We start from the raw sequence: 57,671 nt of genomic DNA, 5'->3' as shown, positions 1-57,671 counted from the left end.
GCTAAAGTAAAAAGCATAAGAGCACCACGTCCAGCTAAATATTCAATCGTAGTTGAGGGCGAAACTGTCACTTGGACAGGGCAAGGTAGAATGCCAACTGTTTTCAAACAACAAATTGAAAATGGCCGTTTAATCGAAGACTTTTTGATCTAAATTCCCCGTCTATAACAGAACAGACTGATGAAAGTCTGTTCTCCCCCATTCTGTTTTTTTGCTCGTTAGCTCTATCTAAAATTTCCTTATCAGTTGCACTACAAATTCTTATCTATTTTTCTGATGTTTGGCCCTACCATAAAGCAACTAACAATCTATCGGTATACAGTCGTATTTAAATTTAGATATTTTTGTGTGATTCGAAGCACAATATCAGTGCTTATCAACTCAACTGAGAGTAAATAAAATAATATAAATCAATTATATGCACCTGCTTTTAGTTGATAGGTTTGGAAAACGCACATGCGCGTATTTCCAGATGGTGTATTTGATAGAAAGCTGATAAGTTCTTTGCATACAAATAGTTAACTATGCGTGTTTTACTGGGCTAATGTGATAAACGCGTATGCGAACTAATAAAATGCTATGTGAAATAGTGTAGTGGTCAGCTACATCCCAAAGTTTGATGAGTATGGGTTAATCATCCATGATGGTGGCAGCTCTTCGCTAGACATAAGCTTTTTCCTTGGTGTGGTTCAAAATTGCCTCTTTCGAAAAGAGACACATGGTTCGACAGACTAGAAGAACTAGGGTTTGATGATCCAACTGAACAAAAAATACCAGAAGCGTTCGAAAGTGACTGCTGGTATAGCAACACTTAACAAGCGCCTTAAACATCGCGGCCTGCTGCCGCTGGACTCGCAACAAGTTGCTCGCCGTTTAGGCGTGCGTTAAATTTCAGGGAAAAATCGTGCAAGAATCACGGAAGTTAAAAGACTATTTGATATAAAGGCCTAAACCAAAAGGTATAGATATACTGTGTGGTTTGAAGCATTTCGCAATCATTACTTACGCCGTCCCTTCTGTGAGGTTTCAAGGTATATTTCCTGAACGGTTTCAATTAGACACAGTTGAAATCAACGGCCAAGAGATGGGGCTTATATCTGTAGTTCCATTCATTGATGTTGACTTTACTTCAGCAATCTTCCCGTTCCCCAAATTTACAATGGGTCAAACAAACTATCGAATATATATTATCGATAATGAAACGGGTGAACGTTGTGTTTGGTTCCTTGGCACTACTTTAGATTCTTGGACGCTAGCAGTGCCAAGATACCTTTGGAACCTTCCTTGGCATGCTGGAAAAGTTAGCTTTGACTGCACTCTTAATGAAGCTAATGGCTTGTACCAAAAGTACCATATGGAAACTGTATCCGAGTGGGCTGAAGCTTCAGTTGATTTGGTTCAATCGGAATCTGACTTATTAGAATTCCCAGGCTTTCCCGATGTTGAGTCTGCCTTGGTCTATCTAACGCATCCGCTAGCTGGATTTTATCATCGAAGAGATAATAAACTCGGTACTTATCGAGTGTGGCACAAAGAGCTTGAGGTTAAGCCTGCCAAGCTAAAATCAGCTCGTTTCAAGCTTTTATCTAATATTAGTATTGTTAAAGAAGAAGAGCAAAACACTCCCTACAGTGTGTTAATCGAGCCAATAAATGAATTTACCATATACTTGCCTCCTACCATTGTCGGGTAAAAATTTAACAAAGCGCTTAAGCAAGGACGCAGCAAAGTTGCGCCGCTTAGCTTGTCATTATGACAATTAGAGATCACATGGATAGATACATTGTTAAGAAATCTGAAATTGAAGAAATGGAAGGCTTAAGTAAGACACATTACCTCAATGACAATGCTGTTCGAGTGAACAAATCTCTTGGAGATTTAACAGGTCTTAAAGGTTTTGGCTTCCATATTATCGAAGTTCCACCAAATAGAGAATCAACAGAGTTTCATTCTCATAAGTTTGAAGACGAATGTGTTTACGTATTAAGCGGTAGCGCCACAGCACAGATTGGTTTTGAAGAGTTCGAAATATCCGAAGGGGACTTTATTGGTTATCGAGCAAATGGTTTAGCTCATACGATTTTAAATACAGGCAGTAAAGTGTTACGCTGCATTGTAGTGGTGAGCGGTTAGACCACGATGTTGCAGATTATCCAAAATTAAATAAAAGACTGTATCGTAACAAAGGCGAAATTTGGGATTTGGTTGATATTAATAATGTTCAGCACCCTAACGCTGGAGGTAAGTCATAACAAGCGGCAGCAACGGACTTGTCAACCTGTCACTCAAATTGCTGCGCAATTACGTGCCAAGTTACCAAGGCGCTGTGCCGGGCGTTGAACTAAGCCGCTGCGCGGAGCTTAACTGCGATTTAGTGGACTGATTAAGCCTGCTCGAATCAGCTAGACTTAAAAAGATGCGATGGAACACAACCGTGACAAAGGATTTTCAATGAAATACGCAGAAAACACGAAATATTATTTGCTCAAAACAGCTCTGCAGCTCAGACCTTGCCTCAAAAAAGCAAATTCCTATAGCATGGAGCATACCAATTAATCTGGATAAGGCATCGGCCAAGTCCAACAAGCGATTTATGCCCTACAAACAGCGCATAAATACTAAGACGTTATGTGTTTTGGTGAGCCATGGAAGACTTTATTTCATTAATAGCCAGAGGTGTTTTTTGGCTTTTCGTTGAAATGTTTTTTTATAAATTATGTTACGTTGTGGGTTACTACTCTTTACGCCTTATCTCGGCGGGAAAGCACCCCAAGTATGAGCTTGAATTGCATGAAGAAGTTGAAAACTATCTATGGGGAAATTCTTTGGTTTCGCTCTTTGGGCTGTTACTAATCGCATTTACTATAGGAATACTTTTACATTGCATATTTTGAGAAAACACATAACAAGCAAAGGCAAAGCGACGCGCGCCGCGCGCTTGCTTTGAGCGTTAGTTGTCAGGGGTAGGTTTGTAACATGAATGACAAAGATACAATTAATATCGAACTTCCAACAATTGGAGTAACCGGTATCCATATCGTAGAAAAACGTTTAAATGGGGACGTTGTCGAAACCCGAACAGGTAGTTTTACGCATAAGCATGTCTCTTGCTTTTATTTGGTTGTAGAGGATGCTTTAGCCAAGCAAGTTATAGATATTATTGCTGGAGATTGGACAAATTTACCAATGAAATATATTTATGCTGGAGCTTGGGGTAACCAAGCAGCCTGTCTATTTGGCTTTTTAATGTATGCCAAACAGTTGGAAAATAGCAATGTGCCACATTTCTCGATTCTCGCAATTGATGATGGTGATATAAAACAAGAGCACAAAGATAAAAGATTAAATGGGTTACTTAAAGGTAACTATTACGGAGATGAACTCAAGGCTGCTAAAGATACCTTATCTAGATTGATGCTATCGTTTAAATTAGAGTATCTAGACAGTAGCGTTGCGAAAGGGCTCCCTGAATATAACCACAAAAAGTGGTTTGAAGAGATAGACCAAGAAACTATTTTATCTGTAGATTCGCCATCTAATCTTTATGAAGAACGGCAAGTTGAAAGTTTGCTGGAGCTAATCGAGTTCTCTAAAACTATAATCTTAGATGATTATCATTTGTACTATGATGAACTAAAAAAATGTCAGTTGAAAAATACCTTGAATATGTTCCACATGACCGAATATTTTATTCTCACCGCTATAAAAAAATATAACAATGAAAAATGGTTGTCATATACAGCCCACATTAAAGAAGCCTTAGATGTGATAAACACAGAGAATACTAAAAATTTCGTTAATGCAGATATCTACTTCAAGAAATGACAACTAACAAGGCATTTAAACGGAACTAAAACAGTTGGTTACGTTCCGCTTCGCTCCACAGTATAACCCACAATTTTAGTCCGCTTAATGCGGAGTTAGGTAAGAGTGCCGATCGAATGTATATATTTGAAATGAATTTGCTTAAACCTGGCGACATTATCCTGACTTCTCAGGTAGGGGCTATCAGCAAAGCGGTTCGCTTATCCACTTTTAGTAAATTTTCTCATGCAATACTCTATGTCGGAGATGGAAGTTTTATTCACTCTGACGGGCAGGGAGTTCATTCAAATAATATTCAGCGATTGCTCTTTGACAACAAAAAACATGCTGAGGTATGCCGAGTATTAAACGGAAATTATGTGGATCAAGCAATAATGTTTGCTCGCTCTCAAATAGGAACGTCGTATTCAGTGAAAGAGGCTGTAAGAACGAGAAATCCTCTTTACCGTGGTGATAAACTAAATAGGCAGTTTTGCTCTCGTTTAGTAGCACAATCTTATGAGTATGCCGGTTTGCGACTCGTTAACAATTCGGATTACTGCACACCTAAGGACTTACAACAGTCTTTGCATACAAGCGTCGTAGATGGCTGCCTTCGAATTGCAGAGGGTTATGAAGTCGAGTTCGCAAGGAGTGATAGCCCGATCCAAAGACAAACGGACATAACAAATTATATTCTAAAAGCAGTTAGGGAGCTTACACGAAGCGATATACAAAGCTTTGAAAACTTAGATCAATTTGTAATTGATAACCAAGCCTATGATGCGGAGATAACAAACATTGTAGTGAAATCGGGCTATCTAACTATGTTTGATTATGAACTAAAACAAAATCCTTGGCGGTACAATGGTCAGCTGTTCTTGTCTTTGAATATAGACGGTGCCTATAGAAAGGAGCGAGCTGAATTCGAATTAGAAAGTGCTGAAAAACAGGCTCAGCTGTATAGTCACAACTATCTAATGTGTCAGAATGTTCGGGGCCGTTTCCCTCTCAGATATTTTGAGATGAAAATGGATCTATATAAGAAATTAATTGATTTTATGAATAAGCGAATTGAAGCCGCAAAGTATGTCATTAGAAATACCTAACAAACAGCTGCACGCCGATACATACTGCTATGCTCGTTTTTGTGTGTCGCTCGCGCCACTTTACACAAAAACGCTCTCCGCAGTATGTGCGGGTGAGCGGAGCGTTATGTTCCAGTGTTACCTTAAATGAGCCTCAACTATAATGACTGCATTAGAGACCAAAGAAGAAGATGACTGTATACCCCTTGTTCTTATCGACACACTATCTGGACAAATACTAGATAAAGCTTGTGATTGGTCAAATAAATTTATTTTTGAACCTTTAGGAGGAAAGTTATCAATAACAACGCCTTTAGCTACTTCTGTAAATGCGGGGGCAAAAGTTCTGTTATCAAAGCCATTAAATCCTGAAATCATAATTAACATGGGAATGATTCATGAAATATATAGGGACTGTTTAACATTTCCAGTGTATACGGAGAAAGTACACCAAACTACTGATACTTTTAGTAATGAAAGTTGGGATGCTTTTAAAGAAACGTCTTTCAAATTTGAATCAGGGATTCCATCCATTGTGCCTTAAGATCTTAGCCCTATCACTAAAGTGTATGCTGACACTTGGTTAAGAGTAGCAGAGGATAAGCTAGAAAAACAACTGAAAGATGTTAGACATGAAGTATTAAGAAAAACAGTACCTGCAAGATTTCATATATTTGAAATGATGCTTCTGTGGGTGTTCTTTCATGAATTATCACATCTGATTCAGTGTCATTATAAATTGAAGGATAAATCCACTGACCGTATTGTCTTTTATGAGATAGAAACTGTTTCGGATGTTCAAGACTTAAAAGGCCAAGCGCGAGAGATTCTTGCGGATATAGAAGGTCTAGATTTAACTCTGCAGTATTTGAACAGAGAAAACTTAAATGCGCCTAATTCATTCTATTTATTATTATGCTCTATAACGTGCATGTTTAATCGATTTTATACTGGGAAGTATGAAACTAATTTAAATGCAGTGAAAGGTAGCCACCCACATCCAGTGATAAGAAATGAATACCTACATTTATTTTTTTGTAAAAAATGGGTATTGAAACTCCCTATGTATGGAAAACAGAGGCGCGAGAATCAATTTTACGGGGTTTTGCATATTTAACTGTTAAATCTTCTTTGAGTGCGAGTTTATTTTGGTCTAATAGACATGAGGGGGTTAAGGGCCCGCTCTGGCAGGATAGTTGTCACTACTTAAAATTTAACCAGTTGGGGCGTTAAGGCTTAATTGTGCCGAGTTATAGTGAAGAACGTAAGCAGCAGATCTTAAATAAGTTACTGCCGCCTTCGAATATGACCGTAGCTGAAGTTTCAAGAAACGAAGGGATTGGGCTGCAAACTTTGTATAATTGGCGGGATAAAGCCAAACAACAAGGTCGTCCTGTGCCCGGAAGTAAACCAACCTCAGAACATTGGTCAGCAGAAGCAAAGTTTGCCACTGTGCTTGAAACCGCCAGTTTAAATGAAGCTGAATTAAGCGAGTATTGCCGGGCTAAAGGCCTGTATGTTGATCAGGTAAAAGCATGGAAAGCCGATGCACTGCGTGGGTTCATGAACTCCCGCGAGCAGGAATTGGAAGCTAAACGGCAGCGCCAAGCCGACCATAAAGAAATCAAACAGTTAAAAAGCGAACTGAGGCGTAAAGAAAAAGCGTTGGCTGAAACCGCAGCATTGTTGGTGCTTAGAAAAAAGTTAAATGCGCTTTGGGAGAACGACAACGAGGACGATTGACCTTGGTCTCAGAGCGCACTGAATGTGTGAACTTGATACAGGAAGCGAACCAGGCTGGAGCGAGGCTTCCTCTGGCCTGCGAAGAAGCTAGCATTACATTGCGGACCTATCGGCGCTGGTATCGGGATGGCAAGATCACCGCTGATCAAAGGCCGGATGCGGTTCGTCCACCGCCCTCGAATAAGCTGACGGCAGCAGAACAAGCAAAGATCATCGAGGTGTGTAATAGACCAAAGTTTGCCAGCTTGCCGCCATCGCAGATCGTACCAACGCTGTTGGATGATGATGAATATTATGGTTCTGAATCAACGATTTATCGGGTACTCAAAGCCTTTGGTCAGTTGCATCATCGTGGCCGGAGTTTAGCGCCGAAGGGGTCAACGCTGCCAACGACTTATACCGCAACAGGGCCTTGCCAGGTGTTTTGCTGGGATATCACCTACTTGCCGAGCACGGTGCGTGGGCAGTTTTACTACCTTTATATGCTCGAAGATGTGTTCAGCCGGAAAATTGTTGGTGGTGAAGTCCATGAACAGGAATCAGGTGAGCATGCAGCAAAGCTGTTAGAGCAAACGCTGATCCGGGAGAAATGTTTACACAGTGGTGTGGTGCTGCATTCGGATAACGGCGCACCGATGAAATCGCAGACGATGCGAATGAAAGCGTATGAGCTTGGTGTGACGACATCGTACAGCAGGCCAAGGGTTAGCAACGATAATCCGTTTGCAGAGTCGCTGTTCCGCACTTGCACAGCAAGTTGCGGTTCGTGACGCCACAGCAACGCCATACCGGTCAGGATGAAGCCATACTGGCCCAACGTAAAGAACGAATTGAAGCCGCGAAAGCAGCCAACCCAAACCGTTGGGGAAAACGTGAAGTGCGAAACTGCGAACCAGTAGGGCCGACAACGCTAAACCCGGAAAGAGAGTCAGTTAAAGAAGTAGAAAAACAGGCCGCTTAAAACGGTCAATGGTGACAACTAGCTTGAAAAACGCCGAGGGCGAGCAGTACCCTTCATATATGGCGGTACAAATGAAAATGAAGAGTAAAGAGTAAAGAGGGCGTAGAATATAGGAAAAATATGGAGAATAGTATCCTTAGCCAAATTGATACGATTCTGGATCATCATTTACAAAAAAACACCATATTAAAAACTATGAAAGATAATACTTTCTTTGAAAATGTATAAAAAGAACATACAAGCTGTTTAAACTGATAAAAAACAGTTGGGCATCGCTTCGCGATATAGCTAGCAATTTTTGTCCGCTTAGCGCTGGGGGATCCCCTCATAATTGAGGTCTTCCAGCGTCATGAACTAAGTTTATATATTCGATTAATGCCCAGCGAAAAATTGTCTCCTTTACCGGATATTTGTCTCTTTTACGTACTTCCTTTCCAAGTCTAACAATTGATAGCACTGCCCGCTTTCTCACCGTATTGGCTTGAAAATATCTTTGCCATCCAAGGTGTTGTGCCGCTAACCCAATACACCATAACACGATTTCAGCCAGCATAGAGATGAGCAGCAATACATCATATCGCTTTGGACAACGGCTGCGGCTTTGTCTAAGGCCCATGCCATATTGCGGACTTTTTAAATCGCGGAAGGTTTCTTCAATTTGCATTCGCTTAGCATATAAATCGACGACCTTTGAAGGGCCAAAGTAGTCCGGCGGTAAATTTGTTGCGAGTAGCCAAGGCTCTTTTCTCCCTAAGCTGTAACTCTTTTGTGCAGTGTGATTTCGCCCAGCCTTAGAAGAACGTTTATCCTTACGCAGCTTAGGTTTAGCTTTAAACAAGTGCAGGCAACATTGTAGCGGAGACTTGCGCGCTAACTTGACGCTACCTATGTATTTCGCGGTTGAATTCGCTTTAGGGTAGAGGGATTTATTTGACTGCTATGATGTTTGGCCGTTGAGCATAAAACTGACATCACCGCGAACTCTCCCTAGCCAAAACCAGCCATGGCGCTCGACTTCCCTAAACCAAGTATTGCGATAACCTGCATCGGTGACAATGAGCGGGCAGCATCCTGGCGGCAATACGTTAGCATGCTCAGCTAAGAAAGCGTTATGACTGCGTGGGGCATTGTAATCTTCAAACAGAAAAGTGCGTTCGTACAAAGTAATGGAGCGACCTTTAACACTGATTGATGCGCGTAAGGTAATCAATCGCAGTTGTTCGCGCACATCAGACCAATCCACAAGAATAATGGGCATCGGATTTGAGCCGCAGAGATACTGTGCATACCATTGATAAATAGCGAACTTATCTTTGACAACATGTAGATTTCCGAGCAGTCGGTCAATACGCTCGATATTGTGTTTTGGTGCAACGTTACCCGTTATGTTCCGTCCTAACTGGGTTAACGAGAGTTGATTGCCATCGAGTATAGACTCAGTAGCAACAATCAGAGAATTAAGGCGTTTTTGGTGTATTTGAGGACATTATTTTTTGAGTAAATCGTGCAAAATGTCAACATTAAGATGTTTGTATGTTACATTTAATAAAACAACTGTATATTTATGGATAACGGAGTGCTGTAAGTCATGTTAAACAAATTATTTGCTTTCTTCTTTTTTTTTATTGTTGTTGGTTGCGCTCAACAGCAAAATTATCATTATGAAGTTGCACGAGAACCTAGAGTTGAATGGCCTGTTAATGAATATGAAAAGTTAAATAAAACAGGTGCTAATATTGTATCGGGGCAAGGTTTTTTAAAAACAATTGGAGGAGATGTAAAAACATGCTCTGGTAATAAAGTTTTCTTGAGTCCTGTAACCTCTTACTCAAAGCAATTTGTTGATGCAATAATATATAAAAAGCATGGGAAAGCTCCTATTGTCTTAGAGCCTGAATACCCTGATAGTCGAATATCTCTTTTTCTTAAAGAGGTGACAGCAGATGCAGATGGTAGATTTAAGTTTTATGATGTTCCTGATGGCATGTATTATTTATATACTATGGTAAAATGGTCTGCTGCGACAGGATTGCAAGGGTCTTTGAGCCAACAGGGCGGCTGGGTAATAAAAAGCATTACTGTTAATTCAAATAACAGAAATGAATATATTCTCACTGGAATAGATGAATAGTCCCGAATTCAACTCCAAAGTTCGATGCTAGCTAATTAAGCGACTAGTAGATTAAACACCACAGCTGGCTGCTTAAACTTCTCTTACGATTGGACGTTATAATTAAAGGCGTGTCGAAGATAGTAATAGTTCTATTAAAGAGCACGTCAAAAAGAACGCGTTGCTACGTGAATAATAGATGGCTATGCTAGCCAACACTCTAAACAGCTCACGTAGCGACGCAACATACAATCCTCTAAACCTCATTATAAAAAATTAAGTTACATAATTTCAGTCACTTACTGGATGGCAGTAACTTTAAATAATAGGTTGTTATACTTAGAACAAACCTTTACAGAGATTGATGGGCGAGGGTGGATAAGGGAGATAGTAGTAACGTAGTCATGACTCGATTTTATTTGAACTACGCAATTAACACTTAGTCCAATTTTAGCAACTAATGAGGGAAGGCGTACCAAGATATAGCTCATCAATGTTTTATTGAGTATGAGATTTTTGGGGTCTAAAGAGTATAAAGTGGGCCATGCGCTGAGATTTACTAGCTTCGCAATTCGTAACAAGTTAGGGCAGTGTACCCTCGACATACACAGTTTTTGTTGTCCATCATGATTCAATTAGATGAATACAGTTTGTTATTATGTGCATAAGCTATTATTCAAGAAAAATACAGTTTTACGCTAATGCCGATAACGTCATTTATCGACATTCTTGGAGACTCAGATAACACTATTAACCGTTCAATGAACTCATTATTTACTGACACATTTATACACAGGAACTCAGTTGCTCAGTTGCTCAGTTCATTTCTAAAGATTCCATGTATCAATCAGTGCATTTATAGCCGGTAAGACAAATGTATCACTTAGCCAGAGTTTAGGTCGCTTTAACATCCGTTTCGATAGAGTCATATCATATCTTCGAACTTGAAGGCTTTCTGCATAAGTAAATCTGCTTTAAAGCTGTTACTGCGCGTTTTACATGATTTCTTTCGCATATGGTTACACAAAATCTTAAAGCATTCACGTAGAGACGCGAAAATCCAATAGCTCAATGACATCTTCAATATCAGACTTTAGATGAAAATTTCAATCTAATCGAATAAGAAACCGTCCGTAATTTTTATCTGAATATCCATTTGCTAATCCTAGCTAGTCAAACAGCAAAAAATATCAGTAGGTTAGCTTGCGGCCTAGATTCATGTTCATCATAAAGGTAAATCTCAGTCTGCCGCGAAATCTCATTCTGAGTGGCCACGAACATGTCTTTATCCAATCGCCCGTCATATACAGGTTATCTATCCCTGTGCCATCCGTCGTGATGCGATACTGCGAGCTGTCTTTAACCGATAAGACATAACGCTCGGATGGGTCTACATTTGCGCGCCAATATTGGCTATCGAAGCGGGCAACACCTTGGCGGTCTTGTTCATCGTGTAACCATTCCCAAGGGAAGCTATCATCGACATTTTGCCAAAGTTTATGGATTTCGGTATTAAGTTGATGGATAGCACCCGCTTTAGCTTCTAAGGTTTTCCGTTGTTGGAAATCTACATCCGAGCTTGGTGGATAGGCCTCGACAGGCAATGCCGAGCAAAAGTAACTGGCATTTTTAGGTTCTAAGCCGCGCCAATCTTCTTTGTCTAGCAGTTGGTTCATCGATGCCCAAGTATCGAAGGGTTCGGTGAAGCCCGATAATACGGGCTCCTCGCTATCTTCAGAGTAATTAGGCCAGCCTATCCCATTCAGATCTTGGTTCATCCACAGTTGATAGGCTTGAGTGGCGACAGTTTGCACCTTATCAACGCAAAGCTTGAGGGCTGGGCTTTGTGCCATGACTTCACTCGCCACGTGGGGCACAGAACCTATGGATAGACCGAAGATCACTTTGTCGAAATCTACGCCTTTGACTAAACGCTTTTTCGGCAGGGCTTTGCCAAAGTGAGTTTCATACACGCTGTCCCAATCGCTCCAGAAGTGTTCAAGATTGATATTATGGGCTTTAAGCAGTGCCGATTGCTCAGGCTCAAGCTGCTCATAATTGGGCGTACTCGGCCAGCAAGCGAGACCTTTCACATCGACTAAAGGATCGTAGTTTGTGACAGTCGGCGCCAGAGCTACTTGCTCAGTGATCTCAATCGCTTGAATACTTTGATTACGGCATTCGAGATTATCAACTCGATTGAAGTAGTGGAAATTGACTCCGCGGCGTTTGAGCACTTCGTAAAAAGGTGTAAACACAACATCACCCATGCCCGCCTGCATTTTCCACATCACGCCACCTTGATAGCACAGGGCAATACGCAGCATAGCGCGGATAATTGTGCCCGCTTCGACATTGGGTTTGTCGAAGTTCCCTTTTTCATAGGCAAACACTAAGTCGTAAAAACCGCGCACTGGCGCACTGTCGACTGTGTACTTAAGGCTGGCGCCGTGTTTGGTTAACCATTCGCGATAATCATAGCCATTGATGGCATCAAAGCCTTTTTCAAATACATCGTCGGCAAACATGCCCTTGAGGATCGTGAGCCCCAGATCGGCGGCTATATATAAGTGGCGCAGTTCGTCATTATTATCTAAATGTCCGCTAAAACGTTTCACGAGTCTTTGATGCAGGGCATCGACAGCTGATTCTACAAAACCATCGTCACTTTCACTGTGTACATGCTCATCGCACTCGCGGCCAATCATTTGATTAAAATGGCATTCAAGCTTATCACCGAGCGCGTCGAGTGATTCTTTGGCATCTTCGACCGAATCCTCTAACTTATCTTTTAAGCGTTCAAACCAGCTGCTATCGAGCCAGTTTTTAGGTGTTCCCATGACTTTTTGATCTGCATCGAGCAGGTCATCCATGTCTTTGAGCCATTCTTTGATCCACGCAAAGGCGACTTTAACGACTTTCCAGAAGGTGAGGGTTTCGGTGCCATCACCTGGGATGCCTGGTAGCATTGGGAAAGTGATTGGCCAACTTACAGAACGGCCATCAACTTCTTCCTGTAAGACGATGAAGTTATGGGGTTTAAAGGCATCAAAAAAAGTCGCAAGCGGCGCGTTTGCTGGCCTATCCAATTCCTCATACGCTTTGCGCATTAAGGCAAACGCGTTTTGATAGAAACCAAACCAGATGTGTAAACCATGTTCTTCGATGCGTTGTCCCATAGCGGCATTGCGGCCACTAGCCCCTTTACCACCGATACGCCAGCCGAGTTGATAGACATCAATCTCATATTGATTCTGCCAGCCGGGTTTGTCGGTGAGATAACAGGCTGCTGTCATTGCCGCGACACCGCCACCGAGAATGGCTATTTTCTGTTTTTTGATTTCGGAGTTATCGACTAATACCTCGCCGGGCGGCACTTCAAAATCGAAGTTCACATGGTAAGGGAGTAAAACGTGCTGCTCACCAATCTCGACCCCGAGCGTATCCTTTAACGGGAAGCTGGCATTATTAAAAATGGTCGCGACAAAATCATTTTTTAGCAGGGCAACACTGTGCACTTTATTCACTTGGGCAGGCGCGGCGACGATGGGTTGATAAATGGCTTTTTGCCCTGACGAGTCGGGGAACTGTTTTAGAAATACTTGATCGATAGCGGGTTTAAATAACAGATGAAATAGCTGCTCTTCGCCAAGCTGGTCAAGTTCTGGAATAAAATCGGTTTGTTCTTTAAAGAGTTGCCAAGTTTGGGTTATCGCTTCAAGGGTTGAAAGCTGTGCCTCGGGTTTGGCATCGCAATTCACTTCAATTAATGGATGCAGGGCAAGTTCGGTTTCGGGTGAGAAATGTAAAAAACTTTTGGTCTCAAGGGATAATCGCGTCAGAGGCTCGCTAACCGCTGGCATAGTGTATTCACATAAATACTTAGGATAACCAAAGAGTTCTCTGCCATTAATTAAGGCCATGGCATCGTTCACCCAAATGTGTAGTGGCTGAAAATACACTTGGCTGATTTGTTTACTGTCGCTGCTATCTTGGCGCCCGACCATGATCCAAGTGATGATGTCCGTTTCTTGGATCCAGCCCTTAGCTCTGTCCTCTGGATAAGCGGAATATGCTTTTTCAATTTGAGTGAAGGTTGTCAGTACGTAGGGAGACAGCACCTTAAAATACATTGCGCTGCCGGCAACTTGATTCAGGGTTTTATCGATAGAGCGTTGCAGGTTTCCCCGTTTCCCCTTAAGAAAAAAACCGTACATATCGGCTTTATTTAGCACTAAGGGCGAGTGCATCAACATACTGCCTTGGGGATAAATAAAGTCGGGGCGCTGTTTTTCCATGGCGTTCATCCTTAAATTTCAGTGTAAGTCCAATGATTTGGGAGTTATAGCCCAAAAAGCATAGGGCAAATAAGCAATTAAGCCCATTGATTTTACACTGGAATGATTAAGTATTTGAGAGGGGATAACGGGGTTGAGTAGCAAGTTGGATATTATCCAACTTGCTCAGATTTGGCAGGCTTAGCGCTGAACGAATTCGTTAAACAAACCCGTGGGCTAGGGTACTTAGATTCAGTTACTTCGATTTATTTTGGTAGAAATCCACCTCTGTATTATCGTCCGAGTAACGTCGCTTAGTATCCCTGCGGCGCTGTTTCACGCGTTTATTCTTTTGCTTACCTTTGACGTTATCGCCCCATGGCGCATCATCGTCGTCAAATTCATAGGAGTGTGACATGGTCAAAATTCCAAAAATACCTGTGCCATTCGCAGCACCCGATCTTTTTACCCAAAGGTGAGATGAAGCTAAAGCGAAATATTTCATCACTGATGGTGAAAAGTTTTGTCCAAAGGCTATATCTTGCCACTGAAATGGCCGTATCTGAGATTTTAATGGGGGATGCGTGGGTTATCTTTATGATAATTAAAGGATAAGTTTGATTATCATCGGAAATTATATTATATGATTGAAACTGGCGCCCAGAATGAAAGGAGCCAAGTTTTGATACAAAATAATGAGTTAGTGTTACTTGCTGCGCAGCATACGCGCGACAAACATACCATCACTATTCGCTTCAAAGGGCCATACGGTCAACATTTCTGTTTGTTCACCCGTAAAAGGATGGCGTATCGGCGTGAGCGTGAACTCTGGATGTTGCTGTAAAAACGCTGTCACTACATCTTGGTTCTCGAGCGGCGACAGGGAACACGTGGCGTAAACGAGGATGCCGCCCGCTTTAACTGCGCTGCTACTGCGGCTTAAAATATCGAGCTGTAACGCGGCTTTATCGGCCACGGCTTCAACACCATCCAACCAACGCATGTCGGGATTACGTCGCCAAGTGCCAGTACAACTGCACGGGGCATCGACTAACACACCGTCGAAATGATCCGCAGATACCGGCAGGGCATCGCTCTTCCAACGGGCAACGCTAATACCGTTAAAGTGAGCTCTTTGGGCGCGTTTAGTGAGTTCTTCTAGGGCATTGGAGCGAATATCTGACGATATAATGCTGCCCGTAGAGGGTGTTTGGTTATCAGCAGCTTTAGCTAACATCAAAGAGCGCAGTTGCAGGGTTTTACCGCCAGCACCACTGCAAGCATCCCACCAATGGGCATCGGGTTCAGGCGCGCAAATTTGACCAATAACCTGTGAAGCCAAATCTTGGATCTCGATGTTACCGTCTTTATACAGGGCTATTTCATTAAGATTCATACTCTTATTGCCAAGGTTAATCGCATCGTTAAAGTAATGACCATAACTAGCATCGATACCTATCGCTTGCAGCTGCGCCGCCGCATCTTGGCTAGTGATCCCTTGCGCGCGTCCCCAAATCGGTGGGCGACTAGACATAGCATTAATTAATTGCGTTTGCTGCGCCGTATCTACAGGGCACACTTGCCAGAACCAGTCGGGTAATAAATCCTGTGGTTTAAACTCAGTCGCGGGAAATAAATGCTGCATTAGCGTGAGTTTGTCGTCGAGACTTTCAACGGCAAGTGCTTGAGCTTGCTGATAATCGATGGGCGATTGCGATAACTCATGCCAAGCGTTGGCGATATCTTGCCAAGCATGGGCTTCCAATAGGGCACTGGCGCTTAGGCTGGCAAAATAAACGGCAGATTCTTGCTGATCGCCTAATCGCTGAAACCACCCCCACCAGCGGAACAGACTAAATAAGGATTCACGAATGACTTTACGGTCCTTCGAGCCGTGTTTTTTATGTTCTCTAAAGTAGTTGGCCAGAATACGGTCGGCGGGCATTTTACTGCTTTGAATTTCATCGAATAATTGCTTAATTGTACTGGCGTAACTGAGTGCACGTTTTTGCGTAGGAGTGTTCGCCTGAACATTTAAAGCTGATGATGTGACTGAGTTAGATGCCATACCGGAAGAGAAGCTGCTTGGATTACCCATAAATTTAGCCTGAATTATGCTCTCTGTGGCTGCGCCTTATGTAGGAGGCATAACTGTAACAGAGGGGAAAAATAAGTGGCGCAGAGTGTAGCAGTTTTGCCCGATAACAGGCAGAAAAAAAGCCCCAAAGTCGCATCAACTTGCGGGGCTTTTTGTGGTTGAGTCACTGAGACTTATAGTGCATTCAGTACCAAAGGGTTATTTGCAGACTATCACTCAATTACCGCTTGGAAGGTGATTATTTCGTCACCATCTTTTGGATTTGCTTAGCCCGTTCTTCATCACTCATTTCCACCGGTGGTGGCGTGACTATGCCTTTTTGGCACGCGGGTCTGAGTGCTAACTCATCTAACCAACGTTGCAAATGTGTCAGACCTTCCATATTGATGCCGCTCCACTCGTGGATCCGCACCCAAGGCCAAGTTGCGATGTCGGCAATCGTGTATTCGTCACCAGCAAGGTATTGATTTGTAGCTAGTTGAGTATTCATAACCTCGAATAAACGTCGACCTTCTTTTTGATACCTGTCAATGGCTGCGGGGATTTTTTCAGGGAAGTACCTAAAGAATACGTTGGCTTGTCCCATCATGGGGCCGACGCCGCTCATTTGGAACATTAACCATTGGATCACCTGTGAGCGCTTTTTCGGGTCGGCTGGCAGGAATTTACCTGTTTTTTCGGCGAGATACAGCAGAATCGCACCCGATTCGAATACCACAAAATCCTCGTTATCGCGGTCGATAATGGCGGGAATGCGACCATTGGGATTGATGGCGATAAACTCTGGCTGTTTTTGCTCACTGGTGCTGAAATCTAATTTATGGACGCGATATTCAAGTCCCATTTCTTCCAGTGCGATGGAAATTTTAAAACCGTTAGGGGTCGCGGCTGTGTATAAATCTATCATGATGATTCCTTTAGGTTATAACGCTTATAGCTACTCACTTTAGTGCCCATGAATATTCATCATCAGGCATTAGCGCCGCTATTTTTTAGGGGTTAACGATACTATGGCAGGACGCTGCGCCATAGTGTTGAACCAAGCCTTGAGATGCGGCAAGTTATCAGTCACTTCGATGTCTAAATTTTTAATAAAACTGATAAAAACGTAAGCCGAAATATCGGCAATACTGAATGCATCGCCTGCCACAAAGGGTGACTTGCTCAATTGTTGGTCTAAGGTTGGTAGGAAGTCAATGCCCCTTTGGCGTGATTCTGCGCCCCAAGACTCGACACAATTTTCCCTGTCTTTATAGACACCGCTTAAATTACGAAAGGCTTGAAACCCGACCATTAATCCTTGTAACTCTATGATGCGTTGCCACATTTCTACTTTGGCGCGCTCAAGCGGTGTATTACCAAACAGTGAACGCTTACTCGGGTGGATTTCGTCTAAATAGCGGCAAATGGCAACAGATTCACACAGGTAGCTGCCATCATCGAGTTCGAGCAGTGGAATGCGGCCATTTACACTTTTGGCTTTAAACTCGGCGCTTAAATTTTCTCCTCCACGGATATCGACGTTCACTCTTGGCACTTCTATGCCTTTTTCCGCAAGAAAAATACTGACGCGGCGTGCGCTGGGAGTCGGAGCTAATTCGTAGAGTTTCATCTAAAGTCCTGTAGTTTTATCAGTGCTTTATGCTCGATTCGGGCACATAAGGCTTTTTCTGAACGTTCGGTTAGGTTAGAATTTACGCTATATCTAAACGAACAGTCAAGAATGATTTACCCCTCAACTTTCTGTAGTAAAGAGGAATGGTGAAGCTGATCGTGAACGCGTATTCAAGAGATTAGGTCGCAGGCTATGGCACGGAGTTGTAATTTTGATCGGCAAGAAAAACTCATATTGGCGATGGAGCTTTTTTGGCAAAAGGGCTTTGCCGAAACCTCGATTTCCGATCTCGTCGGCCATTTAGGCATTAATCGATTTAGTCTCTATAACAGTTTCGGCGACAAGCAGAATCTTTACCGCGAGTGCCTCCGTTTTTACCTTGATCATTACTCTTTTGGCGCTTCAGATACTTTGCTGCATGAAAAAGCGGGCTTGGCTGAAATAGAAGCTTATTTAGCGCGCTTTGTTGCTTTGCAGCGGGAGCAAAAGTACGGCTGTTTTATGCAAAATGCCGTGCTCGAAAAGAGCCTTAACGATGAAAGTGTGCTGCAGGAATGTCAGCGATTATTTTGTCGATTACAGACCTCATTCACCCAAGTGTTACAAGTTTGCCAAGCGCGTGGAGAGCTATTAGCCCATGTGCAACCACATCAAGTTGCTGCTTTTTTAGTGCTGCAATTACAAGGGATTAGAGTGTTAGGCAAGGCGGGCGAATATGAGTTGTTAGACAATGCATTTGTTGTATTGCAAGACTATTTACGTAGTTTGAGTGCTAATCAGACGGCATAACTGCAAATGACATAGTTTGATTGGCCTAGGTTTTTGCCTAGGCCATGATTTTTTAGAAATCTATTTTTTAAAAGTTTATTTTTAAAAGTCTATTTCTAAAAGTCCAAGTCTAGCGCAAAACACAGATAGGCCATCAGTTGAGTGCTGTATGCAAACTGCTCGGCACAAAAACTGGCTGTATCTGGGCGGCAGAGTTCCTCAAAGGCGATATTTTTAACTGCGATAAAATCTTTTCGTTTTAGCTCTGCCAGCATAGGGTGGTTTTTATCAAATCCCTTTGGTGGTCTAGTTAAGCTGTCGCCATCCATATTAAATCCATGACCTTGTAAGGTCTGTAGCGCCTTTTTATAGCCGTTAGGGTTCTCATCAATACAAGTGCGAATGGCATTTAAGGCTTTTGATTCTGGGTGCCAAATCCCTGCTGCAATAAAACAGCCATCTTCGGCAATATGTAGATACAGTCCCGGGGCATGTACGTCTTTACCTTGAAAATGCCGAAATTGAATGCCGACATTGGTTTTATAGGGCGTTTTATCTTTGCTAAAACGGCTGTCTCGCTGGGGACGCATCAAGCTGCCGCCGACTTTTTTTGGTACGGCAGTGAGCCTAGGCGAGAGGGCGAGGATACTGGGCTGCATTTGCTCGATAAACTGCAGTGCAGGCGTTCGCACTGTTTCTTCGTATTCCGCCTGATGGGCTTTAAACCAGTCGCGGGAGTTGTTTTGTGCCAGTTGATTTAAAAATTGCAGGCTCGCCGCGCTGAACGTTGCACCAGTCGCGATGGGGATTTTAGTTGTTAGAGTGGCCATTATCAGGGAACCTTATTAATGCAGATAAACCGAGCACAAGCAGTATTAATGCCGATTGAGGAGCAAGGTGAGTTGCTGACATATCCTTCCGTATCGCCTGCCCGTTCTTCTCACGATAGTTAAAACACGATAGTTAAGACTGTCAAGTTGGGTGCCAATACTGCCATCCTTCGGCAAGATCTTCACTTAAATTTTTGCATTGTGCCGCTTCTACCTTGTTTTCAATAAGTCGGTTATTTACACGTAAAGCTAAGTGAGAACTATTCTTATCTTGTTCGTTAGTGCCTATAATGCCGCCCTATTTTTAGATTGGTTTGTTAATAGGATGACGTTGAATGGGTTGCCTGCCTAAATGTGATAAGTGGAAAGCGAATAGAAATCTGTCGCTTATGGGATTATGTATATTGCCCTCAATGCCGTTGTACGCCGCTGAGGTATTGGGCGAGCCTAAGGTTGAGCCGATTGAGATCCTGCAGGTTCATGGGCAGCAATATCGCAGGGCTATCACAGTCGCTAAACCCGGTGAAGCGATTATTTCCATGGATCAAATCGAGGAGATGCAGGCGACAACTTTCGCCGAAGTGATCGATGATATGGCGGGGGCGCATATCGATGGCGGTACCCGCAGCGGCGGTGAGCGGATTAATATTTGGGGCTTTGGCGAGACTGAAGATTTTAACGTTTATGTGGATAATGCTCCGGTGGGATTTGAGCAGTATCGCTACGGCTCATTTTTCCTCGATCCTGACCTCATCAAACGAGTGGAAGTGATCAAAGGCGCCCATGATGTGCGCTCGGGCAATGGCGGTTTTGGTGGTGCCATGTATGTGGTCACTAAATCGGCTGATGATTTTCTTAAATATGATCAATCCCTTGGCGCGCGAGTCAAAACCAGCTACGCCAGCAATAATGACGCTATGGGTTATACGGGGACAGTTTATGGCCGCGTGAATTCACATCTATCTGGCTTGCTGCATCTTACGCGTCGCGATGCGGGGGATGTCACTTTAGCCAATGGTGAAGAGTTTGAATATTCAGGTTATGAGCAAAATAACTACCTAGGTAAGATGGATTACGCGCAGGGCGATCACCAATTAGCCTTGAGCGTGACCCATTATCTTGATGAGGGCCGCAAACCTTGGGCTAACCGCCGTGGCCCTATGCCTGCAATTTCGGACTACAACATTAAAAAGTACGGTTCCTACGAGCAGGCTCTGTATGCCACAACCGCCTACAACACCTATGAAGACAACACTTGGTCGGCAAATTATCGCTATTCGCCGAGTAATCCCCTGATCGATACCCAAGTGGTGATTTCCCATTCGGCGAATGCACGCCACTGGGTAAGACCCGATATCGCGTGGGAGAAAATGACGGTTTCCGTAGGCAACTTCGGTCACGAATCTTGGCTAGACTATAAACGTGACTACATTGATATTAACAACTTGAGCTTGATTGGTGACCATGAGATCACCACAGGATTACAGTACCGTAGTCTCGACCGCACTTCGCTCGTGTTTAACAAAAGTTATGAAACAAATCCCGAGAAAAACTTTGGCTGGTACACACCTTACTACCAACCTGAAGGCCGTCAAGATACCTATGCTGCCTATATTCGCGATGCAATTCATCTTACTAATGACTTAACTGTGACTCCCTCGCTGCGATATGACTTTATCTACAGCATAGGTCGACCAAATATTGCACCAGATTACAATGATATTGCTGCGGGCCATGACTATAGCTCAACCCATCATTCGGGGTTCTCACCCAGATTAGGCATAGATTATCAACTGACAAATCACGCTCGGTTAAACTTTGATTACGCTTATAGCTTGCAAGCCCCTGTGGTGGATGAGATTTATGCCGTGCAATACGCTAAAGCCAGCATTACCGGCACGAGTCGCGACATTGATGTCGAACGCTTACATGCCTTCAAATTAGGCCTAATGACGCAGCATCAGCATGTACTTGCCAATGAGGATGCTTTGTCGACGCAAATCACCCTGTTTGCCAATTTAGGTCGTGATGATATTGCCCAGCGCCGCGGAGCTAAGTCTGATAAAACCCAGTTAATTCAAAGTGGTTATACAAATCTTGATGGTTACCATATTTACGGTGCCGATTTTGAAGCCCAATATCGCTATCAAGATGTGTTCAGTGATCTTGCGGTTTCATGGCTGCAAGGACAGCACAATGGGTCACTCAGAGATAGCCAAGATGACGATGAATATTTAGCTAACATAGCCCCGCTCGATATTCGTCTGCGTTTAGGCATGTATATCACAGATGACATTTCTATCGCTTGGCAGGGCGCTTGGTATGATGCGCAAACCAATGTTCCCCACGGTGATATCTTTAATGCCGAGTCGCCAAGCGAAAATTACTTCCTACAGAATGTGTATCTCGCCTATGAACCTCAAGCCATCTTAAAGGGATTAAGTGTGCGTTTGATGGTAAAAAATCTTACGGATCTGCAAGTGGTGCCGTTTCTCTCCGATGGGATCCCCGCAGCTGGGCGTGATGTTCGTTTGAGTTTAGCCTATGAATTTTAAAGACTAATCACTAAGGCTGTGTGGACTAGGCATATATAGCTCATAAAAAATAGGGTTATATTGCCTCAGCCCCCTGCCGAAAAATGCCAGTTTATGGCATAATCCGCGTTTTACTAGGCATATAGAACAGAAAAATGACTGAAAATGAATTGCTAAGTCGCTGTGGCGGCAAGTGTGAACTGTGTGGCAGCGAGCTTGAACTCTCTATTTATGATCTGCCAGCCTCCGATGGCCGTGACAATGAGATCATGATTTGTGAAACCTGCAGTGGCCAAATTGCGGCACCGGATACCATGGACATGAACCACTGGCGTTGTCTGAATGACAGCATGTGGAGTCCTGTACCGGCAGTTCAAGTGATGTCATATCGTATGCTTAAGCGCTTAAATGGCGAAAGCTGGGCGCAAGATTTACTGGATATGCTTTATCTTGAAGACGATGTAAAAGCGTGGGGTGATGCCGAAGTGGCCGCAGCAGGTGACGATGCGACGCCAACGTTAGACAGTAATGGTGCCGTGCTCAACGCTGGCGATACTGTCGTTATCATCAAAGACTTAAACGTGAAAGGCACTAGCTTTGTGGCTAAGCGCGGCACAGCTGTGCGTAATATTGCTTTGACCAACAACCCAGAGCATATCGAAGGCCGTGTTAACGGCACTCGTATTGTGATTCTGACGTGCTTCGTTAAAAAGTCTTAAGTTGAACCTAGTGTGGGCTCGATTTATCGAGCCGCACACTATAAAAAACCGCCATGCTCGTTAATCGACATGGCGGTTTTTTTATTTTGAATGAGAGAGTTAAGATACGCAGCGGGTGACTTGATATTGGCGTGCATAACCCTGCGGATTAAATTGCCAAGATAATATCCACGCCATCAGACTTAAGCCCCCGAGCAACAACCATGCACTGTTAAAGCTATTGAAATTATCGCGGATCAATCCAGCAATCCAAGGCGAAATGGCGGCAATGGTATAACCCACACCTTGTACAAAGGCGGTTAATTTACCCGCTAACATCGGATTTTGTTGATGATCCATAGTCACAATTAATCCGAGTGGAAAAATCCCGCCTATGCCTAATCCCGCCAGTCCCGCCCATAAAAATAGCGACACTTGAGGGGCGAGTGCGAGTCCCATAAAGCCGATGAGTTGCAGTAAGCACAGTAGGGCAATAATAGCGCGTCTGTCCGTTGACTTGCTGGCAAGCCAAGGAAACACTAAGCCCGCGATCACTTCCATACTGGTTAAGAAACCTAACACTAATCCCGATTGTGTTTGGCTATAACCTAACTCGACCGCGTAGGGGGCTAACCATGCAAGTACGCAGACATAACAACTTGTACCTAATGCAAAAAATATCGCCAATAGCCAACTGCGACGAAAACGCCAAAAGTTAAGCTGCAAAGCTTGCTCTTTTGCTTGGCTCGGTAGTGCAGCTTTATGTTTAATCAGGAGCCACAGCACGAGTGCGAATATGCCTAGCCAAGTCCAATGACCTAGACCCGCGCGCCAACCTAAGTTCATCCCGATAAAAGGCGCACTGCTCGCCGCTAATGCGGCGCCGCCCATAATGGCGGTGACGTAAAGTCCCATCATTAAGGGCACCCGTTCACCGAAATTAAGCTTAATCATGGCGGGCATTATGGTTTGAATGAGGGCGATTGCGACCCCTGCCAGTAATGCCGAGCAGATAAGCCAATTGGCATCTATCGCCCAGAAGCGCATTGCAGTAGCGGCGATAAGCAGTAGCAATGATCCTGTCATTACGGTATTGAATCCTAAGCGTTTGGCGACACTAAAGCCTGCAAAACAACCCAGTCCCATGGCGAGCACGGGCAGCAATGTCAGCATAGACGCTAAGGTAAAACTTAAACTGATATCCTTTTGTATGCTGGGCAGTAAAGGCCCAACGGAGGCGAGAATGGGCCGTAGATTTAGACCAATAAGGATGAACGCGAGTCCGAGCAGCAATAAATTCACTTTCTCTGTCAGGGGGGATCGCATGGACTGTCTCCAAAAATAAGCTGAGTTTGATTTGCTGAAAAAGTGATTTGTAGCAGCATTTAGCATACTCATGATGATTTCCTTTCAACAACAGTAGGTTGAAACCACATCACTACAATTCAAAAAGAATCTCTTTCGGATGTATCTTGATATAAAGATATTTTAATTCTGCGAGAAAATGACTAAGATGTAAAGGATGATGTAAAGAATCTTTATATTGAGATAAACCTATGACAGCTAAAATGACGCTAACTAATGCCAGTCCTGCGGATACTAACGCGAGTTCTACGGATAAAAAGAAAGTGGATTCGAATACTAAAGAAGATGGCCTCGATAGAATTGTTGAACAGTGGCAACAGCAAGGGGTGACTGAGGATTTGATCCCTATGGCTGTGCTCGGGCGAATCGCTCGTTTAACGAAATATATCGAAGTGGTACTGCTGCAATGCCACGCCGAATTTGGCTTAGGTCAGGGGGAGTTCGATGTGCTCGCGACGTTAAGGCGCTCGGGAGAGCCGTTCACACTCTCGCCTTCGCAACTTTATCAGAGCATGATGCTAAGTTCTGGCGCTATGACCAGTCGTTTAGACAGACTCGAAAATAAGGGGCTGATTGAGCGGGAGCACAGTAAGGAAGATCGCCGCGCTGTCCATGTCTCGTTAACTGCTGAGGGTAAGTCGCGCATTGATAAGGCATTACCTCAGCATATTCAATGTCAAAGTGCGTTGTTCGCGGGCGTGAGTGCTGAAGATAGGCCTGTGTTACTGCAGATTTTAAAATCTTGGCTGAACCAATTTGAGCCGCAATAATTCGTTTAAAATCCCACTTTAGTCTTTAAAGTAGGCTGATATGTAATAGCGGATCATTTTGGCAAAAATGCGGTAAACATGAGCCAACCGCGCGGGATAACATTTGATAGAACAAGGGAGTTGCCATGGTAAAAAGACGTGAAGCATTTGAATTAGCGGGAAAACGAGTCACAGCCGGAACGCAATTAGGGATCAAGCTGCCAGCCGCTAAGTTGTATACCGATACGCAACTCGATATTCATGTGGAAGTGTTTCACGGAGCCAAACCTGGCCCGACTTTACTGGTTTGTGCCGCCATTCATGGGGATGAACTCAATGGTATCGAAATTTGTCGGCGTTTATTAGCCAGAGTAAATCCCAAGAATCTGACGGGCACGTTAATTGTGGTGCCAATAGTGAATGTGTTTGGTTTTATTCAGCAATCCCGTTATTTACCCGATCGTCGTGATTTAAATCGTTGCTTTCCTGGTTCTAGCAAAGGGGCCCTCGCAAGCCGTTTAGCTAATCTGTTTGCCACTCAGTTATTAGTTCATGCAACCCATGTGATTGATTTACATACTGGGGCCGTCCATAGGGATAATTTGCCGCAAATTCGCTGTGATACTAATGATGAGACTATGCTCGCCATGGCGAATGCCTTTGGTGCACCGCTTATTATGCATTCTAAAGCGCGCAGTGTTTCTATGCGAGGTTATGCTAATCAACAGGGCATTCCTTGCATTTTATATGAGGCTGGAGAGGCGTTACGTTTTAGCGAGTTGTCGATAAAATCTGGCCTCAAAGGTGTGCTCAATGTGATGCGCAGTTTAGATATGCTTAAAGGGCGAGTGAGTAACAAAGGCGCGAGTGTCAGTGCTATTCGCAGTTATTGGGTGCGCAGTGAATCCGATGGTTTAGTGAATATGAAGCTTAAACTTGGCCAGCGGGTGACTAAGGGTTATATCATTGCCCATATCGTCAGCCCCCACGGCGGTGACAGTGTGGCCATTCGCGCGCCAACCGACGGTATTATCATAGGAATAAGTAATATCCCTGTGACTAACGAAGGTGAGGGCATGTTTCATATCGCCCAGTTCGAAGGTGACGAGATTGAAATTGCCAACGAACAGCTCGATGAATTCCTGATGGAATATGCCTAGATTCTAGGTCCCATCACCTCTACAGTTTAAACCGCTCCACTGAGCTGGTGAGTGAATGGGCAAGCAGAGTGACTTCGTTGCTGCGTTTGGCCATGTCCATAGCTTCATTGGCATTTTGGTCTGCAGATTGTGCCGCCTCACTCATGCTCGACTCAATCCGCTGGCTGTAATCTAACTGCTCGTGGGCGGCGTGGGTGATCTCTAGACTCATTTTATTGAGGGTATGTAAGGTGCTTTCTATGTGAGCGATAGCATCCTGCAGGGTTTGGCTTTGTCCGACACACTCATTTGCTTGATTTTGCCCCGTAGTAATTGCATCGGCTGCCGTGGACGTTTCTTTTTGCAGGGCCGTGATCATGGTTTGAATTTCGGCGGTAGCGGCTTGGGTGCGTGAGGCAAGTGATCGCACTTCATCGGCCACTACGGCAAAACCACGACCATGTTCCCCCGCTCTGGCGGCTTCAATGGCGGCGTTCAGTGCCAGCAAATTGGTTTGTTCGGCAATGCTGCTGATGGTGGTTAAAATGCTGCCAATATTATCGCTTTGAATGCTCAAGCGAGACATGACTTCAACTGAGCTACTTAAACGGGCGCTCAGTTCGGCAATTTTATTGCGATTATCATCGGCAATTTGCTTCACTTGATTACCGTATTTCGAGGCTTGACTGATTTGTCTCGCCGACTCACTGGCCTGTTCTGTCACTAGATTTGAGCTAGTAAACATCTGTTCTGCCAAGGCTTTAGTTTCATCGACTCGACTGATTTGCGCCGTTGCGGCATTGGCGATGCGCTGGCCTTGCTCATTGGTTGGCGTGGCAGAGCTGTCCAATGAATGGGCATTTTGGCTGATATTGGTTAACAGCTTGGCAAGATCGTCACTCAAGGTATTCATGTTATCGATTAGGGCACCAAATTCATCGTTATGGCGTTTACGAATGCGTTTAGATAAATCCCCTCGGGCGATACTGGCGAGTGCGCCGTTCACTAAGGCCAAGGGATTGAGCATGGCCTTGGAGGTGAAGAAGGAGATAAAACTCACCATGATGATAAATACCAGTGCTAGTACAATCGCTAAGGTTTGACCCTGTTGAATATCATTACTGGCGATGGTTTGCAGGCTGGTAAATCGGCGGTCGGCTAAGTTGATTAACTTATCTAAGGCGAGATTATTCGCATTAAACTCTTTATCGGCATCGAGGTAATGTTGCTCTGCTTGTCGTTGTGCCTCAACTACGGCTTCCTGCACTTTATAAAGTTCGGCAGGCGCTGCGAGTAAGGTATTGATAATCGCATATTCTTGCTCGAATATTTGCAGTAATCCTAAGGTATCAAGCCCATCAGTTTGTTGTTTTAAAAAGGTAAAGTTAGTGGTGAGATTTCCCAGTAAAATACCGACATCCTGTTGGTGCGATTGAATAACATCCAAACTTTGAGTGTGGATCAGTTCCCCCATAGTGTTGGCTAGCGTATAGAGCATGTCGTCAATGCGAGTACCTGTGCCGACAATTTCTTCGAGTAAAGTGGGATTATCGGGGATGGAAAGAGTTTCGAGATCAATCATCGCATTACTGGCGTTGGTCTTGGCATGGTTAAAGCGCTCAAAGAGTTGCAGGTACTGCCGTTTTGCTTGTTCATTGGCGAGTTTAGCGCTAAACATGGCTTGGCTTTGCTGCAAATAGGCTTGGTATCTTGCCTGCGCTTCGTTCAGGGATGTTTGCATCTTAGGTTGATCTGCAACTCGCTCAATTAACTCATTTTCGATACTTTGATATTTCTTCTGCAGCGCGGTAAATGCTTGCTGACTTTTGGTTAAGGCGGCAGTGTCTTGCTGACTATGGGCTAGGGTGGCAAGGCGTGACATTTTTAATAGCACTAGTTGTAAGCTATTACTCTGCTTTTGCACGGGTACAGCTAAGGTTTCAATATTTTGATAGGCGGTTTGTACTTGGGAGAGTGAATAGTAGAAAAAGCTACTACCAGCGATGAGTAGCGCGCCAATTGCACTAAAGCTAAAGATGATTTTTTGTTTTATGGTAAGCGTTAACATAGTGCGAAAACCTCTTCTATGACTGTCCCTGTAAAATGGGTTTATTAATGGTTAGATCGCTGTTTTCGTTGAAATATTGATTTAAGTGTAGCAGAGTTCGTCATAAGTACAGTGATTAGTTCAATTGAACGTTTAGATTTAATTTAGGTTAACTAATTGGTTTTATTATTTAAAATAATCTCAACCCTATCTTGAAAAGGATTAAAGATGAAATCAGTCATGTTAGGTGAAAACCTTATCGTACCGACAAAAATTCTCTGCATTGGGCGTAACTATGTTGAGCATATCCATGAATTAGGTAACGAAATCCCCGAGGATATGGTGGTATTTTTAAAGCCCAACTCGGCCATTTCGACTGTGCTTCATTCTGAGCATCAAGGGGAAACCTTGCATTATGAAACCGAGCTGTGTTTTATGTTTCAAAATGGCCGTTTCAGTAGCGTCGCCGTCGGTTTAGATCTCACAAAACGTGATTTGCAAACTAAGTTAAAAGCTAAGGGATTGCCTTGGGAGCGAGCAAAAGCCTTTGATGGTGCAGCGTTATTCAGTCCGTTTGTGGCGATTGATGATGCAGAGGCACAGCTGCATTTCACCTTGAGTATCAATGACAAGCTAGTCCAAGAGGGGCATATCGATTTAATGATTTACAAACCTCAGACCATATTGTCCGAGCTACAGGCATTTATCAGTCTCGATGAGGGCGATATTGTAATGACAGGCACGCCTAAGGGCGTGGGAAGCATTCCCGCTAAAAGTGTATTTAACGTCACGCTGAGCCGTGGCCTGCAAGCGACTGCTGCACCCTTACTCGAATGGCAGTGGTTAAGTGTTTAGTGATAAATCGCTGAGTTGCTCGCATGATTGAACCTGATGACGTAAAAAAGACTGCTGTATTGCAAGTGTCAACTTGCCAGCCACTGCAACAATATTTGATTGCGTTAGGGGCGAGTCAAGCTGCTGTTGAACGTTACTTACCACAGTTTAAAGCGTTGAACGTGCCGGCGGGAGAGGTGCTTCTTGGCCAAGGAGATGAGCAGTCACAGGCATATTTTGTTGTGGATGGTATCGTGCGCGCTTGCCATTATACTCAGGAGGGCACAGAGCGCTGTAAGGAGTTTTATTTCGAGGGTGAACTGTGTTTTTTGTATGTCAGTTGGCTTAAGCAAATTCCCGCTCGTTACCAATTAGAGGCTTTAAGCGCCTGTAAACTTATCCAAATGCCCTTGTCCGTGTTGGATGATACTTCGCTGCAGTCAGTGCAACTTGGGTTACTTAAACAGCAATTATTGTATAAAGAACAAAAGGAAGCCTTTTTACTGCTGCACACACCTGAGCAACGTTATCTGTATTTACGCGAACATTCACCACTTTGGCTTGAGCGGTTAAGCCAAGGTCAGCTAGCTAATTATATTGGCATTACGGCAATCAGTTTGTCGCGTATGCGCCGACGACTTCAAGACTCTCTTTAACGGTTTTTGCTCCCAGTTAACTTAAGTTAATGCGCTAAAGCGCGATTCCCATGATGCTGCGCCTTAAGTTGCGCTCTCAAGTCTATAAGGCTTTCAATCAGAGTGCGCATTATTGCTTAAAGCGAAGGAGCTTATTAAGTTGACTGCGTTTACTTTGTCTCAAATTTTGGTGGCGATAGCCATTATCTTCGATCTGATTTCGTTTCAATTTAAAGCGCGGGAGCGGATAGTCGCCTGCCTTTTTGTGTCTGGCATCTTGATTTCAATTCATTTTTGTTTGCTGGAGCAATGGACTGCCGCAGGCTTAATGGGCATAGCCACAGTGCGTTATCTCACCAGTATTTTTACCACCTCAAAAGTAGCCCTATGGTGTTTCTCTATTGCTGCACTTGTGATGAGCATTGTGACCTTTAATGGGGTAACGACTGTGATCAGTTGTATAGGCACCTTGTTTCAAACCCGCGCCGCATTCTGTCAAAGGGATAAAGATCTCAGACTGCTTATGATAGTCGGAACCAGTTTTTGGCTCGTTCACAATGCCTTAGTGGGATCGCCTGTGGCAGTGTTAATGGAGCTACTCTTTATTGGCAGTAATTTGGTGGGCTATTATCGACACTATTTTCGTGGGCAGCTTAAGCAATTACCGTGATCAGTTTAAATAATCTCATTGATAATTAGAGAGATATTTATTTTATAACGGCTAATCACAGGGGACTGTTGTAATCGTCGCTTGGCCGTCGATGTGAAGCTAATGCCAGTGTGGGTTGGCTCTGGAATTATTAGAGTCCCGCGACGGCTTCCATATCGAGTTCAATATCTGTGCAGCCTTTAGCACAGTAAATTCCTGCGGCTTGTTCGGCTTTTGCCTGCTCTGGCAATATCACTTTAAGTGTCTGTTTACAGCTAGGACATTGCACTGGCTTACCTTTAAATACCCGTTTAATGAGATTTTTCTGTTCATTAAACGAGGTCGCTGTGGTTTGGTTTAACACGGCAAAGGGGCTAGTAGAAGCAGTTGTCATCGGTTGGCGGATCCTTAGGCTTGATAAAGTATTATCACGAGAGTGTCATCGCGAATAGCGAGATTATAGCCTGAGTTGCGCTGTTATTGAAAAGCCTCAATGTAAGCTCATGCTTAACCCATCGACCAGTGGTATTAATAGTCAATTAACGCATCGGCCATCACATACGATGGCCGACATTGTGCGAGAAACGACTAGAGGGTGTTTTGCCAAGTCGATGGGCGAGAGTAACGCGCGCCATCTTTGACTCTGGCGCGGATGTGTTTGACATCATTAAGCTTGAACGCTTGGCGGTAGCTTAGCCAAGGTCCTGAGTCGAGTTGGTATTCCAACTCGGCATTGGGATATAAGCTATTGAGCACTAACTGCTGATGTTCAACACGTATTCCAGGCGGTGCTATGCGGTAGAAAACTCCTGCTTTTGCTAACTTAGGTTGCACTTTATTGGCGTAAACCGCAGCGAAAACTTGCCAATCCTGTTTGAGGACTTGCTCGGCTTGGCCATTGAATTGGCGGGCAAAATGTTGAGTTTGCTGACTATAGATTTTACCTTGATAATCATAGGCTAATTCCCATGGTGCCTTATGCCATGCCCGTTCGGCGAGGGCGACCATGCGCGGGAATAACATGTATTCTGCTTGCTCGTCCGATTGCACCATTTCGCTCCAAAGGTGCCCCTGTAAGCCGTAAAACCTGTGTCCCGGTTTGAGCTGGCTGTGGCTATCGTCCGACACAAATGGCTGATTTAAGCTATTGTGCCAGCGCTCGGCATGTACAGGCAGATTATCGGGCATAAAGCTAAACACCTTAAAACTGTCTATTGCCCTCGAGGCCCAATGATTGCCGCGCTCATCTGGATGGCTAGCGTAGGGGAAATCGAAATAGGTGACTTCTGGCGTTGAGATAACGACCTTCCAGCCAAGATTTGCTTGCTTATGGGCGATTTGATGGCCGTTGTTTGAAATCTGCGACCAAGCGTTAGATTGCACTTGGGCTGGCATGTTTTCGGGGCGCACTTCACCCATGCCATCATTCCAACCAGCGGCAATAATCCCTTTCTCCGCCAGCATGTTAGCAACGCGCTCAATAAAGTAACCATTGAGCGAATGCAGTCCGGCTAACTCATCGGCTTTTTGTTGCTTCATTGCGATACATGCAGGGGATTCTACCCAAGCGCCCGCAGTTTCATCGGCGCCTATGTGGTAATGCACTAAAGGAATGCCTACGGCTTGGTGCATTTTTTTGACTTCATCAATCACAGTATCGATAAAGTGATAGGTGCTCGGCAGACACACATTGAGTGTGTTGTCGTGGTAATACTGAATCGACGAATATTGGGTTTTATCTGCAAATTCAGTCAGTAAAAACTCCTCCGCCTTAGCTTTGTCTCCCTTGGCGAGGTAATGGTGATAACGCGCCTCCATGGATTTTATTGCGGCGCGTGAATGCCCCGGCATGTCCAGTGAAGGGATCACTTCGATATGGTGAGCATCAGCCAGTTGTAATATTGCTTGGTATTGCGCCACGGTTAAGTAGCCATCGACGGGGTTTACGTCCGCTATGCCACTGCCCAGTTGTGGCAATAAACAGGTTTGCTCGGTTAAATCGAAACAGCGTTTTGCACCCACATCGGTCAGTTCAGGTAAGCCGGGGATGGCTAAACGCCAGCCTTCATCGTCGGCTAAGTGCAAGTGCAGCTTATTGATTTTATAGGCGGCGAGCTGTGGGATAATGCGTTTAATAAAATCGAGCGAGTGAAAGTTACGGGCTAAATCGATATGTAGGCCGCGAAAGGCGTAGCGAGGCTGGTCTTGAATATCGATGGCGACCAGTTGATCGTCACTTAAACTGATCAACCCAGCTAGGCTCTGTAGGCCATAGAAGAGTCCCGCCTCAGTGCTCGCTCGAATACTGATTTGCTCAGTCGTTATGGTTAACCGATAGGCTTCGCTGCTTTTAATTTCACTATCATGGGCTTCAGTGCTGGCGACCTTAGGTGCTTGAGTATCGAGTTGCAATAATAGCGGCGTGCCTTTGTCCTTGGCCGAAAAGCCTAAAGAATCGAGGTAATTAAATGCCGCCTGCCGTCCCTTAAAATCGACAGTTGCAGCCGTGAGTCGATAACCTTTAGCAAGGGATAAAGGCGCCGAGTTTAGGCTTTGGCTATGAAGTGGCGTGGGGATGAGTTTGCCGCTAATGTCAGGTGCTTTGTCTGCGGCTAAGGCTTGATATTGCTCTGCTAAATACTGGCCATCGGCAAAGGGGGTTGCATCGTTTTTTGCCAGTAAGAATTGTTTCTCGGCATTAAAAAGCGCGAGGTAGTCTTGCTCGGCTAAACCTGTTTCTTTATCGCGCCTTGTTTGAGTGCTCTTTATGACCTGCGCCTTATCGCCCATAGCGACAAAGAAGTTTGGCATAAACTCGGAACGGGTGATTTGGCTGCCTTTGCTGTAAAACTCAATGCGATAAACTTGATTGGCGACGAAGCCCTTAAAGCTGGCTTTAGGAGTGATTTTATGTAAATCACCATTGATATGCTCAATGCTAAAGTCACCCGCATCGACGAAATAAACGGGGGATAATTGGCTGAAATAAATTTGCCAGTCGCCGTGATTTAACTCTTCGCTGGATAACTTGTCGTTCGATAGCTGAGTGGGCAAGGTCAGCTCAATGGCGGAGCGATAGCATTGGGCTTCTTTAGCGGGACAGGTTTCAAGATAACTAGCGGTTAGCTGATAATTTAATTGGAGCTTATCGGCCAATTGATTCAGCGCGACATGATTTGCCTCCTGCACAGCATTGGCGGCCTGTACTGATGGCATCGCAAGTATTGAAAGCACCGACGCCACGGGAAGCACTGCCATGACGCCGCTGACTAAGGCCGTCTTAATCCCCTGCCACTTAATCATCCCTCTTTGTTTTATTAGTCCTTTCACTTAGCTGAGTCCTTTTGTTGTAAAAACCACTGCGCCGCGTCGATCAATTGCTGGAGCATTGTGATGTTGGTTGAACTTGTTTGATTTTCTGTTGTTGTAAAAACCACTGCGCGGCACCTATGAGGGCTGCATTGTGATGTTGGCTGGCTGAAATCGTCAAGTCTGTCAGTTGCGGGCCATACACTAAGCTTTGCAATTTCTGTTTAAGCGCTTCAATAAAAAAGGGAAAGCTTTGGCTGACTGAGCCGCCAAGGATGATATCTTTGGGATCGTATACCAGTAAGGTTTGGGCGATCATGTGCGCCAAGTGTTCGCCAAAATGGGCGAAGGCTTGTAGCGCTTGGCTGTCACCTTCACAGGCTTTTTGGTACAAATGCTCGCCACTCATGTGATGATGAGTGGTGAAGTATTGCCCCGAGCAGTAGTGCTCAATAATGCCATCACGATAACTCAAACTACCTATTTCACCTGCGGCGCAATGTTTACCCGAATACAGCTGACCATTAAAAATCACCCCAGCGCCTACGCCAGTGCCTAAGGTAATCCCGAGCATGTCTTGATTGTGATTGAGTACAGCTTCGCCGAGGGCAAAGAGGTTAGCGTCATTATTCACAACAACATCCATTTCAAAGGTATTTTGCAGTTGCTGGGCTAACCGCGTTGCCGTTAGTGCTGGGATGTTGAGCACTTCGAGTAAAGTGCCGCTGTGCATATCCACCATACCGGGCACCCCGATGGAAACTCCATTGGTTTCAGGCGTGAGGTGGCTGTGGATACAGGTCACGAGGAAATCGAATAACTGTTCGAAATTGCCATCGGCGGGAACAGGATACCGCCAAGTGTCGAGTAAGGTTTTACCTTCCACCTGTGCCAACATCAGTTTAGTTCCCCCAAGATCTAAACATAGGACGCTCATAATAGCTTGTTGCCTCTCGTGTTGTTTGTTGCCATCGGCTCGTCATTCTTTGAGGCCGCTTTTGTTGAAAATAATGTGGTGTTTTTAATTAAGGGACGAGCCGTTAGGGCGACATAGCCTATGTATGCCATAGGAATTAACAGCACTAACATCCCGAGCCGTAATTCGCCGGACAGCTCACTGATAACACCAATGATCGGCGAGATAAACGCGCCGCCGATAATGCCGGTACAGAGAATGCCGGCGAATGATCCATGATCTTGAGTGCGCGAATTAAGCGCCAGCGAGAAGATCACCGACCACATGATAGAAATGAAAAAGCCAACCAATGGGAAACAAATTAATGTTAGTTGGCTCGGCCCCCAAATCGCCACCAGAAAACAAACCAGTGAACTAAGGGAAAAACTGAGCAGCAAGATCTGACTGTCGATAAGTTTAAGTAGTAGCAAACCGAGTAGGCAGCCGAGCGTCATGTAAAACCAAAAATCGCTAACTACATTGGCGCCGACACTTAAGGTATCAAGACCATGATATTGCAGCAAAAAGACTGAGATACTGTTAGCAAGCCCTTGCTCAAGCGCAACGTAGGCGGCGATAGCGAAGAAGAATTTCAAAACGGTTTTATCTTTGAAAAGGCGTAAATGGGTCTCGAGGGCACCTGCCGACTCATCTGCCAGTTTATTCACTTTGGGCATCTTCACTAGGCTGGCAAAGAGCACCATGGCGAGCGCGACCACGGCGAATAACCAGTACATGGCGAGCCAACTCATGTTCTCTGGCAATAGCTGTTGCACATAGTTGGCTGATGCAACACTGGCTTGATCTAAGGCGACAAAATGCTGATACACCAGCGGCGCTAAGGTCGCGGCGCCGCCAAAGGCAAGTTGGGCCAGTACGGAGAAAAAGGCAAAATGCTCTGGCCCCGCAGCTTGTCGCAATAAGGGATTCACTGCTACCTGCAATAAACTCATGCCAGTGCCAATACAAAACAGGCTAAACATGGCGATGCTAAAGGTGGGCAGACACACAAAAGTCACGGCGCCGATAAACGCTAGGCTAAAGGCTAAGATGATCACCCGTTTTTCACCGTACTTGTCCACCAAAATTCCCGCAGGAATCGATGTCACTCCGTAGGCGATAAAAAACGCAAAGGGAAATAACCCCGCCAACGTCAGGCCGATAGCATAACTGTCAATTAACGCAGGGAAAATCGGCCCCATACTGTTGGTCATCAAGGAAATCACAAAGAAAGTACAGAGGACAAACAGAATGATGAGTTTGTGTTTCATGTGCTTAGCCAATTGAATGAAGTGAAATTCATTGTGGACTGACACTCGCTATGGCGGTGATACGAATGGTGCCTCTGTCGATACTTTTCTCACATATGCAAATCCTGTTCGCGCAGATTTGGCTGATTTACATCAGGTGCAGTTAATACGAGCTGTAGATACTGGCGATAGATACGAGTTGCAGATAGCTGCTGCGGATGAGCATAGATAAAGCTGTGTTTTAGTATCTGCTGATAAAGTGTTTACTTGTAAAATAGTTACCTTTAATTAACATTGGATAGAATAGTATTAGAGTAACGGAGTTGAGTATCACAGTAGGGCTGACTTGCTATAGACAATAGTGCGCGAGGCACAGCGATTTCGCCGAGCTGATAGGTCAAGGCTGGCATTTAAAAATAAGGTCTAAGTGATTGAATAATTTAACAGGATGGAATAACGGCTAGCTTGAGTGAGTGGCGTTGATGTGTAAGGGCTGATTGAAGCTAAGGTAAAGGAATGAGTAACTGGAGTTTAATGGATGAAACCTCTGTGTGAAAAAGTGATCCCCGATGAAAACAGCTCTTGGCGTTACTTTCGTTATGAATGGGACCACATGGATCTCAACTGGCATTATCACCCCGAGTACGAAATCTGCTTAACCCTCAACAGTTATGGCATGCGTTATGTGGGCGATCATATTGCCCGCTATGGCGATTATGATTTAGTGATCATCGGTCCAGACATGCCCCACGGCTGGCAATCCGAGGCTAACCTTGATGTTTTAACTAACGAGGTTTCAAAGAACGATTGTTTGAAAGGCGGCGCTTCAACTGCGGTCGGTTTGAAAGAGCCCGTTTTGATGGGCTCCGCTTCGAAAAGTCGAGTGAAGGAAGTTGTGTATGTGGCGCAAATTCCCGCAGCCTGGCTACACCAAATTGTGAATGAGCAGCGCGAGTTAGCATCCTTGCATTCGCTGTTGACCCATGCCAAACGGGGCGTGTTGTTTAGTGAGGAAACGGCGCGCAAGGCCCATAGCGTGTTTATCGCGATGGAGACGGCTAATCCCTTTAAACGCTATATATTGTTATTGGAATTATTAGCATTATTACAACAGGATAGTCAGCAAGAACTCTTGTCTAGTACCTTGTTCACTCACGGCAGTAAGCTCGACTTTACTGTGAAAAAGCTCGATAAAGTGATTGAGCATATTTATGACAATTACACTCAGGCCTTGTCGGCACAGGATTTGGCAAAGTTAGCGCACATGAGCACCAATCACTTCCATCGCTTCTTTAAAAAACGCACCGAGAAAACCTTAACTGAGTTTATCAATCAACTCAGGATCGCTAAGGCGTGCAAGTTATTACTCTCGAACCAGAGCCCGATTTCAACCATCAGCGATCAGTGTGGTTTCAATAATTTATCTAATTTCAATCGACGCTTTATTCAATTTAAAGGCGTTACGCCGAGTCGCTTTCGTCAGCGCTTTAGCAGTAAACAAAGGGCGATTTAACCCTTACTATCACGAATGCTTAGGCTGAAAATACTGCTCCACTAAGGTTTGGCAGTATCTTATTGCCTGGGCGGTGATGTCCGCTGAAATCGGCTCAAATGGGCGCTTCAGTTCGGGGTCGTGGTAATCCATTCCAGCTAACAGCGCATACCAAGAGGGGCGAAAGTAGGCGAGTTGCTGATCGTATTGGTAAAGCAGTAAATCAAAGTCTTCCCCTTGATACCAAGCTTGCAATAGTTGCGTCAGCCTTTGGGAAATGGCGACTTTTCTCGCTGCCACCCAATAAGGTTCGCTGCGCTGACTGGTGACATAATGGGCCTGAATGTAATCCTTTATGCCGAGCACTAACTGCATTACTGCTTGATTTAATGTTTGTCGACTTAAGGTTTCTGCCTGCTTATTTAATTGATAACGCTCGAATAATGACATAAATCTTTCAAGGGTGAATTGGGTCATCATGATCGACGTGGCTTCGAGCGGTTCGATAAAACTTTGCGCAAGTCCTATCGCCAGCACATTGTTGTGCCAAGCCTTGTCACTGACGCCGACCCGCAGCTTGAGAAACCGCACTTGGGTCGACTCGGGTAAATTTACACTGTGCAACAATTCCTTGGCCGCGGCATTGGCACTGAGGTGGCGACTGCTATAAACATAGCCATTGCCAAGCCTGTGGGTGAGGGGGATTTGCCATAGCCAGCCCGCACTGAGCGCCGTGGCGCGGGTATGGTACTTTGCCTGCTGCGTTTGAGTGGAGTCCATTAATGCAGGTACAGGTACAGGTACAGTGACGGCGCTGTCGTTGAGTAACTCATCGGCGAAGGATTGAAAGGGCACACCTAGGGCTTTATGAATTAACTTAGCGCTAAAGCCGCTGGCATCGATGAAAAAGTCGGCGCTCAGTCGTTCACCATTTGCTAGGATCAGCGTCTCAATCTGCTGGTGTTGGGTGGTTGACACCTCAACCACATCAGCAATGATCTGCCTTACGCCGCGCTTACAGGCATAATCTTTTAAGTAGTTGGCAAGTTCAGTCGCATCGAAGTGATAGCCGTATTCGTTGGTGCAGGGCAGTGCTTTATTCGGCCTTGGGCTGAGATTGTGTTTGGCCAACACACCGCTGGAGAAAAATGCATCGGGTTTAACGGCATTGCCATGCCCTCGGCGTCTTGCATTGGCGTTGATAAAGAAAACTTCAGCGGGTTTTACATCCATTTGAAAATAGAAGGGGTGGAAATATTGCTGCCCGTCACCATTCCAATTGATAAAGTCGATGCCGGTTTTATAGCTGGCGTGGCATCGTTCCATCCAATCTTTTTCGCTAATGCCTAAGTTGTCCATAAAGCGTTTTAGGTGTGGCGTAGAGCCTTCGCCAACGCCGATAGTGCCTATGTTGTCCGATTCCACTAAACAGAGTTCAATGGCGGCAAATACGGGGTTATTCGCGAGGGCGGCCGCTGCCATCCAGCCTGCGGTGCCGCCACCTAAGATAATGATTTTTCTGATTGCTTGTTTCACTTTCATGGCTTATCCCCGCTGCATTATCAACGCAAAAAGCCGACCCTAAGGTCGGCTATGGTGTGACTCAAGTTTAAAATTTGTAGCTGGCACCGACGAAATAACGTGAACCAAATTCGATGGTGTTTTGGGTTAATCCGTATTTAACATCATAGGATTGCACCACTTCATTGGTTAAGTTAACCCCTTCGAGTGAAACATCTAAGTTCTCCATCGCATGCCAAATAATCGAGGCATCGACTTGTTGATAGCTGTCGTTTAACACGTTTTGAATGTTACCCACGCCTAAGTATTCTGAACGCCAGTTATAGGCGATACGGGCGCTGAACAGATCATCTTCGTAGAAGAGTGAACCGTTGAAGGAGTTTTCTGACACGCCTTCAATCATCTGTTCAGTGCCATCGGGGCGAGTGCTCTTACTGTCAACATAGGTGTAGTTGGTCAAGAAGCCAAAACCGCTTTCAAAGTTATGTTGCAGCTGGATTTCAAGCCCAGTCACTGAGCCGCTGCCGCCGTTGGCTGGGGCTGTAACTCGGCATTTATCCCACTCGGATTCTGACGCGCCGCAACCTTCGATATATTGCGTCGACTCACTGACAAACACTACGTTATCAATATCTTTGTAGAACAGGGCCGCCGACAACATAGAAGATTCAGTGAAGTACCATTCGATGCCAAGGTCGGCTTGATTCGCCTTATAGGGTTTCAAATTTGGATTACCGCCGGTCGCAGTACCAAAGTTTTTCGCTATGGCTAAACCAGGTTTGAGGTCGCTGTAGTTGTTACGCGCCATCACGGAAGAGGCCGAAGCACGTAGGATTAAGTCTTCTTGCAGATCAAAGGCGACGTTGATGCTCGGTAGCCAATTATCGTAATTGACTGATTCATTGTAGGGCTTGCCATCGGCAAAACCGGTTGAGGTTTGGTCTGTGTTAACGTAACGCACGCCAAAGTTACCACGGTAGAATTCGCCGCTGAAATCCGCTTGGGCATACAGGGCCAACATATCCTCTTCGACAGTGAAGGTGTTACCGAGATCGGCGACTTCCACTAACTCGCCATTGGCGTATTTCTCGCTGATAAAGGCCCACCATTTGTCTTCATCTAACTTGGCATAGGAGTCGAGCACATTGCCGCCGCTCTGGGAATGTAGCCCAGACAGCACGCCATCGCTCCAGTTAGCGAGGTTGCCATTAGGCACGAAACCTAGGATTTCTGCGGGGTTACGGTTGAAGGCATTTCGCTCGAAATCACTGGTGTTGTACTTAATCCCGACCGCAATTTTGTTAATAAAATCATGGTCGAGTTGATATTCGAAATCGGTCTGTGCGTAGGTCACTTTATGATCTTGCACTGTGGTTTCGTAGTTCGCCTCTTGGGCGTGCTTGAACTGGCTGGCATCGTTAGCATCTAAACTCGTCAGCACCACTTGGTAGGGACCCGTGGCGTCGTAACTAAAGCCGCCATCGATACTGCCTTGACCATTAGGGAAGGCGGGATCGCCAATTTTACCGCCTTGATCCGTCGCTGGTATCCACCAAGAAGATGAGCCGCCTTGGGTGCCCCCATCTGAGGTCGATTGGCCAATGACGCCACTCACCGTAAAACTGTCCCCGACGTATTTTCCGGTTAAGTTGAGTACGTCAGACTTCATATTAACCGCGTGGCGCACCACAGGGTTATAAATAATCGACGCATACGCCGGCAGAATCGTTGCCGATGCTGTGCCGCCTTGGGCGTTATTCACTACGTTGGTAGAGCCTGAACCGCGCGCGCCAACAGTAAGAAAGTTGTGGTTTACGTGGGGGATATCGAGTTCAAAATTAAAGTAATCTAAGGTGAACTCTGTTTTTTCTGTCGGTGCAAATTGCAGTGTGACTTGGGCACTGGTCCGTTCACGTTCGGCCCTAAATGCTTGTGAGCCAATCCCCCATGCTCCTACAGTTGATTCTTGGTTTTGTGCAGGATCAGCGGAAAAGTACTCATAATAACCACTGAGAGATTCCAACACTTGGCGGCCGCTGGTAATTTTTTCTACTGAATAGGCGCCTAAAATGCCGAACTTTTCATCATCATTTTTCCAGCTTCCGACGAAAGATCCACTCGGATCTGTTTCATCGTACAGGCTGCTTTGGCTCAACTCACCCGCCACTTGATAAGTGTGAGCATCGAGATCTAAGGGCTTACGGGTTTTGAGATCGACAGTGCCGCCCAGCGCACCTTCTTCAAGGCTAGCGGTTGGCGTTTTGTGGACTTCAACCGCACTGACTTGCTCGGCTGACAATAATTCCATGTTGAAGGTACGAGTGGCAGGACCAAGATCATACCAAGAGGTGCTCGCAACGGTTTGACCGTTCAGCAAAATACGACTCTGTTCTGGCGCTGTACCACGAATGGTGACCCCACTCACTTCACCGTATTGCCTATCGACCGTCACCCCAGAAATTCGCTGCAGCGCATCACCGATATTTTTATCGGGAAACTTACCGATATCTTCCGAGGTGATAGCATCGACCGTGGAGTCGGCGAAGCGTTTGGTATTCATTGAGGCTTCAATCGAGCGACGTATGCCGCGTACTTGGATTACCTCAATATTTTCTGCGGTTGCCTCTTGTTGCTCCGCCGCGATTGCGGTTGAGCTCATCCCGAACAAGGCGTTAGCGATACATAATGCGAGCAAAGAGCTCTTAAATAGTTGACCTTCTGACATGTTATTGCATCCCTGTAGTGCTTTTGTGTTGTTTTTTTCTCCAGTTAACTTACCTGTTATCGAATTGTTGATGCGGTACTTTTCACACTAGGATTGGTATTTTTCTATTGTCTTTGAAACCTTGGGTAAGAGGATGGTTAACTGGGTGCAAAGGCAGGATTTATCGACTTAGCGTAGAAAAGTATGGCTTGTTGCTAGGATGGTATAACTAATGCTGGTGGGATTACTCACTATAGATAAGCTAAACGGATGAGTGAACTCGCTGTCTACAGGTTATGAATTAACCAGTGCGTAAAGAGAACTAACTTATTCATCTTTAAACATTATTTATAGGATGAAATCATGAAACTGAAATCGATAGCCGTTGCAGTTGGGCTTTGTGTTGCGAGCTTGAGTACTGGCTTAAGTGCGGCCTACGCCAGCGATAAAACCATTTACCTTACCTTTGATGATGGTCCAATTGACGCGACCTTAGGGCTGTTAGATGCGTTAAAGGATGCCAATATTAAGGCAACGTTCTTTATTAATGCATTTCATATGTATGGCGAAGGGGATGAAAACGAGGCGTTAGCGGCAGTCGCCCTACAACGTTTGCTAGACGATGGTCATATTCTGGCAAACCACAGTTACGATCATATGCTGCATAACTGCACTGATGGCGTGCAATCTGGCGCGGCATATTGTAATCAAGTTGGACTCTGGCCTGTAAAATCCTATCAAGATGCGGCCACCGATTTCACCTATTTTGTGACGAACACGGCCAAAGTGGTTGAGCTTATTCCTAATGCCGCCAGTTATCCCAATAACAAGATGACTAAGTTGGCACGTTTGCCTTACACCAATGGTTGGCGAGTGACCAGTAAACTCAAAGGCGACGGCTTGTGTGCGACATCCGATACTGTGCCGCCTTGGGATCCTGCTTTTGCTTGTACTGCAGAAACCTCGACCAACAGTTCGCAAGTTGCGGTGCAAATTCAAAACATGCTCGCCGAGAGTGACTATAAAATATTTGGCTGGGATCTAGACTGGGGACCAGAGGATTGGGGGGTTGCTTTTCCTGCTGAATCCATGGCCGATGGGGTTGAGCTGGTGGCAAAAGTCAATCAAGTGATCAACACCTGCGCAGGAACGACGATGAATCCGCTTAACAGTCGTACGCAGAACTTAGATTGTAGTGATGGTTTACATAACGGGAAAGTGGTTATCTTGACCCACGACTTCTTGTTTGAGAATGCTCACCGCGGACAAGGTGCAACCATCAACTTGCCTAAAATTAAGCGTTTTGTTGAAGAAGCTCAACGTCAAGGATATCGTTTTGATACGCTAGATAACTATGCCCCTGCTTGGCAGGATCAGCATAATTATCAACTACCTGAGTTTGTGTCCTATCAAGATAAAATCTATTCCTTAGTGCAAGCGCATTTCTCCCAAAGCAATTGGCAACCAAGCCAAACCCCTGCCTTGTGGAAAAACGAAAAGTAGTGATGTATTGGGCTGAGTATTTACTCGGCCCATCATATTGGTCGAGTAAAAGGCATGTTGCTGAACTTAGCCTGACAAAATTCAAAATAGCGGCATTTTTTACACTTTACCCACTTCGCTTTAACTCAGTATCTGTAATACTGCTCCGACATTGATTTGAAGTTTATCGGTGTTAGAAAAGTAGCGCATAACGAGCGCGATTGGGGAGAGAAGATGAGTACGTTTGTAAAATTAACCATAGCGGCAACCTTAGTGGTATTAGCCTTACTTGCTGCGGGTATTTACCGTTTCAACATGACCAATGATGATATTTATATGGTGATGGAAGATGGACAGGTGATGCAATACGATGAGGCCATGGCGCATGAAAAAACTCAGGCTCAGGCGAATGAGATCGAAACTGTGACACCTTTTGAGGTAAAGCCTGTGGCGAATGCATCGGAAGTGATGCTTAAACTCTTTAGCTTAAATACCGCCAATCCTGTTGAAATAACGCTGCCTGAGGGCGGCAAGTCCGTTGCACTGACACATTTTATTAAGATCAAGCAAACAGAGTTTGCTATGGGCGACTACCAAGATGGTGAGATAAAAGGTCGAGCATTACTCGATTACTTGCGCATTACACCGTTAAATTTCGATCCCGCTCTAGAGCCGGACACCCAAAGTGACGCACCGATTCAAGATGATCCTAAAATGCAAACTATGCCCTTTGTGGCGCCCTTTATTGTGACGACTCAAGGTTCAGGCGTATTTTGGTATCTTGGATTGTTTAATCTGGATTTTAAACACAATAGCTTGAAACACTTAGGCAGTGTCATGCTTGGCGATCGAATCGAGGTGGATAGTATTGAACCTGTTTATCCTTTCGAAGCCCCATTCAAAATTGCTGTGACTTATCGCGATAGAGCGTCTGACCAACCCATGTCTGAAAGCCCTGAAATAGTCAAAACCATAGAGATGATAGTGAGTGAGACCAGCATACATAAGTAACGTGTAAATGCCATTATGGATCTGCGCAGGCTTATGCTAAGTTGTTTTTCGGTCAGTGGGTGATGTTTGCTTCAATAGCAAGCGTTAGCAGATAATAGGTCAGCATAAGATTTCGACAAGGAGAGTGTCATGCAAGTTAGCAAAATCACTGGAAAATTTGATGTTAAGCTCACTCCTGATAGCCCCTATGCTACTGGCATTGGTGGTGTGACGTTAGGGCGTATGGGCTTAGATAAAACCTTTTATGGTGAGCTTGAGGGGCGCAGCAAAGGGGAAATGCTCAGTGCTATGACGTCAGTCAAGGGCTCAGCTGGTTATGTGGCCATTGAACAAGTGGTTGGTAACTTGTGCGGTAAGCAGGGCAGTTTTGTGTTACAACATTTTGGCATTATGACCGATGGACAAAATCGTCTGATCTTAGAAGTGGTACCCCATTCTGGGGCGGGGGAGTTGCAGGGGTTAACTGGCACTATGACCATCAATATTGAGAATGGCCAACATTTTTATGCATTCCAGTTTGGCTTTGAAGCTTAGTTTGGCTTTGAAGCTTGAGTAACGCCTGTGTTTTAGCTCAGTTTTCTGTAACTCTTCTTCTTTATTATCATTCGAGTCATCTTAATTCACTCCTCTTAATTTAAGCGAGTAAGTCTTTTCGATTGAGTCTGAAAATGGACATAAAAAAACCAGCTGAGGCTGGTTTTTTTGATTCTTTTTTCATAAAGCACTATCGAACCTTGAGTCTAGATCGGTGTGCTGTTACTTAAAATACGTTTAATTTAAAAAATGCCGTTGTCACGAGAGTTAAGACACTTTTTTAACCACTTTAATTTTATCAACGACCTTTTTCACATCGTCGGTATTTTCGGCAATTTTCAGTGCTAGTTGACGTTCGGCATCGCTGGCAACTTCACCTTTCAATGTGACTATGCCATTGGCAACATCCACATTAATTTGGGTGCCGGATACGTCAGTTGAAAACAGTAAACGCGTTTTGATGACTGTGGCAACTTTAGAGTCAGTTAAGGTGGCAACAACTTCACTGGTGCCTTCTTTTTCATTCATCACAGTGAGTTGGTTATCGACATCTTTCACCCCATCTAAACTCTTGATGAGCTCTGTGGCGAGGGCTTTATCCACACTGCTTTCCACTTTACCTGTTAACGTCACTTTACCATCTTTGACATCTGTAATGATGTCGAAGGAATTGAGATTCGTGTTGAGCAGTAAAGTGGTTTCTGCTTTACCATCGATCCACGCATCCTTGGTTCCGCCTTTCCAATCTTGGGCGGCAGCCACATTTAAACTGATTGAACCGACAAGTAAAGCCACTAGTACTGATGCTGTTGTAGTTTTCATAATCATATCCTCCGTTGTTTTCTCGAAGCTAGATAATGCGCCAATCGTGCCAATGTTTTTAAGGTAATGATTTTTAATGTTTTAATTGTTTTATTTGGCGTTTTATACCTTGGCGTTTTCCTTTTGGTCGGTCTTTTTTACCGACAAAATGTAATTTTTTCTGGCATGCTGAGCCATCATTCGAGCATAAAAAACCGCACTCATCAGTGCGGTATTATGTCTGTAGTAAAAGTGGAGGGGAGTCGGTTAAATATGGCTCACTTAGCGACAGGGAATTAATGGTGATTGAGCGATCCTGTACCGTCGTAACTCATTTGCAGCCAAGCGGCACCCTCTGCAAGTTGGTTTGCAAGTTGTGGCTGATGCGCTTGCCTTACTGCTTGTTTTATTTGGATTAGCACTTGCTGCTCTATATCGACAAGGGCGGTCATAGCCTGCGAAATTTGGCACTGTTGCAGCAATTCTGTTGCTTGAGTATAAGTGACGGGCACGGTGTGACTTAGGCCATTAATTGGCTCGTCAGCCAAACGTCTCAGCTGTTCAAACCGAGTTAACATTCGTTGGTGGATGTTAGCTTTGGCGGAAAAAACACGTTTAAGATTATAGTCTTCGACATACCTCCTCGCTTGGTTGTAAAATGTGAGTCCTTCTTGATTCAGCTTGATGATTTCATCGATCAACATGATATCGGCGCGGATATCAGTCTGATGTTGCACAACATTAGACTTCATTATGGGCCTCCTAATGCCAGTGTTCGACATAGATTGTTTAACTGCTTGGGTAAACTGATTTTGTTTCGTTCAGCTACCATGCATATTCTGTTCTCGTTTTTAATGATATTTTAACAGGCTGATTTTTAGACTGATATTCTTAGTTCATCGAGATATCATCTTAGAACATCGGCAACTATTACCGTTGCTGTTGTTAAAATTTCATGGCTGACATACAGTAGTTTTTCATACAGGGAGTAGATACGCATGGCTCGACTGACACTTTTTTATCACTTGCAGGATGTTGGCGCCGAGCAAGCAATCATCGAACTTGCTGGTGCTGCTGACTTTAATAAGCTACGCAGTATCGATGACTTGCCTTGGATAGAGCAGTTAGGGGCAAATCACGTCGATGTTGCCATTATTGAGTTATCCAGTCTTAGTCGAGAAGATTACCTTGTGCTGCTGGATAATACGGCCATGTCAAATATTGAGTTTATTTTTCTCTCCGATGGTCAGCCAAACCCTAATCTTGATCAGTTAATGTCTCATTTTGCGGGTTACCACTTTCGCAAACCTTACGATATGCCGCTAATCAGCGAAATTTTTGCTGATTTTGCACAGTATTTAGCATCATCGCCTAATCGACAGTATCCTTTTGCTAGCGAGCTAGACCAGTACGGTTTGCTTGTTGGTTCATCAGCTCCTATGCACAAGCTATATCGCACAATTCGTCGCGTCTCTGCGACAGGCAGTAATGTGCTGATTATTGGGGAAAGTGGGGTCGGGAAAGAACTGGTTGCTAATACCATACATCTTGCCAGCCCTAGGGTGAACGAGCCCTTTATTGCGATTAACTGTGGTGCATTAAGCCCAGAATTGGTCGACAGTGAGCTGTTTGGTCATGTCAAAGGCGCATTTACGGGGGCGAATCGCGATCACAAAGGCGTATTTGAACAGGCTGAAGGCGGGACCTTGTTTCTCGATGAAGTCACCGAAATGCCGATTGATCATCAAGTGAAGTTACTCAGAGTGTTGGAAAATAGCGAGTATCGTCCTGTGGGTGGCGACAAAGTGCAACGTGCAAACGTACGTATTGTGGCAGCGACTAACCGTGATCCCATAGTGGCGATAGAGGCTGGGTTATTTCGAGAAGATTTGTACTTTCGTTTGGCTCAGTTTCCCATTCGCGTTCCGCCCTTACGGGAACGTGGCGAGGATATTATTGGGCTTGCGCAGCATTTTCTTGCCTATCGTAACGTGGCCGAAAAGCAGAATAAGAGCTTAGCTGAAGACTGTATTCAGATGATTGCTAAGTACCCTTGGTCTGGTAATGTGCGCGAATTAAAACATGCAATTGAGCGAGCCTATATTCTGGCCGATCAGGATATTTTACCCAGCCATTTACAGCTACCTCAGACGAATGAAGTGGGTTTATGTGGTGGTGAACAAGTTGTTATCCCCCAAGGCATGCGCTTAGATGATTTAGAGAGAATCGCTATTTATCAAGCACTAGAAACCACTCAAGGTAATAAAACGGATACCGCCGAACAACTGGGGATCAGCGTTAAAACCCTCTACAACAAGCTCAGCAAGTACGAGCAGCAAGTCGAGACCGGTGAAACGACTGCTGAATAAACATTAATTATCAAATTAATATTGAAACAGAGCTAAGTTTTATACTCTTTTTTTTGTAAATAATAACTCCTATTCTACAGCCCTTAAACAGAAAAAGCGGAGATAGAATATGAAACACTTATTAACAACAGCATTATGGCTTTCTTTGACAGCCAGTAGTTTTGTAAACGCCACCCCAGCAGTAGGAAGTCTTGAAACAGTCGCTGAATTGCCAATACGACCTGGCAATGTCAGCGTCACTGCACAAGGTCGGATTTTTGCCACAGTACATCCATTTGATACACCATCAGGTTTGCAATTGATTGAAGTTAATCGTGAGACCAACGCTTATAAAGCTTGGCCTTCAATGGATTTGCAAAAAACATCGACAGCCAATACTGCTCAATTTGATACCTTATTAGGTATTGCTCAGGACAAGGCTGGACACCTCTGGACCGCAGATATGGGGTTAGAATTAGGCCAAACAAGGATTTGGGGATTCAACATTAAGGACGGCAGTCTATATAAACAAATCGTCCTACCACAAGCTCTCGCGCCTAAAGGCAGCTTTATGCAGGATTTGGTTGTCGACTCTCAAAAAGGCTGGATTTATTTAGCTGATATCGCCAACCCTGGCCTCTTAGCGGTGCGTATCGACGATGGTCATACAATACGTTTTTCAGGTCATAGCTCGCTGCAGGCCGAAACGGATGCAGTAATGAACATAGATAACAAAACAACATTGTTTAATGGCAAAGTCGCCAGTGTAGCGGTCAATCCAATCAGTTTATCTGCCGACGGAAGTACACTCTATTATGGTGCAATGAATGGCACTCACTGGTATCAGTTATCGACTGCAGCTTTACAAACAGGCAATAATGATAAAATTATCGCCACGGTAAAATTAGTCGGAGCCAAGCCTGTATCAGATGGCGCAGCAACGTCCAAACAAGGTAATCATTACTTTACCAATTTGAACCACAATGCCATTTCCATGCTAGATAACAAAGGCACACTAACAACAGCGGTCAGTTCTCCACTACTGGATTTTCCAGATAGTGTGCAATTTGGTGAAACAGGCTGGTTATATATTTCAGTGAATCAATTGCATAAAGCAAAAGCCTTTAATGGAAAAGCCGAAACAGCCAAACCGCCTTATCGCATCATGCGACTCTGGACCGGTGAGGATACTGCTGCGGGTCAATAACACCTTAGCTGCAACTGCAAAGTTGCAGCTTATATTTGCAGTATGAGTTATATCGCAACTGGTATTTACGTTGATGTGAGTCTTTGGTTTAACTCGAAAGCGTCTAGAAATGAGTTAGGTGTTGATTGTGCAAACTATCAATGCCTCTTATTGTTACTGGCACAGGTCAATATTGAATGGTGAGATAATTTTTGGAACAAGGAACAAGGAACAAGGAACAAGTTCAGTGAAACTCAATCAACCTTCTAAAAATGCATTTTATATTCAAACTCTGAGTACTCAGTACCGACCTCTATTATGGCTGTTTGCTGCTGGGTTATTACTGCTTGGTTTACTCTGCGCCAGAGCAACCTATTTACAACCCGATCCGATACTACAGCTCGTTCTCGGCTGGGTAACACTGTTTCTATTGTTACCCGTGTTACCGACTGCGTTTGTTCAGCAACAGTGTTGGTTAGATGCTGAGCAACAGCAATTGTGGCTCGGTAAAGGTTTATTCAATGGGAGGTATATGGGATTGTGGCGGTGGCGTTCCTATGCCTTTTCGGACATCAAAGCAGTGCAACTTTATCAGCTGCAAATCACCCGCTGGCATCAGAACAGCCGCAATCGCCAAGCGGAAGATACTGTCCAACATTATCTGGCTTATTTAGAATTGCACCAGCCCAACGGTGCTCAATTGATATTGGGTGACAGTACTGATAGAAAGGAATTACAACAAGTTCTACAGCAATGTGCGCAGGCAATAGACTGTAAATTTCAGGATTTTAGTAACACCACTCAAAAATCACTTCCCAAAGGTAGTGAATTTAATTTCATGCGGGTACTGGTTCTGCTGGTTATATTTATTTTGTTGAATATTTTATATTTTTTGTTCGTTCTATAAATGCCCAGTCATCCAGCCTAAAAAGTTAGGCTGGATGTCCTCCACAACGATCACTCATCTTGCTCTGTGGTTTCCTGATAAGGAACAAACACTTTAAGAGATGCTGGCTGGACTTCAATAGTGAGATCCGCTGGCTCAAATACTTCACCATCAATCACATATTTACACTTAGGCTGGCTGCTGATGGTGACCTTTTTAGCATGGGCATGATGGACTTTACTTGCACTCGCTTGTTGATCTCGCACATTTTTATTGCCTTCTTTTACCCATCCTGCAATCGCTAATTCAGCGAGGCTAAGCAACTGCTCTTTGGGTTCATCGCCAGCATCCAACCAAGTAATGTCGAGCAAACCGTCGGTCATGTTTGGTTCGCCATCGCCCTGCGCCAACACGCTGGTAAACGGTGCGGCATTGGCAACGATTAGGCTATGGGTCGTCAATGTTGTGGGTTTTGCATCATCTAAGCTGAGCTGGATGGTTAAAGTGATATCGGCATTCACTGCGCGCCATAAGCCATCGAGGTAGGCAAACTGGCCGAGGGCATTTTTACGCTCACGGTTTGCGGATTCAATCATTTGTTGCTCAAACCCTATGCCCACAAGCAACAACACTAACGCCTCATTACAACGCGCGGTATCAATGGCTTGGCAATGCCCTTGAATAATATTATCCAGCGCCTGAGAGATAGGAATAAGCTTACTGCCTAAACCAAAGAGGGCATGGCTGAGGGCATTAGTTGTGCCAAGAGGAATGATGCCTAAGACGATATCCGTATCAACGATTTGAGAGGCCACTTCAGTCACAGTACCATCGCCACCACAGGCGATAATGATATCAGCGCCTGCATTACGGGCTTGCTCGGCGAAGATATTTGCAGTTTCGTCTGCTGTTGTGAGTTTTAAAGTCAGGTCAAAATAGGCTTTGAGTTCATCTTTGATTTGCTCGCTGTATTCTTGCCATTTCCCGCCACCAGAGACTGGGTTGGCGATAATCCACGCCACTTTGTGGATGTTAATTTTCCCTTGACTGAGCATGCGATCGAGCGCGCGTAATTGCCATTTGTTTAAGCCAGCGGTTTTGCGAATTTGCTTTATCTGCTGCAGTACTTCGGCGAAGTGCTGTTGTTTATCTTTACAAACCAAATAAGCGGCGAGTACCAGCACTGAGCGGCCACGACCCATAGCACAGTGGATGAGTACCTGTTTATTGGCGCGCACTTGGCGGTGCAGCCAGTTAACGGCTTGATTGAGTTGGGCGCTGGTCGGTACGCTATGGTCGAGGATGGGAATATTTAAATACTCGATATGATCTTCAAATTGCGACCAATCTAAGCCATCAAATTCAGCGGTGACATCCAGAATGGCAGTGATCTTATTGGCTTTAATCGTTTCCAGATCTGCGGAAAAGAGTCTACAGCCGAGATACAGATGTTCATCAATCCTCTGCATGGGCGGTACTGAATCGTATTTTCTGGCCCAGTGGTTATAGAGTCGACTGCCTAATAAAAAGGGAATAAAACCCCAACGAATATACCAAGGGATAGTGCCATCTTGGCGTTTTCTAAAAATACTGGCGAGATTAAACCAATAGGCTGAACCGACTAAAAACAGTGACAGACTTGTCCATGCACAAATGAAAGTGAGCAGGGGAGAAGTGTCTGTTACTGCAAAATAGGCTAACAATACTGCACCTGCAGTGTACAAATATTTGATGTGGATCTTCGTTAGCATGCAAGCCCTCCAATGCCATTGTTCTTGGTTAAAATCGTTGCACTTGAATGGATAGATGTCGAGATGAGAGATGCAGAAATGAGCGAGTCTAAACTAAAAGGGTGGCAGTAGACGAGTCTATTGCCATCCTAAAGTCAGGTTTGTTTAGCACTTAGTATCTTTAGCTTTAACACCTTCTTTGACTTCTTCACAGGCATCTTCGATGGCGTTACCTGTATCAGTCATTACTTCATCGATTTTTTCGCCCGCGTCTTCGGCTTTGTTATCACTACAGGCCGTTAAACCTAGGGCGAGTAATAATGCGAATGCTGCACTTGTCATCAGGGTAAATGGTTTCATATCTATCTCCTTTTCTAAAAAAATTATAGTCGCGGTGATTTACCCTTAAGGGTATTGATCAGCAGAGAAATCACTAATAACACAATAAATATGAAGAAAATGATTTTCGCTATTCCCGCCGCTGCGCCAGCAATCCCAGCAAATCCTAACAACCCGGCAATCACGGCAACAACTAGAAATACTAATGTCCAACCTAGCATAATAACCTCCTGCCCTTGTATTAATCCTTCTCATGACCGTTTGTGTCACTTGTAAGGTAACGGCTAATGGCTCTTACTTGATTGCGATCTTAATGCCAACTTTAAAAATTTTAAGTAGTTAATTGATTTTAAATATAATTTAAATCATTTTATTTAAAATGGTGTGAGTGAATTAAAAGAGGGGTAGGCAATTTTTACCTAAGCTTCGGTAAGAGTTTCAGCCTAATACGTTGAATCAAAGACTGTGAGCTGATGTCGTTCATAAGTAAAGACAAATAAAAGCCGACACTGTGAGTTTGTGTCGGCTTGAAGATATTATGATCTTATAATACAAGATGATAGGAGCTAAATACGTTTAAAAACGATTTAGCGGTTTCCAGCGCTGCAGGCTAACTGGAATGCTCGCGCCTTGGGATAACAGCAAGTTAATGCGGGATTGATATGCTGCGCCCACCATTAAATGTTTGGCTAAATCCACCGCATTACGGGCCTTATAGTCATCTAAATAACTGCCTTTCGCCCAAGCATTAAATGCGCCGAGCGCTGGGCCTGCCCAAATTTGGTAATCCATTTCGCGGCCGATTTCGCCTGTGTTTGACCAGCGGCTAGACAGACCCAAATACCAGCGGAAAATCAGCGCCATCTTACGTTTTGGGTTATCTAGTGCACGCTCGATTTGCTTAGGATCGCGCTCGTTAAAGTGGGCGACAGTGCCCGCCCAAATATCATCGAGTGATGAACGGAACACTTGCTCTTCGAGCTTTTTACGCTCGTCCGCAGGGATGGCATCAATCGAATCGTAACGGGTGTAGATCTCATACAGCTTATTGGCGCGCATCGGGAACAGAGTGCCGCGCTTAACCACTTGTAATTTCACGCCCATTTCGAACATATCGGCGGCAGGCGCCATAGTTACATCGGCCATTTCTGTGGTGGCGAGTAACTTACGAGTGTGTTCACTCGCGCCCGCTTCGACGCAGGCTTGGTTGATTGAACCTGTGACGATAAAGGCCGCGCCCATGTTGAAGGTGGCTAATGCTGCATCGGGTGTGCCGACGCCGCCGCCAGCACCTACGCGGATAGGCGTTTTGTATTGATACTTAGCTTGGATTTCATCTTTAAGCGCCAAAATCGTCGGTAATAGCGTGACTAATGGACGATTGTCGGTATGGCCGCCGGAGTCGGCTTCGGCTGTGATGTCGTCTGCCATGGGCACCAGTAATGCCATCGCCATTTGGTCTTGGCTGATAAGGCCGTCACTCACTAATTGCTGGAGGATTTTGGCCGGCGCCGGCTCCATAAACTTAGTCGCGACTTCGGTGCGGCTGATTTTGGCTATGACTTTGTTGCCAATGACTATCTCGCCATGTTCGTCGCGGCTCAAACCCGCCGCGCGGTAATAGACGATTTGCGGCGTTAAACCTAAAAATGCCGAGGCTTCGACCGTGCGCACTTTATGTTTTAAAAACAACTCAACGCTGCCGCGCTCTAATGCGGGCTCGCTTGGGCTGTGAATTAAGTTAAAAGCATAAGGACCATTGGGAAGCGCCGCTTGAATGCGGGTAATGGCCGCTTCAACGCGGGATGGAATTAACCCCGCCGCGCCAAACGAACACAAAATGCCCGCTTGACCTAGCGCGATAACCAGTTCTTCCGAGGCAATACCGTTGGCCATGGCGCCAGCGTAGTAAGCGTATTTAACCCCGTGTACGCGGCGAAAATTACTGTCGCCTAAACTTTGGGTGCCAAGGGCAGGGGCAAAGGCGCTGACAGGGTGTGAGCCCAGTGGCGCTTGGCTGTCGCTTGTGGTGACTTCGGCTGTTTGCGCTATGCCTAAGCCTTTTTCACTGTGATTCACTAAGTAACAGGCTTGGCTTAAATCTTTGAGTTTTTTGCCTAATGCGTCGATATCAAAGCTCAGCGCGGCATCGTTGACTTGCCACGGCCAAGGGCTGAGTTTTTCGTTATTGCTATTGAATTGATCTAGAGTATGGCTAGTCATAGGTGTTCTCATGTTATTTGTGCCGCCCTGTGCGATGTGTATAGCCAAGGCAGCGCAATTATTTGTTATTCGTTATTTGTTATTCGAGATTAGCGTCTTTCTAAGAGCGTAAACTCACTAGGCTTCTTCAATACAGATGGCGATATCTTTAACTTCATAAATTCGCAGGCCATCTTTACTCAAGTTGGCATCGCCCATAATGATGCGTTTGCCATTGTCGTCTGTCACGCTGGTAATGTGCACATCCAGTGACATCTGCTTGTTTAATGGGTTAATTTGGCCGCGATATTTCCATTTGATATCCGATAAAATCTGCCCAAATTTAGGATTGTTAAAGCCCGCGCCAAGGTCTTGGTCAATCGCATAGGTTTGCATCAGCTCGATAATGGCTTCAACCCCTAAGGAGCCTGGCATCACAGGATCTTGATGGAAATGGAATTGGAAGAACCAATCACTCGGGTCAATCGTGCGCTCGGCGTATAAATAGCCAAGGCCCGCCTTACCGCCGGCTTTCACGATTTCAGCCTTGTCGATAAAGTTAAGTTGACCGCCCGCTAAACGGTAATGTGGTTGACCTTTTGGTGCGTTAAAGCTGCGATGTTGTTTATCTAACAGATTGATTTGGCTATCGGCTGCTATGCCATTTTGCACATGCCAAGGCTGAGTGGTCTTGCCGTTGTCTATGCCTAACTGGTTTTTCAGCGCATCGCCCTTGAAGTAACCAAATACCGCTTTACCTTGGTAGAAAGGCTCGCCATCGCAGCTTAATTCAAAACTGAAATTCTGAATGATGTTGCTGCCAGCAATCACAGTCGATAACAAACGTGAGTCGTTCACTATGGTTTTGCCACGTAAATCCACATGGCGCAGTAGCTTACCGTTGCCGTCTAAGTTACGGAAAAACAGCTCTTGGCCGGGGAAGCCCAAGGTAGTGCCCATATAGCCCGAGATAAAGCCGTTTGGCTGCAGTGATATTTCCATCAGCACAGAATAGGGCATAACGGCGTGATGGCTGTTTTTATCATAATACCAAGCGTTTGCTGGCACTTCGTATTCAGCGATACACGAAGAGGGCTTTTTCAGCTCGCCGCGTTTGCCGTCAATCGCAATGACGCGAGTCGTGAGCTGCAAATCACCGCAAGGCGTGCGCGGTGGAATTAGGCCGCGATAGATACTGAAATCGGGGCCGAAGCAGTTTTCGATGTCGCCAGTGGCAAATTCGAACATGTGGTACGGCGTGAACGGTAGGGTATCGGGCACGCGGTTAGCATACTTTGAATCCGCAGGCGCGACTGGTGCGCTCACATGCTTAAGCGGCACTACGCCTTTATTGGTTGGCGCAGTTAAATCAGGCAGCTGCGCCATTAGCGGCGCCGCTAAGGATGTTGGTGTTGTCGAAACAAGCGGCGCAGCCGAAACAGCATTTTTAGCTACATTTCTAGTCGTATTGTTAGCTGTGCTGTTGGCATTATCCGCGAGGTAGCGGGTGCATTCGGCTTCTTCTTTGATCATCACCCCAAGGTTTTGGAAATCCACGACCACTTTGCCATTGAGCAGAATATCGATATTCGCCTTAGCATACGGGCGCGGGCTCATACCGATTTCAGTGATTTCCATACGATAGGTGAGCAGGCCAGATTGCGGCAAGACTTGACCGCGACAGCGCACTTTTTGTGATGCGTTTTCGAGCGGTTGGAAACGACCATCTTTAACATCGAGGTGCATTCCAATGTGCAGCATAAAGAATTGCAGTAATTGACCACAGCCTTCGGCCATTAACGAGCCCGCCATCACTTGGTCGCCCTTGAAATGACATGGGAAATACCAATGATCGGCTTCGAGCTGCTTATGGCCTTGAACTGAACCTAAGCCCCACGCGCCGCCATGCACCTCAAGATTACTGACCTGTTCAATCATCAGGAATTTTTCAGATGCAAAACATAAAGAGGGCTGCAACCCATATTGGGCTTGATGCGCCGCGTGTGCACCGCCAAAACAGCCACCGATATCCGCGCCGAGCAGTTTATGGATTTGGCTGTAATCAAATTGGTTTTGCGCGCAGTTCAGTAACGGATTAAAGCGCGGCTTATTCGGATTGTTCAAGGCAAGGTTGCGCGCTTTGATTTCGGCTTCGGTGTGAATAACGCCTTTGCCGTCGGCCAGTTCTTTATCGGTGAAGAAGCCGGCACAGCCGCCATCCATTTTCAGGATCAGCTTGTCGCCCACGAAACATTCGTAGGAGAAGAAGAACAACAAGGTATCGCCATTGCGGGCAAAGTGATTGATGGAAATGTCGTAGCGCAGGGTGTCGCCACCGCGCGGTAAGTCGCCAAGGAAGGTCAGGGTGCAATCGAGCAGACGATAAACGCGCTCGCCTTTATTTTCAAAGTCGATACCTAAGTAGCTGATCAGCATTAAGTCGCATTGACCCGATTCAACGGCCACGGCCCACGGAATTTGACCATCGACCAAATACGGCGCGTCCACAGGAATGTCGTATTCTGTGGTCATAGTGCAAGGCTGATATTGGTTCATCTGGGCGTTTAATTTCGTTACCCGAGATACCAGTAAATAGTCTGTGGTTGGCAGACGTACACGGCGCGAATAGCTGTCGATAATGGCGTAATCTTGGCCAAAGACGTTAGCGATATCGCCTTCGGCGTACTCGACTAAATCCGCATAATCCCAAATACAAGGCTTGCTTATCGGTGTTGGCGGCGTGTACAGAGGCACTTTTGCATGGTTTGGATAAAGCGCAGGATGTGGAAGAACCGCTGTCGCAGATGCCTGAACAATGGCTTGCTGTTGTACTGGCGCAGCTTGGCCATTGACGGCTAACTCGCTGGCAAGCTGGGCTTTCATCAAGGCATCGGCCAGTTTCAAGCCTTCAGCACGGCTTTGTAAAAAGGCTAAATGGGCTTCACGGGCGAGTTGCTGATTGCTTAAAAATGCCGTGTCTTTTAGCTCTGCTTGAGCGGCGTTTTTATTGGGCGTGCTTAGGGCATTAATTGGCATGCTGCTTAATGTCTCTTTTTGTTGAGCCGTGGTTGGGCTGCTTGTTGCAAAGCTATTCGTGTCTTTGCTAGCTATTTGGGCCAAATGTTTGCGTTGGCTGCGCGCTGGCAGTGCTGTCATGGCTCGGGCTTTTTGTTGTATAGCATCAAGGTCCGCCAACGGCGTATCCAGAATATGCTGATAGATATCGCGGCCACCGAGCGTTACTTGTTTTATTAAGTGTTTTTGCTCTGAAAGCGTTAAGTCTTGTTCAAGCCTTTGCTGCAAACTGTGCGCTTGCGTGGCACTTTGGCTGAGCAGTAACTGCGAGCATTTACCTTGGCTAAACGTCGCTACGAGCGCGTGCTGCACTTGATTAGCTTGTTGCTGTACTTGGTTTTTTAATTGCCCATGATTTTTAAGCTGAAGCAGCGCGCTCAAAATACTCGCCATACCCGCAGCGGCAAAGTTGTGGCCTAGGGTATCAGCAGCTTGGCTGCGCTGGTTCACACTCGGCAACAGGGTATTGAGTACCAGCTCTGAATCGGCAAGTTGCTCAACCGCAATACTGGTTTCAATCAAGTTAATCTGGCTGCTATTCACCTTGGCTTGGGTTAGCAAGTCATCGCAAATACGCGCAGTGTTGCTATTACCTTGTATGTCACAAATCGCGCCAAATACTTGGCCGCTGATGTGACCATAACTGTCGCCATAGCTGCTATTGGCATTAGCATTGTCAGCGGCATTACTTGGCTGGGCTGCACTTGATTGCGCTGTTGTGAGCACTAACGCGCCAGCACCTTCACCGACTTTCCAGCCTGTGTCAGTGGCAGTAAATGCTACTGGCGATACGGCGTTTTTAAGGATCACTTGCTCTAAACTGCCACTTAAATCGACGGCGGCGATCACTACGGCATCTAAGGATTCTTGGGACAACAGATTTTCGGCCACATCGATACAGC

The 57,671-nt window shown here is 45.1% G+C and carries 45 protein-coding genes and 3 pseudogenes (2 of these 48 running past the window's edge); 26 read left to right on the top strand and 22 right to left on the bottom strand.

The window, feature by feature from the left end; translation table 11 throughout:
* The 10 genes and pseudogenes from L5M10_RS02370 to L5M10_RS02330 form a co-directional block, all read left to right on the top strand.
* Nucleotides 1-153, top strand: the 3' end of a protein-coding gene (locus L5M10_RS02370; RefSeq protein ID WP_263254783.1) for an H-NS family nucleoid-associated regulatory protein. It extends 237 nt beyond the left edge of the window; the window shows 153 of its 390 coding nt (coding positions 238-390); its start codon lies off the left edge, out of view; its stop codon occupies nucleotides 151-153.
* A 441-nt stretch (nucleotides 154-594) separates the two neighbouring features.
* A pseudogene (locus L5M10_RS24205) lies at nucleotides 595-815 on the top strand (DUF6980 family protein).
* Nucleotides 751-888 (top strand): hypothetical protein, encoded by a 138-nt coding sequence (locus L5M10_RS02365; protein WP_263254782.1) that lies wholly within the window; start codon nucleotides 751-753, stop codon nucleotides 886-888. Before L5M10_RS24205 ends, L5M10_RS02365 begins: the two are co-directional and overlap by 65 nt.
* Before the next feature lie 91 nt (nucleotides 889-979).
* A complete protein-coding gene (locus L5M10_RS02360) occupies nucleotides 980-1,693 on the top strand; it encodes a DUF2071 domain-containing protein (protein WP_317630133.1) in 714 nt (237 codons plus the stop codon).
* A gap of 77 nt (nucleotides 1,694-1,770) precedes the next feature.
* A complete protein-coding gene (locus tag L5M10_RS02355; protein WP_263192000.1) occupies nucleotides 1,771-2,133 on the top strand; it encodes a cupin domain-containing protein in 363 nt (120 codons plus the stop codon).
* A gap of 843 nt (nucleotides 2,134-2,976) precedes the next feature.
* On the top strand, nucleotides 2,977-3,825 hold the full coding sequence (locus tag L5M10_RS02350; protein ID WP_263191999.1) for a hypothetical protein: 849 nt from the start codon (nucleotides 2,977-2,979) through the stop codon (nucleotides 3,823-3,825).
* A 116-nt stretch (nucleotides 3,826-3,941) separates the two neighbouring features.
* A complete protein-coding gene (locus L5M10_RS02345; protein ID WP_263191998.1) occupies nucleotides 3,942-4,913 on the top strand; it encodes a YiiX/YebB-like N1pC/P60 family cysteine hydrolase in 972 nt (323 codons plus the stop codon).
* Between the two features lie 142 nt (nucleotides 4,914-5,055).
* Nucleotides 5,056-5,436: a hypothetical protein gene (locus L5M10_RS02340; protein WP_263191997.1), complete on the top strand. Its 381-nt coding sequence runs from the start codon at nucleotides 5,056-5,058 to the stop codon at nucleotides 5,434-5,436.
* Between the two features lie 21 nt (nucleotides 5,437-5,457).
* On the top strand, nucleotides 5,458-6,009 hold the full coding sequence (locus L5M10_RS02335; RefSeq protein WP_263191996.1) for a hypothetical protein: 552 nt from the start codon (nucleotides 5,458-5,460) through the stop codon (nucleotides 6,007-6,009).
* A gap of 125 nt (nucleotides 6,010-6,134) precedes the next feature.
* Nucleotides 6,135-7,596: pseudogene (locus L5M10_RS02330) on the top strand (IS3 family transposase).
* A gap of 325 nt (nucleotides 7,597-7,921) precedes the next feature.
* Here the strand turns inward: L5M10_RS02330 and L5M10_RS02325 are convergent.
* A pseudogene (locus L5M10_RS02325) lies at nucleotides 7,922-9,073 on the bottom strand (IS4 family transposase).
* A 111-nt stretch (nucleotides 9,074-9,184) separates the two neighbouring features.
* Here L5M10_RS02325 and L5M10_RS02320 point away from each other — a divergent pair.
* Nucleotides 9,185-9,727: a hypothetical protein gene (locus L5M10_RS02320; RefSeq protein ID WP_115334631.1), complete on the top strand. Its 543-nt coding sequence runs from the start codon at nucleotides 9,185-9,187 to the stop codon at nucleotides 9,725-9,727.
* 1,169 nt (nucleotides 9,728-10,896) lie between these two features.
* Here L5M10_RS02320 and L5M10_RS02315 read toward each other — a convergent pair.
* The 5 genes from L5M10_RS02315 to L5M10_RS02295 all read right to left on the bottom strand — a co-directional run bounded on the left by L5M10_RS02315 (nucleotide 10,897) and on the right by L5M10_RS02295 (nucleotide 17,693).
* Nucleotides 10,897-14,004 (bottom strand): NAD(P)-binding protein, encoded by a 3,108-nt coding sequence (locus L5M10_RS02315; protein ID WP_263254781.1) that lies wholly within the window; start codon nucleotides 14,002-14,004, stop codon nucleotides 10,897-10,899.
* A gap of 235 nt (nucleotides 14,005-14,239) precedes the next feature.
* Complete coding sequence (locus L5M10_RS02310) at nucleotides 14,240-14,401, bottom strand: hypothetical protein (RefSeq protein ID WP_006080915.1); 162 nt, start codon at nucleotides 14,399-14,401, stop codon at nucleotides 14,240-14,242.
* A 288-nt stretch (nucleotides 14,402-14,689) separates the two neighbouring features.
* Nucleotides 14,690-16,081 carry an RsmB/NOP family class I SAM-dependent RNA methyltransferase gene (locus L5M10_RS02305; RefSeq protein WP_263254780.1) on the bottom strand — a complete coding sequence of 464 codons (1,392 nt, stop codon included), beginning with the start codon at nucleotides 16,079-16,081 and terminating at the stop codon, nucleotides 14,690-14,692.
* 238 nt (nucleotides 16,082-16,319) lie between these two features.
* Nucleotides 16,320-16,988, bottom strand: coding sequence for a glutathione S-transferase family protein (locus tag L5M10_RS02300; RefSeq protein ID WP_014610189.1), 669 nt, complete (start codon nucleotides 16,986-16,988; stop codon nucleotides 16,320-16,322).
* 78 nt (nucleotides 16,989-17,066) lie between these two features.
* A complete protein-coding gene (locus L5M10_RS02295; protein ID WP_263206383.1) occupies nucleotides 17,067-17,693 on the bottom strand; it encodes a glutathione S-transferase family protein in 627 nt (208 codons plus the stop codon).
* Nucleotides 17,694-17,888: 195 nt separating this feature from the next.
* Between L5M10_RS02295 and L5M10_RS02290 the strand changes: the two genes are divergently transcribed.
* Nucleotides 17,889-18,485, top strand: coding sequence for a TetR/AcrR family transcriptional regulator (locus L5M10_RS02290; RefSeq protein WP_219234247.1), 597 nt, complete (start codon nucleotides 17,889-17,891; stop codon nucleotides 18,483-18,485).
* A gap of 95 nt (nucleotides 18,486-18,580) precedes the next feature.
* On the opposite strand, the gene L5M10_RS02285 is transcribed toward L5M10_RS02290, so the two are convergent.
* Nucleotides 18,581-19,294: a DUF2461 domain-containing protein gene (locus L5M10_RS02285; protein ID WP_263191334.1), complete on the bottom strand. Its 714-nt coding sequence runs from the start codon at nucleotides 19,292-19,294 to the stop codon at nucleotides 18,581-18,583.
* 335 nt (nucleotides 19,295-19,629) lie between these two features.
* Here L5M10_RS02285 and L5M10_RS02280 point away from each other — a divergent pair, with 335 nt between their 5' ends.
* Both L5M10_RS02280 and L5M10_RS02275 read left to right on the top strand, forming a co-directional pair.
* A complete protein-coding gene (locus L5M10_RS02280; RefSeq protein ID WP_263191336.1) occupies nucleotides 19,630-21,849 on the top strand; it encodes a TonB-dependent receptor in 2,220 nt (739 codons plus the stop codon).
* 134 nt (nucleotides 21,850-21,983) lie between these two features.
* Nucleotides 21,984-22,547, top strand: a complete 564-nt coding sequence (locus tag L5M10_RS02275) for a PhnA domain-containing protein (protein ID WP_263206382.1) — start codon at nucleotides 21,984-21,986, stop codon at nucleotides 22,545-22,547.
* A gap of 99 nt (nucleotides 22,548-22,646) precedes the next feature.
* On the opposite strand, the gene L5M10_RS02270 is transcribed toward L5M10_RS02275, so the two are convergent.
* Nucleotides 22,647-23,852 carry an MFS transporter gene (locus L5M10_RS02270; RefSeq protein WP_263206381.1) on the bottom strand — a complete coding sequence of 402 codons (1,206 nt, stop codon included), beginning with the start codon at nucleotides 23,850-23,852 and terminating at the stop codon, nucleotides 22,647-22,649.
* 230 nt (nucleotides 23,853-24,082) lie between these two features.
* Here L5M10_RS02270 and L5M10_RS02265 point away from each other — a divergent pair, with 230 nt between their 5' ends.
* Together L5M10_RS02265 and L5M10_RS02260 are read left to right on the top strand one after the other, a co-directional pair.
* Nucleotides 24,083-24,661 (top strand): MarR family winged helix-turn-helix transcriptional regulator, encoded by a 579-nt coding sequence (locus tag L5M10_RS02265; protein ID WP_263206380.1) that lies wholly within the window; start codon nucleotides 24,083-24,085, stop codon nucleotides 24,659-24,661.
* 125 nt (nucleotides 24,662-24,786) lie between these two features.
* Complete coding sequence (locus L5M10_RS02260; RefSeq protein ID WP_028760658.1) at nucleotides 24,787-25,800, top strand: succinylglutamate desuccinylase/aspartoacylase family protein; 1,014 nt, start codon at nucleotides 24,787-24,789, stop codon at nucleotides 25,798-25,800.
* A 19-nt stretch (nucleotides 25,801-25,819) separates the two neighbouring features.
* Here the strand turns inward: L5M10_RS02260 and L5M10_RS02255 are convergent, their stop codons facing one another.
* Nucleotides 25,820-27,847, bottom strand: coding sequence for a methyl-accepting chemotaxis protein (locus L5M10_RS02255; protein ID WP_263254779.1), 2,028 nt, complete (start codon nucleotides 27,845-27,847; stop codon nucleotides 25,820-25,822).
* A 207-nt stretch (nucleotides 27,848-28,054) separates the two neighbouring features.
* Between L5M10_RS02255 and L5M10_RS02250 the strand changes: the two genes are divergently transcribed.
* From L5M10_RS02250 to L5M10_RS02240, 3 genes are all read left to right on the top strand, one after another.
* Nucleotides 28,055-28,681, top strand: coding sequence for a fumarylacetoacetate hydrolase family protein (locus L5M10_RS02250; protein ID WP_263180932.1), 627 nt, complete (start codon nucleotides 28,055-28,057; stop codon nucleotides 28,679-28,681).
* A 23-nt stretch (nucleotides 28,682-28,704) separates the two neighbouring features.
* Nucleotides 28,705-29,316, top strand: coding sequence for a Crp/Fnr family transcriptional regulator (locus L5M10_RS02245; protein ID WP_263199387.1), 612 nt, complete (start codon nucleotides 28,705-28,707; stop codon nucleotides 29,314-29,316).
* A gap of 139 nt (nucleotides 29,317-29,455) precedes the next feature.
* Nucleotides 29,456-29,965, top strand: coding sequence for a YgjV family protein (locus L5M10_RS02240; protein ID WP_263254778.1), 510 nt, complete (start codon nucleotides 29,456-29,458; stop codon nucleotides 29,963-29,965).
* A 130-nt stretch (nucleotides 29,966-30,095) separates the two neighbouring features.
* Here the strand turns inward: L5M10_RS02240 and L5M10_RS02235 are convergent, their stop codons facing one another.
* The 4 genes from L5M10_RS02235 to L5M10_RS02220 all read right to left on the bottom strand — a co-directional run bounded on the left by L5M10_RS02235 (nucleotide 30,096) and on the right by L5M10_RS02220 (nucleotide 35,479).
* Entirely contained in the window at nucleotides 30,096-30,338 is a 243-nt protein-coding gene (locus L5M10_RS02235; RefSeq protein WP_006080930.1) for a hypothetical protein, read from the bottom strand.
* Nucleotides 30,339-30,532: 194 nt separating this feature from the next.
* Nucleotides 30,533-33,274, bottom strand: a complete 2,742-nt coding sequence (locus L5M10_RS02230) for a family 20 glycosylhydrolase (protein ID WP_263254777.1) — start codon at nucleotides 33,272-33,274, stop codon at nucleotides 30,533-30,535.
* 43 nt (nucleotides 33,275-33,317) lie between these two features.
* Nucleotides 33,318-34,190, bottom strand: a complete 873-nt coding sequence (locus tag L5M10_RS02225; protein ID WP_263222002.1) for an ROK family protein — start codon at nucleotides 34,188-34,190, stop codon at nucleotides 33,318-33,320.
* On the bottom strand, nucleotides 34,187-35,479 hold the full coding sequence (locus L5M10_RS02220) for an MFS transporter (RefSeq protein WP_173245919.1): 1,293 nt from the start codon (nucleotides 35,477-35,479) through the stop codon (nucleotides 34,187-34,189). The genes L5M10_RS02225 and L5M10_RS02220 overlap by 4 nt, the downstream gene beginning before the upstream one ends.
* Nucleotides 35,480-35,996: 517 nt before the next feature.
* On the opposite strand from L5M10_RS02220, the gene L5M10_RS02215 reads away from it, so the two are divergent.
* Nucleotides 35,997-36,971, top strand: a complete 975-nt coding sequence (locus tag L5M10_RS02215) for an AraC family transcriptional regulator (protein WP_263191345.1) — start codon at nucleotides 35,997-35,999, stop codon at nucleotides 36,969-36,971.
* A 9-nt stretch (nucleotides 36,972-36,980) separates the two neighbouring features.
* Here the strand turns inward: L5M10_RS02215 and L5M10_RS02210 are convergent, their stop codons facing one another.
* Nucleotides 36,981-38,492, bottom strand: coding sequence for a tryptophan halogenase family protein (locus L5M10_RS02210; protein ID WP_263254776.1), 1,512 nt, complete (start codon nucleotides 38,490-38,492; stop codon nucleotides 36,981-36,983).
* Between the two features lie 67 nt (nucleotides 38,493-38,559).
* Entirely contained in the window at nucleotides 38,560-41,196 is a 2,637-nt protein-coding gene (locus L5M10_RS02205) for a TonB-dependent receptor (protein ID WP_263254775.1), read from the bottom strand.
* Nucleotides 41,197-41,538: 342 nt separating this feature from the next.
* Here L5M10_RS02205 and L5M10_RS02200 point away from each other — a divergent pair, with 342 nt between their 5' ends.
* The 3 genes from L5M10_RS02200 to L5M10_RS02190 all read left to right on the top strand — a co-directional run bounded on the left by L5M10_RS02200 (nucleotide 41,539) and on the right by L5M10_RS02190 (nucleotide 44,202).
* Nucleotides 41,539-42,678: a polysaccharide deacetylase family protein gene (locus L5M10_RS02200; protein ID WP_113941063.1), complete on the top strand. Its 1,140-nt coding sequence runs from the start codon at nucleotides 41,539-41,541 to the stop codon at nucleotides 42,676-42,678.
* A 213-nt stretch (nucleotides 42,679-42,891) separates the two neighbouring features.
* On the top strand, nucleotides 42,892-43,668 hold the full coding sequence (locus tag L5M10_RS02195; protein ID WP_131525328.1) for a hypothetical protein: 777 nt from the start codon (nucleotides 42,892-42,894) through the stop codon (nucleotides 43,666-43,668).
* 129 nt (nucleotides 43,669-43,797) lie between these two features.
* Nucleotides 43,798-44,202 carry a DUF3224 domain-containing protein gene (locus L5M10_RS02190; protein WP_131525327.1) on the top strand — a complete coding sequence of 135 codons (405 nt, stop codon included), beginning with the start codon at nucleotides 43,798-43,800 and terminating at the stop codon, nucleotides 44,200-44,202.
* Between the two features lie 267 nt (nucleotides 44,203-44,469).
* Here L5M10_RS02190 and L5M10_RS02185 read toward each other — a convergent pair whose 3' ends face one another.
* Both L5M10_RS02185 and L5M10_RS02180 read right to left on the bottom strand, forming a co-directional pair.
* The gene (locus L5M10_RS02185; protein WP_105249747.1) at nucleotides 44,470-45,024 is read right to left on the bottom strand and encodes a BON domain-containing protein; all 555 of its coding nucleotides are present in this window, start codon (nucleotides 45,022-45,024) and stop codon (nucleotides 44,470-44,472) included.
* A 275-nt stretch (nucleotides 45,025-45,299) separates the two neighbouring features.
* Nucleotides 45,300-45,755 (bottom strand): hypothetical protein, encoded by a 456-nt coding sequence (locus tag L5M10_RS02180; protein WP_028760642.1) that lies wholly within the window; start codon nucleotides 45,753-45,755, stop codon nucleotides 45,300-45,302.
* A gap of 246 nt (nucleotides 45,756-46,001) precedes the next feature.
* On the opposite strand from L5M10_RS02180, the gene L5M10_RS02175 reads away from it, so the two are divergent.
* The 3 genes from L5M10_RS02175 (at nucleotide 46,002) to L5M10_RS02165 (ending at nucleotide 49,444) form a co-directional block, all read left to right on the top strand.
* Nucleotides 46,002-47,372: a sigma-54 interaction domain-containing protein gene (locus tag L5M10_RS02175; protein WP_263254774.1), complete on the top strand. Its 1,371-nt coding sequence runs from the start codon at nucleotides 46,002-46,004 to the stop codon at nucleotides 47,370-47,372.
* 109 nt (nucleotides 47,373-47,481) lie between these two features.
* Nucleotides 47,482-48,558, top strand: a complete 1,077-nt coding sequence (locus tag L5M10_RS02170; protein WP_263160693.1) for a major royal jelly family protein — start codon at nucleotides 47,482-47,484, stop codon at nucleotides 48,556-48,558.
* Nucleotides 48,559-48,784: 226 nt separating this feature from the next.
* Nucleotides 48,785-49,444 (top strand): hypothetical protein, encoded by a 660-nt coding sequence (locus L5M10_RS02165; RefSeq protein ID WP_263254773.1) that lies wholly within the window; start codon nucleotides 48,785-48,787, stop codon nucleotides 49,442-49,444.
* 50 nt (nucleotides 49,445-49,494) lie between these two features.
* Here the strand turns inward: L5M10_RS02165 and L5M10_RS02160 are convergent, their stop codons facing one another.
* The 5 genes from L5M10_RS02160 to L5M10_RS02140 all read right to left on the bottom strand — a co-directional run.
* Nucleotides 49,495-51,174, bottom strand: coding sequence for a diacylglycerol kinase family protein (locus L5M10_RS02160; protein WP_263254772.1), 1,680 nt, complete (start codon nucleotides 51,172-51,174; stop codon nucleotides 49,495-49,497).
* A gap of 144 nt (nucleotides 51,175-51,318) precedes the next feature.
* Nucleotides 51,319-51,513, bottom strand: coding sequence for a hypothetical protein (locus L5M10_RS02155; RefSeq protein ID WP_028760637.1), 195 nt, complete (start codon nucleotides 51,511-51,513; stop codon nucleotides 51,319-51,321).
* Nucleotides 51,514-51,536: 23 nt separating this feature from the next.
* Nucleotides 51,537-51,713: a DUF1328 family protein gene (locus L5M10_RS02150; protein ID WP_263254771.1), complete on the bottom strand. Its 177-nt coding sequence runs from the start codon at nucleotides 51,711-51,713 to the stop codon at nucleotides 51,537-51,539.
* 355 nt (nucleotides 51,714-52,068) lie between these two features.
* The gene (gene pfaD, locus L5M10_RS02145; RefSeq protein ID WP_263254786.1) at nucleotides 52,069-53,715 is read right to left on the bottom strand and encodes an eicosapentaenoate synthase subunit PfaD; all 1,647 of its coding nucleotides are present in this window, start codon (nucleotides 53,713-53,715) and stop codon (nucleotides 52,069-52,071) included.
* Nucleotides 53,716-53,832: 117 nt separating this feature from the next.
* Nucleotides 53,833-57,671, bottom strand: partial view of a beta-ketoacyl synthase N-terminal-like domain-containing protein gene (locus tag L5M10_RS02140; RefSeq protein WP_263254770.1) — the 3' portion only. The gene runs 2,131 nt beyond the window's last position; 3,839 of the gene's 5,970 nt are visible here — the last part of the coding sequence; its start codon lies off the right edge, out of view — the gene reads right to left on this strand; its stop codon occupies nucleotides 53,833-53,835.

This window comes from Shewanella sp. SM32, assembly GCF_025654235.1.
In the GTDB taxonomy this organism is placed as follows: domain Bacteria; phylum Pseudomonadota; class Gammaproteobacteria; order Enterobacterales; family Shewanellaceae; genus Shewanella; species Shewanella oncorhynchi.
This window is presented reverse-complemented; position numbering and strand designations above follow the sequence as displayed.

Bases quoted from the DNA above. Each gene is read 5' to 3' on its own strand.
- L5M10_RS02365 (WP_263254782.1), top strand. From the start codon at position 751: ATGATCCAACTGAACAAAAAATACCAGAAGCGTTCGAAAGTGACTGCT.
- L5M10_RS02355 (WP_263192000.1), top strand. From the start codon at position 1,771: ATGGATAGATACATTGTTAAGAAATCTGAAATTGAAGAAATGGAAGGC.
- L5M10_RS02350 (WP_263191999.1), top strand. From the start codon at position 2,977: ATGAATGACAAAGATACAATTAATATCGAACTTCCAACAATTGGAGTA.
- L5M10_RS02345 (WP_263191998.1), top strand. From the start codon at position 3,942: ATGTATATATTTGAAATGAATTTGCTTAAACCTGGCGACATTATCCTG.
- L5M10_RS02340 (WP_263191997.1), top strand. From the start codon at position 5,056: ATGACTGCATTAGAGACCAAAGAAGAAGATGACTGTATACCCCTTGTT.
- L5M10_RS02320 (WP_115334631.1), top strand. From the start codon at position 9,185: ATGTTAAACAAATTATTTGCTTTCTTCTTTTTTTTTATTGTTGTTGGT.
- L5M10_RS02315 (WP_263254781.1), bottom strand. From the start codon at position 14,004: ATGGAAAAACAGCGCCCCGACTTTATTTATCCCCAAGGCAGTATGTTG.
- L5M10_RS02310 (WP_006080915.1), bottom strand. From the start codon at position 14,401: ATGTCACACTCCTATGAATTTGACGACGATGATGCGCCATGGGGCGAT.
- L5M10_RS02305 (WP_263254780.1), bottom strand. From the start codon at position 16,081: ATGGGTAATCCAAGCAGCTTCTCTTCCGGTATGGCATCTAACTCAGTC.
- L5M10_RS02300 (WP_014610189.1), bottom strand. From the start codon at position 16,988: ATGATAGATTTATACACAGCCGCGACCCCTAACGGTTTTAAAATTTCC.
- L5M10_RS02295 (WP_263206383.1), bottom strand. From the start codon at position 17,693: ATGAAACTCTACGAATTAGCTCCGACTCCCAGCGCACGCCGCGTCAGT.
- L5M10_RS02290 (WP_219234247.1), top strand. From the start codon at position 17,889: ATGGCACGGAGTTGTAATTTTGATCGGCAAGAAAAACTCATATTGGCG.
- L5M10_RS02285 (WP_263191334.1), bottom strand. From the start codon at position 19,294: ATGGCCACTCTAACAACTAAAATCCCCATCGCGACTGGTGCAACGTTC.
- L5M10_RS02280 (WP_263191336.1), top strand. From the start codon at position 19,630: ATGGGTTGCCTGCCTAAATGTGATAAGTGGAAAGCGAATAGAAATCTG.
- L5M10_RS02275 (WP_263206382.1), top strand. From the start codon at position 21,984: ATGACTGAAAATGAATTGCTAAGTCGCTGTGGCGGCAAGTGTGAACTG.
- L5M10_RS02270 (WP_263206381.1), bottom strand. From the start codon at position 23,852: ATGCGATCCCCCCTGACAGAGAAAGTGAATTTATTGCTGCTCGGACTC.
- L5M10_RS02265 (WP_263206380.1), top strand. From the start codon at position 24,083: ATGACAGCTAAAATGACGCTAACTAATGCCAGTCCTGCGGATACTAAC.
- L5M10_RS02260 (WP_028760658.1), top strand. From the start codon at position 24,787: ATGGTAAAAAGACGTGAAGCATTTGAATTAGCGGGAAAACGAGTCACA.
- L5M10_RS02255 (WP_263254779.1), bottom strand. From the start codon at position 27,847: ATGTTAACGCTTACCATAAAACAAAAAATCATCTTTAGCTTTAGTGCA.
- L5M10_RS02250 (WP_263180932.1), top strand. From the start codon at position 28,055: ATGAAATCAGTCATGTTAGGTGAAAACCTTATCGTACCGACAAAAATT.
- L5M10_RS02245 (WP_263199387.1), top strand. From the start codon at position 28,705: ATGATTGAACCTGATGACGTAAAAAAGACTGCTGTATTGCAAGTGTCA.
- L5M10_RS02235 (WP_006080930.1), bottom strand. From the start codon at position 30,338: ATGACAACTGCTTCTACTAGCCCCTTTGCCGTGTTAAACCAAACCACA.
- L5M10_RS02225 (WP_263222002.1), bottom strand. From the start codon at position 34,190: ATGAGCGTCCTATGTTTAGATCTTGGGGGAACTAAACTGATGTTGGCA.
- L5M10_RS02220 (WP_173245919.1), bottom strand. From the start codon at position 35,479: ATGAAACACAAACTCATCATTCTGTTTGTCCTCTGTACTTTCTTTGTG.
- L5M10_RS02215 (WP_263191345.1), top strand. From the start codon at position 35,997: ATGAAACCTCTGTGTGAAAAAGTGATCCCCGATGAAAACAGCTCTTGG.
- L5M10_RS02210 (WP_263254776.1), bottom strand. From the start codon at position 38,492: ATGAAAGTGAAACAAGCAATCAGAAAAATCATTATCTTAGGTGGCGGC.
- L5M10_RS02205 (WP_263254775.1), bottom strand. From the start codon at position 41,196: ATGTCAGAAGGTCAACTATTTAAGAGCTCTTTGCTCGCATTATGTATC.
- L5M10_RS02200 (WP_113941063.1), top strand. From the start codon at position 41,539: ATGAAACTGAAATCGATAGCCGTTGCAGTTGGGCTTTGTGTTGCGAGC.
- L5M10_RS02195 (WP_131525328.1), top strand. From the start codon at position 42,892: ATGAGTACGTTTGTAAAATTAACCATAGCGGCAACCTTAGTGGTATTA.
- L5M10_RS02190 (WP_131525327.1), top strand. From the start codon at position 43,798: ATGCAAGTTAGCAAAATCACTGGAAAATTTGATGTTAAGCTCACTCCT.
- L5M10_RS02185 (WP_105249747.1), bottom strand. From the start codon at position 45,024: ATGAAAACTACAACAGCATCAGTACTAGTGGCTTTACTTGTCGGTTCA.
- L5M10_RS02180 (WP_028760642.1), bottom strand. From the start codon at position 45,755: ATGAAGTCTAATGTTGTGCAACATCAGACTGATATCCGCGCCGATATC.
- L5M10_RS02175 (WP_263254774.1), top strand. From the start codon at position 46,002: ATGGCTCGACTGACACTTTTTTATCACTTGCAGGATGTTGGCGCCGAG.
- L5M10_RS02170 (WP_263160693.1), top strand. From the start codon at position 47,482: ATGAAACACTTATTAACAACAGCATTATGGCTTTCTTTGACAGCCAGT.
- L5M10_RS02160 (WP_263254772.1), bottom strand. From the start codon at position 51,174: ATGCTAACGAAGATCCACATCAAATATTTGTACACTGCAGGTGCAGTA.
- L5M10_RS02155 (WP_028760637.1), bottom strand. From the start codon at position 51,513: ATGAAACCATTTACCCTGATGACAAGTGCAGCATTCGCATTATTACTC.
- L5M10_RS02150 (WP_263254771.1), bottom strand. From the start codon at position 51,713: ATGCTAGGTTGGACATTAGTATTTCTAGTTGTTGCCGTGATTGCCGGG.
- pfaD (WP_263254786.1), bottom strand. From the start codon at position 53,715: ATGACTAGCCATACTCTAGATCAATTCAATAGCAATAACGAAAAACTC.